At 67.2% G+C, this 57,671-nt stretch carries 53 protein-coding genes and 1 pseudogene (1 of these 54 running past the window's edge); 16 read left to right on the top strand and 38 right to left on the bottom strand.

The window, feature by feature from the left end; genetic code table 11:
• Positions 1 to 882: the start of a toll/interleukin-1 receptor domain-containing protein gene (locus ALLO2_RS16245; protein ID WP_051875331.1), read on the bottom strand. The gene continues 927 nt to the left of window position 1, outside the view; 882 of the gene's 1,809 nt are visible here — the first part of the coding sequence; the start codon lies at positions 880 to 882; the stop codon falls past the left edge of the window.
• 251 nt (positions 883 to 1,133) lie between these two features.
• Between ALLO2_RS16245 and ALLO2_RS16235 the strand changes: the two genes are divergently transcribed.
• Both ALLO2_RS16235 and ALLO2_RS16230 read left to right on the top strand, forming a co-directional pair.
• Positions 1,134 to 1,445: a nucleotidyltransferase family protein gene (locus ALLO2_RS16235; RefSeq protein WP_023841135.1), complete on the top strand. Its 312-nt coding sequence runs from the start codon at positions 1,134 to 1,136 to the stop codon at positions 1,443 to 1,445.
• The gene (locus ALLO2_RS16230; protein WP_023841136.1) at positions 1,435 to 1,776 is read left to right on the top strand and encodes a DUF86 domain-containing protein; all 342 of its coding nucleotides are present in this window, start codon (positions 1,435 to 1,437) and stop codon (positions 1,774 to 1,776) included. Before ALLO2_RS16235 ends, ALLO2_RS16230 begins: the two co-directional genes overlap by 11 nt.
• A 574-nt stretch (positions 1,777 to 2,350) precedes the next feature.
• Here the strand turns inward: ALLO2_RS16230 and ALLO2_RS16225 are convergent.
• From ALLO2_RS16225 to ALLO2_RS16145, 17 genes and pseudogenes are all read right to left on the bottom strand, one after another.
• The gene (locus ALLO2_RS16225; RefSeq protein ID WP_051875329.1) at positions 2,351 to 3,880 is read right to left on the bottom strand and encodes a recombinase family protein; all 1,530 of its coding nucleotides are present in this window, start codon (positions 3,878 to 3,880) and stop codon (positions 2,351 to 2,353) included.
• 40 nt (positions 3,881 to 3,920) lie between these two features.
• Complete coding sequence (locus tag ALLO2_RS16220; protein ID WP_023841139.1) at positions 3,921 to 4,166, bottom strand: hypothetical protein; 246 nt, start codon at positions 4,164 to 4,166, stop codon at positions 3,921 to 3,923.
• A 105-nt stretch (positions 4,167 to 4,271) separates the two neighbouring features.
• Positions 4,272 to 4,571: a DNA cytosine methyltransferase gene (locus ALLO2_RS27355; RefSeq protein ID WP_232235134.1), complete on the bottom strand. Its 300-nt coding sequence runs from the start codon at positions 4,569 to 4,571 to the stop codon at positions 4,272 to 4,274.
• 120 nt (positions 4,572 to 4,691) lie between these two features.
• Positions 4,692 to 5,129 (bottom strand): annotated as a pseudogene (gene dcm / locus ALLO2_RS28315) (DNA (cytosine-5-)-methyltransferase); the annotation flags it as partial.
• A 134-nt stretch (positions 5,130 to 5,263) separates the two neighbouring features.
• Positions 5,264 to 5,875: a hypothetical protein gene (locus ALLO2_RS23445; RefSeq protein WP_023841142.1), complete on the bottom strand. Its 612-nt coding sequence runs from the start codon at positions 5,873 to 5,875 to the stop codon at positions 5,264 to 5,266.
• Between the two features lie 331 nt (positions 5,876 to 6,206).
• On the bottom strand, positions 6,207 to 6,542 hold the full coding sequence (locus tag ALLO2_RS16200) for a hypothetical protein (protein ID WP_023841144.1): 336 nt from the start codon (positions 6,540 to 6,542) through the stop codon (positions 6,207 to 6,209).
• 33 nt (positions 6,543 to 6,575) lie between these two features.
• Positions 6,576 to 7,457: a hypothetical protein gene (locus ALLO2_RS16195; RefSeq protein WP_023841145.1), complete on the bottom strand. Its 882-nt coding sequence runs from the start codon at positions 7,455 to 7,457 to the stop codon at positions 6,576 to 6,578.
• A gap of 76 nt (positions 7,458 to 7,533) precedes the next feature.
• On the bottom strand, positions 7,534 to 7,884 hold the full coding sequence (locus ALLO2_RS25760) for a hypothetical protein (protein WP_023841146.1): 351 nt from the start codon (positions 7,882 to 7,884) through the stop codon (positions 7,534 to 7,536).
• A gap of 199 nt (positions 7,885 to 8,083) precedes the next feature.
• Positions 8,084 to 8,332, bottom strand: a complete 249-nt coding sequence (locus tag ALLO2_RS16185) for a hypothetical protein (RefSeq protein ID WP_023841147.1) — start codon at positions 8,330 to 8,332, stop codon at positions 8,084 to 8,086.
• Complete coding sequence (locus tag ALLO2_RS27345) at positions 8,329 to 8,589, bottom strand: hypothetical protein (protein ID WP_157493433.1); 261 nt, start codon at positions 8,587 to 8,589, stop codon at positions 8,329 to 8,331. The genes ALLO2_RS16185 and ALLO2_RS27345 overlap by 4 nt, the downstream gene beginning before the upstream one ends.
• An 80-nt stretch (positions 8,590 to 8,669) precedes the next feature.
• Entirely contained in the window at positions 8,670 to 9,365 is a 696-nt protein-coding gene (locus tag ALLO2_RS16175) for a replication-relaxation family protein (RefSeq protein WP_035733124.1), read from the bottom strand.
• 118 nt (positions 9,366 to 9,483) lie between these two features.
• A complete protein-coding gene (locus tag ALLO2_RS16170) occupies positions 9,484 to 11,691 on the bottom strand; it encodes a type IV secretory system conjugative DNA transfer family protein (RefSeq protein WP_023841150.1) in 2,208 nt (735 codons plus the stop codon).
• Between the two features lie 14 nt (positions 11,692 to 11,705).
• Positions 11,706 to 11,861 (bottom strand): hypothetical protein, encoded by a 156-nt coding sequence (locus ALLO2_RS25755; protein ID WP_157493431.1) that lies wholly within the window; start codon positions 11,859 to 11,861, stop codon positions 11,706 to 11,708.
• A 184-nt stretch (positions 11,862 to 12,045) separates the two neighbouring features.
• The gene (locus ALLO2_RS16160) at positions 12,046 to 12,228 is read right to left on the bottom strand and encodes a hypothetical protein (RefSeq protein ID WP_023841153.1); all 183 of its coding nucleotides are present in this window, start codon (positions 12,226 to 12,228) and stop codon (positions 12,046 to 12,048) included.
• Complete coding sequence (locus tag ALLO2_RS16155; RefSeq protein WP_035733121.1) at positions 12,228 to 12,737, bottom strand: hypothetical protein; 510 nt, start codon at positions 12,735 to 12,737, stop codon at positions 12,228 to 12,230. The genes ALLO2_RS16160 and ALLO2_RS16155 overlap by 1 nt, the downstream gene beginning before the upstream one ends.
• Before the next feature lie 1,886 nt (positions 12,738 to 14,623).
• Positions 14,624 to 16,684 (bottom strand): SGNH/GDSL hydrolase family protein, encoded by a 2,061-nt coding sequence (locus tag ALLO2_RS25750; protein ID WP_157493427.1) that lies wholly within the window; start codon positions 16,682 to 16,684, stop codon positions 14,624 to 14,626.
• On the bottom strand, positions 16,681 to 16,866 hold the full coding sequence (locus ALLO2_RS16145) for a twin-arginine translocase TatA/TatE family subunit (RefSeq protein ID WP_023841157.1): 186 nt from the start codon (positions 16,864 to 16,866) through the stop codon (positions 16,681 to 16,683). Before ALLO2_RS16145 ends, ALLO2_RS25750 begins: the two co-directional genes overlap by 4 nt.
• 676 nt (positions 16,867 to 17,542) lie before the next feature.
• Here ALLO2_RS16145 and ALLO2_RS16140 point away from each other — a divergent pair.
• The 3 genes from ALLO2_RS16140 to ALLO2_RS16130 all read left to right on the top strand — a co-directional run bounded on the left by ALLO2_RS16140 (position 17,543) and on the right by ALLO2_RS16130 (position 20,181).
• Complete coding sequence (locus ALLO2_RS16140) at positions 17,543 to 18,322, top strand: ParA family protein (protein WP_023841159.1); 780 nt, start codon at positions 17,543 to 17,545, stop codon at positions 18,320 to 18,322.
• A gap of 1,297 nt (positions 18,323 to 19,619) precedes the next feature.
• Positions 19,620 to 19,922: a hypothetical protein gene (locus ALLO2_RS25745; RefSeq protein WP_023841160.1), complete on the top strand. Its 303-nt coding sequence runs from the start codon at positions 19,620 to 19,622 to the stop codon at positions 19,920 to 19,922.
• On the top strand, positions 19,906 to 20,181 hold the full coding sequence (locus tag ALLO2_RS16130; protein ID WP_035733108.1) for a type II toxin-antitoxin system mRNA interferase toxin, RelE/StbE family: 276 nt from the start codon (positions 19,906 to 19,908) through the stop codon (positions 20,179 to 20,181). The genes ALLO2_RS25745 and ALLO2_RS16130 overlap by 17 nt, the downstream gene beginning before the upstream one ends.
• Positions 20,182 to 20,187: 6 nt before the next feature.
• On the opposite strand, the gene ALLO2_RS16125 is transcribed toward ALLO2_RS16130, so the two are convergent.
• The 4 genes from ALLO2_RS16125 to ALLO2_RS25740 all read right to left on the bottom strand — a co-directional run bounded on the left by ALLO2_RS16125 (position 20,188) and on the right by ALLO2_RS25740 (position 23,997).
• Positions 20,188 to 20,979 (bottom strand): hypothetical protein, encoded by a 792-nt coding sequence (locus ALLO2_RS16125; protein WP_035733106.1) that lies wholly within the window; start codon positions 20,977 to 20,979, stop codon positions 20,188 to 20,190.
• A gap of 111 nt (positions 20,980 to 21,090) precedes the next feature.
• Positions 21,091 to 22,119 carry a nucleotide kinase domain-containing protein gene (locus ALLO2_RS16120; protein WP_023841163.1) on the bottom strand — a complete coding sequence of 343 codons (1,029 nt, stop codon included), beginning with the start codon at positions 22,117 to 22,119 and terminating at the stop codon, positions 21,091 to 21,093.
• Entirely contained in the window at positions 22,116 to 23,081 is a 966-nt protein-coding gene (locus tag ALLO2_RS16115; protein ID WP_035733176.1) for a nucleoside triphosphate pyrophosphohydrolase family protein, read from the bottom strand. Before ALLO2_RS16115 ends, ALLO2_RS16120 begins: the two co-directional genes overlap by 4 nt.
• A 514-nt stretch (positions 23,082 to 23,595) precedes the next feature.
• The gene (locus tag ALLO2_RS25740; RefSeq protein WP_023841165.1) at positions 23,596 to 23,997 is read right to left on the bottom strand and encodes a recombinase family protein; all 402 of its coding nucleotides are present in this window, start codon (positions 23,995 to 23,997) and stop codon (positions 23,596 to 23,598) included.
• Positions 23,998 to 24,253: 256 nt separating this feature from the next.
• Between ALLO2_RS25740 and ALLO2_RS16105 the strand changes: the two genes are divergently transcribed.
• Positions 24,254 to 25,453, top strand: coding sequence for a helix-turn-helix transcriptional regulator (locus tag ALLO2_RS16105; RefSeq protein WP_023841166.1), 1,200 nt, complete (start codon positions 24,254 to 24,256; stop codon positions 25,451 to 25,453).
• A gap of 139 nt (positions 25,454 to 25,592) precedes the next feature.
• Here ALLO2_RS16105 and ALLO2_RS16100 read toward each other — a convergent pair whose 3' ends face one another.
• The 4 genes from ALLO2_RS16100 to ALLO2_RS16085 form a co-directional block, all read right to left on the bottom strand.
• Complete coding sequence (locus tag ALLO2_RS16100; protein WP_035733096.1) at positions 25,593 to 25,892, bottom strand: hypothetical protein; 300 nt, start codon at positions 25,890 to 25,892, stop codon at positions 25,593 to 25,595.
• A gap of 328 nt (positions 25,893 to 26,220) precedes the next feature.
• Entirely contained in the window at positions 26,221 to 26,682 is a 462-nt protein-coding gene (locus tag ALLO2_RS16095) for a flavodoxin family protein (RefSeq protein WP_082456722.1), read from the bottom strand.
• Positions 26,683 to 27,111: 429 nt separating this feature from the next.
• The gene (locus tag ALLO2_RS16090; RefSeq protein ID WP_023841168.1) at positions 27,112 to 27,438 is read right to left on the bottom strand and encodes a multidrug efflux SMR transporter; all 327 of its coding nucleotides are present in this window, start codon (positions 27,436 to 27,438) and stop codon (positions 27,112 to 27,114) included.
• Between the two features lie 49 nt (positions 27,439 to 27,487).
• The gene (locus ALLO2_RS16085) at positions 27,488 to 28,348 is read right to left on the bottom strand and encodes a hypothetical protein (RefSeq protein ID WP_011437285.1); all 861 of its coding nucleotides are present in this window, start codon (positions 28,346 to 28,348) and stop codon (positions 27,488 to 27,490) included.
• Positions 28,349 to 29,420: 1,072 nt separating this feature from the next.
• On the opposite strand from ALLO2_RS16085, the gene ALLO2_RS27340 reads away from it, so the two are divergent.
• The 3 genes from ALLO2_RS27340 to ALLO2_RS16070 all read left to right on the top strand — a co-directional run bounded on the left by ALLO2_RS27340 (position 29,421) and on the right by ALLO2_RS16070 (position 32,406).
• Positions 29,421 to 29,627: a hypothetical protein gene (locus ALLO2_RS27340; RefSeq protein WP_139168594.1), complete on the top strand. Its 207-nt coding sequence runs from the start codon at positions 29,421 to 29,423 to the stop codon at positions 29,625 to 29,627.
• Between the two features lie 15 nt (positions 29,628 to 29,642).
• Entirely contained in the window at positions 29,643 to 30,572 is a 930-nt protein-coding gene (locus ALLO2_RS16075; protein WP_035733093.1) for a DMT family transporter, read from the top strand.
• 268 nt (positions 30,573 to 30,840) lie between these two features.
• On the top strand, positions 30,841 to 32,406 hold the full coding sequence (locus ALLO2_RS16070) for an FAD-dependent oxidoreductase (RefSeq protein WP_011437288.1): 1,566 nt from the start codon (positions 30,841 to 30,843) through the stop codon (positions 32,404 to 32,406).
• Between the two features lie 42 nt (positions 32,407 to 32,448).
• Here the strand turns inward: ALLO2_RS16070 and ALLO2_RS16065 are convergent, their stop codons facing one another.
• The 3 genes from ALLO2_RS16065 to ALLO2_RS16055 form a co-directional block, all read right to left on the bottom strand.
• On the bottom strand, positions 32,449 to 33,432 hold the full coding sequence (locus tag ALLO2_RS16065) for an AIM24 family protein (RefSeq protein ID WP_011437289.1): 984 nt from the start codon (positions 33,430 to 33,432) through the stop codon (positions 32,449 to 32,451).
• An 84-nt stretch (positions 33,433 to 33,516) separates the two neighbouring features.
• Positions 33,517 to 34,194 (bottom strand): AIM24 family protein, encoded by a 678-nt coding sequence (locus ALLO2_RS16060; protein ID WP_035733091.1) that lies wholly within the window; start codon positions 34,192 to 34,194, stop codon positions 33,517 to 33,519.
• A 62-nt stretch (positions 34,195 to 34,256) separates the two neighbouring features.
• Entirely contained in the window at positions 34,257 to 35,615 is a 1,359-nt protein-coding gene (locus ALLO2_RS16055; protein ID WP_035733168.1) for a TerD family protein, read from the bottom strand.
• A gap of 287 nt (positions 35,616 to 35,902) precedes the next feature.
• On the opposite strand from ALLO2_RS16055, the gene ALLO2_RS16050 reads away from it, so the two are divergent.
• Entirely contained in the window at positions 35,903 to 36,892 is a 990-nt protein-coding gene (locus ALLO2_RS16050; RefSeq protein WP_011437292.1) for an aldo/keto reductase, read from the top strand.
• A gap of 65 nt (positions 36,893 to 36,957) precedes the next feature.
• Here the strand turns inward: ALLO2_RS16050 and ALLO2_RS16045 are convergent, their stop codons facing one another.
• Entirely contained in the window at positions 36,958 to 37,533 is a 576-nt protein-coding gene (locus tag ALLO2_RS16045) for a hypothetical protein (RefSeq protein WP_035733167.1), read from the bottom strand.
• A gap of 223 nt (positions 37,534 to 37,756) precedes the next feature.
• Between ALLO2_RS16045 and ALLO2_RS16040 the strand changes: the two genes are divergently transcribed.
• Both ALLO2_RS16040 and ALLO2_RS16035 read left to right on the top strand, forming a co-directional pair.
• On the top strand, positions 37,757 to 38,536 hold the full coding sequence (locus ALLO2_RS16040) for a sporulation protein (protein WP_035733087.1): 780 nt from the start codon (positions 37,757 to 37,759) through the stop codon (positions 38,534 to 38,536).
• 58 nt (positions 38,537 to 38,594) lie between these two features.
• Positions 38,595 to 39,020: a GNAT family N-acetyltransferase gene (locus ALLO2_RS16035; protein ID WP_011437295.1), complete on the top strand. Its 426-nt coding sequence runs from the start codon at positions 38,595 to 38,597 to the stop codon at positions 39,018 to 39,020.
• 91 nt (positions 39,021 to 39,111) lie between these two features.
• On the opposite strand, the gene ALLO2_RS16030 is transcribed toward ALLO2_RS16035, so the two are convergent.
• From ALLO2_RS16030 to ALLO2_RS16020, 3 genes are all read right to left on the bottom strand, one after another.
• Complete coding sequence (locus ALLO2_RS16030; protein ID WP_035733084.1) at positions 39,112 to 41,280, bottom strand: prolyl oligopeptidase family serine peptidase; 2,169 nt, start codon at positions 41,278 to 41,280, stop codon at positions 39,112 to 39,114.
• An 81-nt stretch (positions 41,281 to 41,361) separates the two neighbouring features.
• A complete protein-coding gene (locus ALLO2_RS16025) occupies positions 41,362 to 43,146 on the bottom strand; it encodes an N-acetylglutaminylglutamine amidotransferase (RefSeq protein ID WP_011437297.1) in 1,785 nt (594 codons plus the stop codon).
• Between the two features lie 273 nt (positions 43,147 to 43,419).
• Positions 43,420 to 46,005, bottom strand: a complete 2,586-nt coding sequence (locus tag ALLO2_RS16020; RefSeq protein ID WP_035733083.1) for a carboxylate--amine ligase/circularly permuted type 2 ATP-grasp protein — start codon at positions 46,003 to 46,005, stop codon at positions 43,420 to 43,422.
• Between the two features lie 31 nt (positions 46,006 to 46,036).
• Between ALLO2_RS16020 and ALLO2_RS16015 the strand changes: the two genes are divergently transcribed.
• The 3 genes from ALLO2_RS16015 (at position 46,037) to ALLO2_RS16000 (ending at position 49,392) form a co-directional block, all read left to right on the top strand.
• Positions 46,037 to 46,717, top strand: coding sequence for a hypothetical protein (locus ALLO2_RS16015; RefSeq protein ID WP_232235132.1), 681 nt, complete (start codon positions 46,037 to 46,039; stop codon positions 46,715 to 46,717).
• A 513-nt stretch (positions 46,718 to 47,230) separates the two neighbouring features.
• The gene (locus ALLO2_RS16005; RefSeq protein WP_035733081.1) at positions 47,231 to 48,820 is read left to right on the top strand and encodes an FMN-binding glutamate synthase family protein; all 1,590 of its coding nucleotides are present in this window, start codon (positions 47,231 to 47,233) and stop codon (positions 48,818 to 48,820) included.
• Between the two features lie 98 nt (positions 48,821 to 48,918).
• The gene (locus ALLO2_RS16000; protein WP_011437301.1) at positions 48,919 to 49,392 is read left to right on the top strand and encodes a VOC family protein; all 474 of its coding nucleotides are present in this window, start codon (positions 48,919 to 48,921) and stop codon (positions 49,390 to 49,392) included.
• A 91-nt stretch (positions 49,393 to 49,483) separates the two neighbouring features.
• Here ALLO2_RS16000 and mptB read toward each other — a convergent pair whose 3' ends face one another.
• Positions 49,484 to 50,926, bottom strand: coding sequence for a polyprenol phosphomannose-dependent alpha 1,6 mannosyltransferase MptB (mptB, locus tag ALLO2_RS15995; protein WP_051875320.1), 1,443 nt, complete (start codon positions 50,924 to 50,926; stop codon positions 49,484 to 49,486).
• 497 nt (positions 50,927 to 51,423) lie between these two features.
• Between mptB and ALLO2_RS15990 the strand changes: the two genes are divergently transcribed.
• Positions 51,424 to 52,680, top strand: coding sequence for a glycosyltransferase 87 family protein (locus ALLO2_RS15990; RefSeq protein WP_157493419.1), 1,257 nt, complete (start codon positions 51,424 to 51,426; stop codon positions 52,678 to 52,680).
• Here ALLO2_RS15990 and ALLO2_RS23435 read toward each other — a convergent pair.
• The 4 genes from ALLO2_RS23435 to ALLO2_RS15970 are packed head-to-tail and all read right to left on the bottom strand — an operon-like array spanning position 52,670 to position 57,429.
• Positions 52,670 to 53,431, bottom strand: a complete 762-nt coding sequence (locus ALLO2_RS23435; RefSeq protein ID WP_011437304.1) for a hypothetical protein — start codon at positions 53,429 to 53,431, stop codon at positions 52,670 to 52,672. The two genes, ALLO2_RS15990 and ALLO2_RS23435, sit on opposite strands and share 11 nt — an antisense overlap.
• Positions 53,418 to 55,052, bottom strand: coding sequence for a VWA domain-containing protein (locus tag ALLO2_RS15980; RefSeq protein WP_023841174.1), 1,635 nt, complete (start codon positions 55,050 to 55,052; stop codon positions 53,418 to 53,420). The genes ALLO2_RS23435 and ALLO2_RS15980 overlap by 14 nt, the downstream gene beginning before the upstream one ends.
• On the bottom strand, positions 55,049 to 56,308 hold the full coding sequence (locus ALLO2_RS15975) for a toxic anion resistance protein (protein ID WP_035733080.1): 1,260 nt from the start codon (positions 56,306 to 56,308) through the stop codon (positions 55,049 to 55,051). The genes ALLO2_RS15980 and ALLO2_RS15975 overlap by 4 nt, the downstream gene beginning before the upstream one ends.
• Positions 56,305 to 57,429 (bottom strand): solute-binding protein, encoded by a 1,125-nt coding sequence (locus ALLO2_RS15970; RefSeq protein WP_011437307.1) that lies wholly within the window; start codon positions 57,427 to 57,429, stop codon positions 56,305 to 56,307. Before ALLO2_RS15970 ends, ALLO2_RS15975 begins: the two co-directional genes overlap by 4 nt.
• Positions 57,430 to 57,671: the final 242 nt, after the last annotated feature.

The raw sequence follows: 57,671 nt of genomic DNA, 5'->3' as shown, positions 1-57,671 counted from the left end.
CGAACGGAACTGTTCGGCGGCGGCCGGATCGGCCACATCCCACCGCCATACCCCGCCGCTGGGACCAGAGAAGGCGGCGGCCAAGACGGGCTTGTCGGGGGCAAATGTCACCGCGGCTGCCGGGCCGGTAGGGCCGATGAGGCGGACCGGATGACCGCGCTCTAGTATTCGCCGATTCGCGTCGTAGAAGGGACCCGACGTTGCCCGCCGTGCCGGCCTCAGATACTCGGCACGACTCACGAGGCCGGCGGTCGACCAACGAGTGGCTTCGGTCGCCGGGGCCGGCTCCGACGCTGGCTGTCGTGTTTCTGGTGCTGACGAATCTCGGTCTGGCGCCGATTGCACCGGCGGGGTTCGGGAACCTGCGCGCTTCGGAGGGCCGGCGTTCACCCGAGCGGCGGAGCGACCGCCGGAGAAGGGCACTCGGCCGGTGGGTTTTGCCCGGCCGGTCTGTGCCGCGTTCAGCCCGTCGAGTAGCCGGGCGCGGGCGGCGGCGACGTCGGCGGCGGACAGGTCGTGGAGGTCGATCCAGGCGCGAGTGCCGGCCAGGCCGAGATCGAGACCGCCAGGGTCGGTGATCAAGATGGGGACGACCCGCCGCCGCTGGCCCGATATGTCGGCCGCCCACACTGCCTGCCATTCCGCGGTGCCCCCGGCGGAGGTCAGGTAGTCGGCGGACAGCACGGGGATCAGTACCTTGGCGGTGGTGACCCCACGCTGGATGAGTTCCGGCCAGTTCGTGCCCGGCACGAAATCCCACGCCTGAATCAGGACCCGGGCGCCAGTACTCTCCAACTCGTAGGCGATCCACTCCGCCGCCGCCCGATCCGCCTGGGCGTACGAGACGAAGTAGTCCCAGCCCGTGGNCCCCCCGCCGGTCACGGGTCGATTATCCGCTGTCGCCCCTTATCCTCCCAGTACCGGCCGTGCCGGTACTCCCAGTGGTCGTCCACCTCGTACGCGCTGTGCGTCCGCGAGCGCGAGGGCAGCCTCTCGTACCCCGCCCTGTCGGCTGCGGCCCGCAGGAGGGCGACGCGGCTGGCGTCGGCGCCCTTCTTCGACACACTTCACGGGCATCCCGTTCGGGCGCACCGGTCGCCAGGTCGGGCACAATCTCCCCAGAGGAGGTGACCATGCACCCATTGATCGAGGCCAGGCGGGCGGAGATCCAAGGACTCTGCCGTCGGCTCGGCATCCGCCGCCTCGACCTCTTCGGCTCCGCGACCAGCGACGCCTTCGACCTCGACAGCAGCGACGTCGACGTCCTCGTCGAGTTCGACGCAGACCGCGCCGGATTCGACTACTACGGCACCTACTTCGCCCTCAAAGAGGGACTCGAACGCCTGCTCGGACGCGCCGTCGACGTCGTCAGCGTCACCAGCATCCGCAACCCCTACTTCCGCGACCAGGTCATGCGCACCAGGCAGCCCCTGTATGCCGCCTGAGCCGCGCAAGTACCTCTGGGACGCCGCGAACGCCGCCGAACTCGCCCGAGGCTTCGCTCACGGCCAGACCTTCGCCGACTATCAGGCAAACGCGATGCTCCGCGCCGCTGTCGAGCGCGAATTCGAGATCATCGGAGAGGCGCTCAACCAACTCTCCAAGGCAGCCCCGAACCTCGCCGCCGCGATCCCCGAACTCCCCCGCATAGTCGCCTTCCGGAACATCCTCATCCACGGCTACGCCACCGTCGACGACGCCCTCGTCTGGCAGGTACTCCAGGAAAAACTNCCAGAACTCGAACAAGTGGTCCGCGGAATGCTCGCGGAAGACTGACCCACCGGCGGCCGAGGTCGGCCTACCGGCACGGTGGACTGGGCGCCACCACCGGACGCTCGTCTCCACGATAACCCGAAGGTCACGACGAATACGCTCCGTAAGAACACGAGCACCGTGGTTCGCAGCGACTTCTGGTCGCAGCACCGTGGCTAAGGTAGGGGTCGGGGCGATCATGGACGGGCGCCCCTCCGCCCCGTCTGCCCCCTTCGGCAGGCTTGCCGCCTCCAGCTCCCAGCGCGGTCCCGCGCGCCAACCTACATGGCAGCAACCGCGAAAAACGGCCCGCCTCCAAAAGGAGACGGGCCAACCCAACCCTCCGCGAGGGAGGATTAGGTGTTGCAGGTGCAGGGCTTCACCACCCAAACGCGCCGGGTGGCTGCGTCCAAACCTGCCAGATGGTGAATTGCGTCAATCAGCCTCGTGGCGTGGGCGACGTCTTCCACATGATTTACGGGTGAGAGCCACCCGTCCGGGTGAATAGTGTCCGCCGGCTCCCGATAGCGCAGATGAAGCGCCACGCCATCCGGGGCCGGCGCCGGCACCCACTCCACACGGGGCTCCGGGTAATTTCTCACGCTTTCCAAACCACCTCAAGGCGCTCCGGGTCGAATTTCGACCGGGGGCGGTCAGGCCGCCTCAAGACCACGGCCTCGATTACCGACGCAATCACGGCGCGCCGCTGCTCCACCTCCAGGGACGGCCAGGCTTCCGCCACGTTGGTGCTTCGCGGCCCCGAGTGCTCCCTCAGCCACGCCGTTTGCTCCTCGCGCAGCTTCGCAATTTGCTCCTCCTTCTCCTGTACCCGTGGGAAAACATATTTTCCGTCGAGTTCCCCGGCGTCGTAGGCGGCCATCAGCTCCACCGTCCGTGCCTCGGCCGCCTCAAGTTCCGCCGCCTTCGGCCAAGTTNCCTCCGCCGTCGCCACGGTCCGTTCTGCCAGGTAATCCAGCACCAGGTCAGTCACGAGCCCGTCAATCGTCCGCCCGGAGCCCATTACCCCAGGACAGCGGCCCGGCTGATTGGCCACACAGTGGTAGTAGTGATTGTTTTCCTGCTTGTACCATGCCCCGCGAAGCCGGCGGCCGCACACACCGCAGCGGATGACACCAGCGAGTAGGTATTTCCGCCGCGCCGCCCGCTCCCCGGTCCGCCGCCGCTTCGGTTTCACCACCTCGCAGACCTTAAGCCAGGTGTCATTGTCCACCAATGGCTCATGCTGGCCCTTAATCGGTCTGCCGGACGGGTCCAGGGCCATTTTGCCCCGGTGAACCTGCCAGCCGGCCAGACGCGGATTGGTGACGAGGGCGATAAGGCTTGCCCTGCCCCACATGTTGCCGAGGCTCGTCCGCACGCCCGTCTTGTTCCAGTGCCGGATGATCCGGGTGGCGTTTACGCCGGCAATGAGATCGTCAACGGCTTTGCGAAGGTGTTCACTCTCCACGGGGTCAAGGGCAAGCCGGTCATCGGCCCAGCCAAAGGGACGCCGCCCGCCGACGGGGATTCCCATTTGCGCGCGGGCACGGTGCGAATCGCGGAGCCGGCGGGCCGTGGCCGCGCTTTGCGCGTTGTTTGCAACGACGATGTGCCGGGCCGCCTGCCGGCCGTTGTCCGTCAGCAGGTCCAGCGAGCCCCGGATGTCGAGGATCGGGCGGCCCCAGAATNCCACCGCCTCGATGCAGTCCTCCAGCTCGCGGGGGTCACGCACGAGCCGGTCTTGGTCGTATACCGCCAGTCCATCCAATCTGGTTGTTCCATCCTTAAATGTGCCGTCCTTCAAGTCCTGCAAGGCGCCCTGAAAGACTGGCCGGATTACCCGGTAGATGTAGCGGCCGCTTGGCAGCGTCACGCGGCGTTTCTTGTAGGCGGAGGTGTCGGGCTCGTCGTAGCAGCCAATGTAGGTGCCGCCCCGCCGCGTGACGAAGCTTTCAATCGCTTCCTCCTGGACCCGGCGGTTGTTAATTTCCCCGCCGGAGCGGGGGCTGTCTTTGTAGCGTTCCAAGTCCGCCTCAAAAGACAGGCGGACCAGGCCGGCGATGTTCAGGCCCTCAAAATTGCCACGGTGGATCTCCTCAAGGTCTATCGTCCGATTGTCAAAGGGCATGATCCTTTTGTGCCTTATCTCGGGCAATCAATAAAGATGATTAGTCGTCGCCAAACCACGCTACAAGTTCCGCGACGGAGCTAAGCACCGCACTCGCCCCCTCAATTACCCTCGTGACCGCTTCCTCCTCGTACACCATGTACGCAATTTCGCGGGCGTCATCGAGTTCAACAAGGACGCGGTTACGGATACTCATAAGGCGCTGGGCAGCATCGCGGCGCGCGTCGTCGGCGGTCGCCTCCCGCTTTAGCTGGTTCTCCCATACCAGCAGGGTTTCCTCATCCATTCCGGCGGCCCTTCGCGTGGCGGATGATTGCGACGATGGCGGCCCACTTCTCGGCCGTAAGCGCGGGCGCGCGGCTGAGCTGTTGCCGTATCCATTCGGCGGCGGTCACCGTGGCAGCCTCCGCCCGATAGCCTCAATAACCGGCACGGAGACCGCGTTGCCCATTTGCTTGTACCGCTGCGTCTTTGCGGCCGTAACCGTCCAGCCGTCGGGAAATCCCTGGAGCCGTNCGTATTCCAGCTCCGTCAGGTGACGGACGTGCCAGTCGCCCGCCTCATCCCTATAGGCGATGCCCTGGTCCGGCTTCGTGGTTAGGGTGTAGGCCGGTCCCATGAAGCGGAACCGTGGCCCCTTGGATTGCCACGTCATATCCGCGTTGCCGATCACATACAGCGGCCGCTCCACTCCTGAATCAGGGTGAGCAGTAGTACCTCCTTCTCCGTCAAGAGGAAATACCGCTGGCCGGGGAAGGTCTCGGCGATGGGCCACAATGAAGATGCGCTCACGGCGCTGGGGCACGCCGAAATGCGAGCTGTCCAGCACTTGCCATTGGCAGTCATACCCAGCGGCATCCAAACGGTGGAGGATGGCCCAGAACGTCCACCCGCTATCATGCGAGAGAAGCCCGCGGACATTTTCAAGGAGAAGGTACGGCGTCCGGTGGTGGCGGGCCAGCCGCAGGATTTCAAAGAACAGGGTGCCTCGCAGGTCCGCGAACCCGCCCCGCTTTCCGGCGAAGCTGAAGGGTTGGCAGGGGAAGCCGGCGCAGATGAGGTCATGCGCGGGGACTTCTCCGGCTCCGATGTCCCGGAGGTTGCGGCGGTCAATCTGCCCTCCAAAGTTATGGTCGTACACGTCGGCGGCTTGGGGGTTCCATTCGTTCGCCCAGATGACTTCATGCCCGGCTCGTTCGAGGCCGAGCCGGAAGCCACCGACCCCGGCGAACAGCTCAACAACTCGCATGAACCCAAGTCCATCCCGAAAACCGCCGGCTAATTGGGGGAGCTTTGGTAGCCTGGGAGCGAATTGGTATTCCAGTTTTCGGCACGCCGAAAAGCCCGCCGACTTTCAGCCGGCAGGCTCGACGGTATTTGTCTTTAGGGGTTTTGCAGGGCCTCCCTCTTGGCCTTCTGGCCCCAGCGGACGCCGTAGCCGAAGCGTTCCCCTACCTCCCTGCCGGTCGGGGTGCGACCGGCCGTGCGCTCCGAGGCCACCCACGCGCGCGCCAGCGCACGGGGGTCGGTCGCCTCGTTCGCGTCCTGTTCGCCCCCGTCACCATCGGCCGCAGGTGAAGCCCGCCCCGGTTCCCTCGCGTCGTCCTGGCGGAGCGCCGCAAACCGGACGCGGTAGCGGGGCGCAGCCTCGGCCAGCAAAATCAGCAGCACCGGCGGGACGGAGTGCCCGACGATTGCGCCCGCGTCGAGGCTCACCGCGGCGTCCCACACGTTGAGCGCCCAGGTACCCGCGCCGCAAAACCAGCGCAGCGCGAACGCCCACCCGCCCGGCGACGAACCGGACCGCGACAGCTCCGCGTCGGCCGACAGGCAGGCCCACAGCGCCACGTCCACCATTGGGGCCAGCAGCCACGCCATCGGGTCCGTGGTGCCGTGCGTCCGGGCGAACTGGTGGACGTTGCCAGCCGAGTACAACATCACCATTGCGGCCACGCCCCACAGGGCGAGGTCCAGCCGGCGGCCGTGGTCGCTCACGTTTTACCTGAACCTCCAGGTCCGCAACACGCCATCGGCCCCCAACTCCAGGTGCGTATCCACGCGCGGGAGGTGGGCGTAGGCATCGAGCGGCCCCGACGGGTACGAGGCAAACACCGCGCCGCAGCGGTAGCAGGCGAAGCAGTCCACCGCTCCCATCCACTGACGGCCCAGATATAGGAACGGCCCGAACGGGGGCACGTCCACCACCCCGTCCCGCTCCGGCGGCGGGTAGCGATCTTCCTCGACACCGTAGACGGTTACGATAACGAGGTCTTCACCTTCCACANGGAATTGGCGCAAGTCCCCTTCTTCACAGTCGCGGATCACTTTAGCCGTACTCCTCGACGTGATACCGGGCGGTTTCAGCGCGGGTGCAGCTCCAGCCACAGGCATTACAACCGTATTCATCTACAGGGCCGTTCACCCACTCCCTGGACTGGGGGAGCCACGTAAACGGCCACGGCCCGTGCATCCCGTAATAGCCGTGAACCCTCCCATCGGGACCGGCCAGCCCAGGATCGGGCGGCGGCATCCTCTCCTCTTCTGTCCAAGGGAGGAGCCGCCAGTCCACGGTGTAGGTGACCAACTCATCCCCGATCTGGCGGATAAACCGCAGGTCTTCCCTCTTGCATACCATTGGCTTCCAACCCCTCAGCAGTTCCACTCACTCCAGGCCGCCTGAAGCAGTATCGGGCGCCTACTCGATGTAATCCCTGCGGTTGCCGTAGGCATCAAAGTAGAAATAGACGTCCGGAGGGTGTTTCGGACTTGGGAGCAAGGCTGGATAACCCTTCTCTCCAGGGTCAATCGCGTGGAGTATCTCGCGGTAGAGCGCCTTCGCCTTGTCCAAGTTTGCATTCACTCCCTCGTGGAGGCGTGCGCTGTCCCCTGGCTTTGCCTGTGAGCCGTTGGCGCAGGCTTCCAGGTATGCGGCTAGGGCCTCAAAGCGCACCTCGGCATTTACCATGTACGGGGTAAGTGATAATGCGGCATCGGCTAGCCGGTGGAGCAAGTCGTACCGCTCGTCCTGTAGCAGCAGGTCCGCGATGGTAAGCATGGAGTCGGCAATCGTGACCTGGGCGGGCAAGGCAAGCGTGAAGCGGGCGGCTTCGGCTTTCTGGTTCCACTGGAGGAATGACCGCAGTTCATCGGAGGCCGTCATCAGACCCCGCGCCCGGCGCTTTGGCAGCCGAGCGGGATAGTCCCGCTTTTCGTAGCCGAGGATTCCTAAGATTTCGCGGTACCACCTCCGGGCCTCTCTGATTTCGTCCCCAGCGATGTCACGAGATCGCTTCAGCTCGTCCGGCGAGCTGCCCTCACGCAGTACAGCAGCTAGGTCGTAGAGATAGTCGCTGAAGCCTATGAAGCCGACAGTAGAGTGGAAGCCGTATGGTATCAGCGCGACACAAATATCATCGGCTCCCGACAATGCCTTATCGGCCGCAGGGCTATATGTTTTAGTCGCGTGCTCGGCAACCGCAAACAGCACCCCTCCGATGGCAAGCTGGGCCGGTAGCCCGATGGTAAAGTGGGCCACCTCTGCCTTTTTGATGATTTCTATAAGCTCTTCGTATGCCATAGTCGGCTCTGGTTAAATAAGTGCGGGTTCGGGCGAGCAGTTTTTGGACATGCTCAGGTCGTCGTGCGTGGCGGCGTTAGCCCGAGTACCTACCCCGGTCTTCGTAGCCGCCGTGACGGGGGTCGGACGGGTGAGAGTGGTCGTGGCCCTTCACACCATCGTCGTCCTTGCCGTAGAACTCCTTGGAGGAGACATGGCCGTCAGCAATGAGGGTTTCGCCCTCAGCGCTGGTGCCGTCACGCCCGAAGGAGACGGTCACCTCATTGCCGGCAGCGTCGGACCCGTGAACCGGAGCATCGAAGGCGGTGTCGCCGCCGTAGGTCAGCTCCGAAGATCCGCTGCCACTGAGGTGCTGAGGATTGCCGTCCGAATCTGCGGACCAGACAATTTCCTCCGGACGCCTTGGGCGTCCTCTGCCCCTGCTCATAGAGCAATTTCCTTCCCTGCGCGTTCAGCCGCGCCGGTTGGGGATGGGTGGATGCAAGATTCGTGCATGTGCTATCCGGCGCTGGGCCGAAGCAGCCTGCATTACAAACACGTCTTGCAAGTCCGTGCTTGTTCTCGCGGGGTCAATTATGCGCATATTCTCCAAAAGATCAAGCAAAAGGAGTTTGTACGCAGCTCGCCTATTGAAGGATGATGCCCTTCCGGGAGAACCGGATGAAGTCGGCAAAGCTCACCCCGGGAGGGCAGGGGTAATCCTCGCGGCCGTGGCCGAAGTTCGGCATGCACATCGGGCACACGGCCCAGCGGTCACTAATCATGCCGCCGCTTTCATCGCTGCTGCTGTAGTCGGCATTGCAGTAGTCACAAATCACGTCGTTGCCGGGGTCCACTTCAATTACGAAGTCATAGCCGTCTGTGCCTGACCTCATCCAAAGCTCCATCCTGGCCGCCACGCTCGCGGCGCCGGGTCCGGGTCGTTAAAGTCGTCATCCTCCGGCGGCTCCAGGTGCATATCCACCTCGTCCCACCAGGTAAAGGTTTGGAGGCAGTTTTCGCAGCCGTACACATCCAGTGGACCCTCCCACCGCTTCTGCCGGTATTCAAAAGCGCCCGCGAATACGCCGCGCTGCGGTCCCCACAGGTCCCCGTCCGCGGGGTCGAACCATTGCAACTCCGTCGCCGCCAAGCCATCCACCACCGACCAAATGCCGAGGACATCGCCCGCGCGGGTTTGAGGTCGGCGGATGTCGGCCGCGCGGCACCCCCTCATTTATCGCCCCGGAGCACCGCCATAGCCTCATCCAGCAGTTCCACCCGGAAAAGCTCGTGATACTGAGCCGGGACGTCCGCAATCTGGGTTTGGATGTAGCGTGCGCGGCCGGCGTCAGGGACCAGGAACAACACCGGCGGGAAGGTGCCGGGCCAATCGGCCGCAATGACGGTGTAGCGGCGGATCTTCTCGCGGATTTCTGTGTACTCACTGTCTAGGTCCACTTCCACATGCCAGGTGAGCCGGAAAATGCCCGTGGGTGTCAGGCGCCGCACCAGGGTGCGGGCGTCGGGTTCCAATACCGTCCCGCCGCCACGGATGCGCGACGCCGGGGTACGGGTGAACTCGAAGCCGGCAATACGCCCCGCCCGCTGCTCCTCCACCAGCCGGACATATAGCTCAGCCACCGCGACGGTATGATCGTCAGCTTTGGCCGCCCGCCCCTTGGCGAGTTGGTAATAGGTGCCGTTGGTGGTGAGCTGGCCGAACCGGACGGGCGGCGCGATGGTACGGATTNCCCTGCNCNCCNCCAGCCGCNGGAGCGCCCGCCGGCACCGGACCTCCTGCCCGTTCTGGCTCCCCTGGTAGCTGGGGTGGCCGCTGCGGTCCTGGCCGAAGACGACGCGGCGCACCTGCACCGACGACACGTGCCGGAACTGTCGAACAAAATCAACAATCAACGGGTCATACACCGATCTCACCCCACCTCCTCCATGTCCGCCCCACCACACACCCCGCCTGAGCTGGGAAAACACCTAACCAAGCGTTGCGGCGCCCCAACCCTGGCCGCAACGCTTGCCGCAACGCTTCTCATGGCTCCGGCTCCCACTGCGCCACCCTCGGCGCCTCCCGCCGCCGGCCGCCCGTCCGGGCCAGGTGCTCCCGCTTCAGCTCCGCAATCCGCCGGCCGTACCGCTCGTGCGACGCCCGCCGTATCTCCTCCTCCATGCCGGTCGGCTCCGGCGGGGCCAGGGTGTCAATGGTGACGGGAGCCGTCGCGTGTCCGTCCGACACCAGCCGGGCGATGGCCTGCCACCGGCCGAGCGTCAGGGGGTCCGTGTCCTTGAGCCGCCGGTCGCCGAGCTCCCGCACCATCTCCCGCGCGTCCATCGCCGAGCTGGGGAAGATGATTTTATTTTTGGCGTTCGGCATCACCGAGGTACGGATGCCGGGGTCAAGCTGGTTCATGTATTGGTGCATGAGGAACAGGACGCCGCCGTACTTGCGGATTTCGGCCAGCTGCACATCAAAATCCACTGCGCCCATGAAGTTGTGGAACTCGTCAACCCCGATCAGGAAGGGGGTGCGGTCGGACTTTGACCGGGCGTAGAGGGCGGCCGCCAGCCGGGTAAACAGGAGCGCGCCGAAGAAGTTCGACACCTCGGAGCCGGTCTTGCCCTTGCGGGTGGAGACGAGGAGGATTTGCCGCCGGGCGATGATGTCCTCCATCCGGTGGGCGCCCGCTCGCAGGGAGAAGGCATAGCGCAGGGTATCCCATGCCTCCAGCGCCCCAAGCCGCCGCAACAGCGGCTCCGCATGGACGATTTGGTCCGCCGGCTTCAGCCGGTCGAAGTCATGCCAAAACTGATACAGCTTTTCATCGCGCGGCAGATTGTCTATGAGGATCTTCCGCAGCTCCTTGCCCTCCTGATTGGCTCCCAGGAGCCGGGGGATTTCAAACAGGCTCATGTTGTGGGCGGCTACGGTGTGGATGGCGTCACGGGCGATGTGGACACCGCGCGCCAGGCTGGAAATGCGAAAGAGGTTATCCAGGACGGACATAATGCTGGAGGTGTCCACCATTGGGTTACCGGTGAACAGGTCAAATGGCACCGTCCACTCAGCGTCGAGGGGGTCCAGCAAAATCACGTCCCCCGCGCGCTCCGGCGGCATGGCCTTTAGGATGTCGTCGTTGAGGTCGCCGTGAGGGTCCACAATGAACCCGCCTCGGCCGCGGCGGAACCATTGCACGGCCACGCTGGCGAGCAAGGTGCTTTTGCCAAGGCCCGTCCCACCGATGACGTGGAAATGGTGCGTAGCGTCCTTCTCCCCGAAGCCGACGGCGCGGCGGTTATTCGGCGTGGTGCTGGTGCCGAGCATGATAGGGCCGCGGGCGAGTTCCATTGACGGGTCCAGGTGCTGCGTCCTGGCCTTGGGCAGGTTGGGAATACTGAGGTTGCCCGAGGGCACCGCGCTAAATACCGACAGCTCATCCACGCTGAGCTGTACCAAATGCGCCAAGGCGCCCGTCTGTGACGCCATCCGGCGGATGGTGCCGGCCGAGGACAGCGGCAGCCGCTTCCAGTGGTTCCCGTCGCGGCTGGTGCCGGCAAAGGCGCTGAACACCTGATTGATGCGGCCACGCGCGCCCCGCCCGCGCGCCGCAATGCGGACGCTGGCCGTAAAGTAGGCGCCGGTGAGCTTGTCTTTGGCGCCTTCCTGGTCGTCCTTCTTCTTGGGCTTCCAGCCCTCGGCCTTCGTCGGCGGCCTGGTGTGGGCCACCATGAGCTGTAGCGCCACCTCCTCCCCGGGGGCGTGGCTGACGAAGGCACCCAGCAGCGAGGACACCACGCCGTCATGGTCCGCGAAATGGAAGGGCAGCCATAGGCTGGTGGTCAGAAGCGACGTGCCACGGGTCCACCGCTTTGTGGCAATGGGCGGCTGTGGCACCTCCTCCACGTAGGCGCCTTTAATCTCGGTGGGTAGCAGGCGCTCCCCAAGCCAGCTCAGGTGAGCAGGCGTGGTCAGGTAGTGGCTGATCTTGCCGGCCTCGCCCAGCACCTCCAATACCACCCGCTGGAGGGGTGAGAATGGCGCGGGCTTAGGGAGCGCCCCGGACATGGCTTGGAAGAACTTCACCTTGTCCTGGTGCTTCACGTCGTCCGGGTACACGACGCGGAAGGTTTTGCGGCCCTGCTCGTGCCGCCGCATGAGGCGGCGTTTATGAAGCACAAGCAGCCCTGTACCGGCTGCCAGGACTGCACATAACCCGGCGATGACAGCGGTGAGGGGTTGCATTCCTGTTTACCTTATCAGCCCAGGAAGCGCGAGAAAAGAAGTGCAAAAACTGTCAGGACAACAATGACAATCAGGGCCGTAGGCAGGATGGGGGCAATGCTCCACCACACCACCCGGAGGGCGACGGCGAAGACGACGAAGCCCACGAGCATCCCGCGCGTGTGCCGCATGAACCTCACCGCGTTTCCTCCGTCACCGTGCGCGGCGCTTCCCCGCTGCCGTCTGCGTCGTTACCGTCTGGCTCCCCCGGCGGGAGGCTCCCCACGGCGCCGAAACACCAGGCCGCCAGGCACACCGCCCCGAGCAGGACGGCCACCAAAAACATGAGGCCAATGAAGGCGAGGATCGTTTGCATCAGTTCCCCGGCCCCTGGAGCTTGCGCACGAAGCGGCCAAAGCGCTCGTCCAGCTTCTCCCACTCGTCGAGCTGGTCCCAGGGGTCCCTGACGTGACGGCCGATGACGCGGGATGCCTGCGGGTCCACGAACACCCGCTTGAACACCCGCGCCCACAGGGGCAGGTCGTTGTTGCTGTTCATTATGTTCCCTTCCGGTAGGCTGTGGCATCAGTCCACCACGGGTAGCCGTCAGGGATTGGGGAGGGATTGGGGAAATGGTGCGCCAAAAACTTGAGGATCGTAAGACGCTCGCCGATCAGATACGCGGCCTGTTCGAGGTGCAATTGACGCACGCGCGGGCAGGCAAAGTAGCCAAACTTGTTGAGCTGGCCAATGCCCAGGAGAAGTCTCCGGCTGGACAGGGAGCGAGTGCCTTCAGGCACCTCGAACAGGAACTCGCAACCATACGCGGTCAATATTCCTTTCCGGCCCTCAACCATACCGCTACAGGCGAGCAGGTAGCAGACGCCATAGGAGAGCTGTTTGGCTTCGGTAACAGAAGGCGGCCAATGGATGCGGAGTCGCGCAACACGCGAGCCTGGCGAGCCCTTGGCCTCAGCCATTGCACTTACGACAAGTTCAAACGCCAGGCTACGAGACCGCTGGCCCAGATACTGAGTGAACACCTGCTTGAGGGTGAAGATGAGCACAACGAGCCCACCACTGAGCCGTTTCGAACCCTCTCTCATGAGGTCACGGCTCTGATTGACAACGGATGGCACTCCGGCATCACCGTATCGCTAAGGATCAGGTCGCAGGTGAGCTGGCTATTCGAGATTGCGCCGCAGCTGCCCCGAGACCGTAATGTGGACGTGACGGTTCGCGCTCGCTCCGGATGCAGACTCAAAGGAGTGCAGCCCTCATCCGGCGGCAACGAAGGTATCCTCCTCCAGCTCGATCCGCCCGTCGCTTTAAACGATGAACATCTATTGACGTTCTCCTGCGACTGGCCGAGGGAGGACACGCCAGCCGGCACCATCTCCCTAGGGTCGTTCGATTATCCCCATCGTATTGTGTGCCGTCTACAGTTCGCCGGGAAGCAACCGCTCGCTATCGGGAGACTGAACGCAGATCCGGGAACGAATGCCTTCTTTAAGGAGGTCAGCCGGAGCCCATATGGCTGGTACGAGGCCGTTTGGCCCAAGACTGAACCAGGCCAGGACCATATGGTTAGTTGGAACCTGGAGGGTACGCTCCTGACACCGGAGTATCACCTCGGAGGCAATGGGGGCACTTTCGGCCTCGATATACCTCCGGAGCCACCGCTCTCCGGGATTGACACCGCCTTGACGCTTAGCCGTAGGCGCTCACCGAGGCGCCAATAGCCGGTGCAGGCAGATTCAGCGCCTCGCCGATGATCTATTGACATGTTGTGCATATTGATTAATAATAACTAATCCAGGTCAGACCTGTGCCCAATAGCCGGGTGAAGGTCTGGCCTGGCGATACGCGCCGGGCCTCGTCAATCGGAGGTCCGCATGATTCACACACCTGGTTTGGATCGACTGACCGAAAAGGCGCGGGAGGCCTATCTCGCCGCCCTAACCCAGCCGCTTTCTGTCGTACTGTCCGGACAGAGTCCGGTCACTCCCTATGACCACACTCCCTGGAACGAAATGCTACGGGACAGTTTTCTCCACCTGATCGCCCGGAAGAGGTCGGAGAAGGAGGGGTACCCCAGCGATGTTCTGGCTGCGGCTGCCCGCACGTGGCTCAGCGACGCCGCTCAGTACCTGCACCGTAGCGATCCTGCCGCCCTCCTGATCCTGGTTCGGGGTCTCCAGATGTACGGGACTTCTCCTATCAATGCTTCCGTACCAGAGGTGGCGGCCGCTCCGGAGATGGTACNTACCTGCCTCGCCTGGATGATCCAGGAAACCGAAAACGACACTTTCTACGGCGTAGCCCATGACGTCATCAAGCCGTGCGGCGACGCCGAGATCACCCCGGTGCTTCTGGAGCTGTACCACTTCGACGAACAGGCACGCATGTCGGAGAACCAGGGTGAGGTTCCGGATTTCAACGAGTTCGACGAGCTGCCCCACGACAGCGGGAGTTCCACTCCTCGGGAGTACTTGGCGGACTTGATGGCCACGGTGGTCGCCGCCCGTCTCATCAAGCGGTACGGCGGGGAGCTGCTACGCGCCTGGGCGGAAATCACCTACCCGCAGTAGCCCTGCCCCCGACAACCGACGATCCGACCCAGGCTGGGCCGTCAGCACATCGCGTGCTGGCGGCCCTTCGCCGCCATGCCTAATTTATGCCTAGAAGAGTTTCCGACTTATCCGGTCGGGCCTCATACATTTTCCCCAGTAAAGGTACGCGATAGCTAAGCGTCCGGCACCGACCCTCGCAGCGACGCGCGTAGAGACGATTTAAGGCCCGCCCTCGGCCAGAAGGCAATTTGGGACGGCTCGAAGGCTCCGCGGCCGTCAGAGGGCCTGTACGGAGGCTTAGGACCGTGCCGTCGGCACGGACCCGCCAGAAGAGATGGGCAAAGGGACCAGGTGCGTGCCGACGGCACGGCGGCCAGCCGCTATTGCGTCAATATCCGTTTCAGTTCTGGCGCGATATGGTCACCCATAAAGGCGATCCCGGCATCGGTCCAATGTACCCCGTCGGTGCCGACGTATATGTCGCCGTTACTCGTCCCTGTGGTCGATCCGACCTTGCCCGAACCATACATCCAGGGGCGTCCCGTTCCCTGCCACATCGAGAGCGTGCCATCCACCAAGCTAGACACTGCCGAGAAGATCGAGGTTTNTCCGGCATTATATGAGGTTCCGTTGAAGCCATTTCCCAGCGGGCCCATAGCAATGATGAAGGCGTTTGGCCACTGCGAGCGGGCCGCAGTAAAGGTGTTGGTCGCGGCAGTATAGGTGGTGGAGTTCATCGTATCGTTGTGCCCGTAGGCCATAACTACGATTTCTGGTGTGGGCATTGCGGAACCAGGGGTGGTTGTGGTCGGAGCCGAAGCGCTTGGCGCAAGGTACTGGACTTGTGGGAGTGAACTGTTGTCGAAACTCGATGGCNCATTTTTAGCCACATAGCCGGTGCCACCAATACCCAGGTTCCAAACATTATCCCAGCCGAATAGGCTGCCAATATATTCAGGAATCTGCGCGATGCTGGAAGTGGACATGCCGGAGCCACCAAACAAGGAATCGCCCATGAAGAAGGCTGTCGGACCTCGCTGTTCGGCAGGCCAGATGCTATAGATTGCGCTGGTCAAGAAAATGCCGCCAAGGTCAGCCCCGGTCAGGTCAACACGATACCGGCGCGGTTTGGCGCCACCGGCGGCGGAGAAGTCTACAAGTATTGATTCGAAGGTCCCAGTTGTGGGCTTTGTGACGGGCGTCAGGCTCCCGAGGGCCATATCATCGACCCATACGCGGTAAGAGGTTCCACCGCGGTTGATGTAGACTATTTCGACCTTATCTGAGTCCGAGTAAAACTGTATCGTGTACGGCTTTGAGTTCGTCCCGTTAACATCCTGTTGAATACAGATAGCTTTATAAGTAATAGTACCAGGATAGGAGCCGACGTGAATGAGGTTGCAGCCGTCGAATACCGATATAGAGCCGGTGGCTACCACGTCACGGTAGGCGATGATTGACCCGGCGGTAATCTGACTGTTGCCGCCCGATTGGAATGTTACTGTTGGAGCGGTTGCAGCGGGGTACACCTGGCGCTGCACGAAGCGTGCCGGCAGCGTGTCACGCCCACGCCAAGCTCTGCGGCCCTTACCGGCCAAGGGCAGATATGCCCCAGTAAGTCCCCCATCGGCGGCAATCTGCGCTCCCGTAACGGCACCAGTTTGTCCGACAACTGAAGTCACAGGCGCAGCACTCCACTTGATCCCTGCAACCTGGCTACTGTCGGCCGTCAACACCTGGCCGTCGCTTCCCACTCCCAACCGGCTAATTGTGCTGGCAGCCGTGGCGGCGTAGAGGTCACCTTTGGTGGTGAGGGTAGCTTTGTCGGCTTTGGCGTTGAGAGCCGCCTGCTGGGCCGTACTGACGGGCTTATTGGCGTCGCTCGTGTTGTCGACGTTCCCTAGGCCCACATCACCCTTCACGAGGGCGAGGTCCGTTTTTAGCTGTGCCGGGGTGCGATTCGTNCAGGCTCCACCCTTTCGCTGGAGGACGTCATCGTTCGATGGGGTGAGACCGGCAATCGCGGTGAGGTCAGCAGAGGATGGCTGCTTGCCGGCCAGGCCGGGAACGGTGGGAGTGGCCGCGGTGCCGCCCAGATCCCCGGACAGTTTGACGAGGCCCTTGGTGGTCGTGGTGGCGTCAGGCGCTCCGCTGGAGACGGCGGCATCCACGTACGACTTGTTAGCGGCGTCGGTGGCGCCGGAGGGTGACGGGACTACTGGCGACGCCGTAAACGTCTTAGATCCGCCGATAGTTTCCGTGCCCGTGGTGTGAACCACGGTGGTGTCATCGGCTTTGGAGGCCAGAGCCGAAGCGTCCGCCTTCCCGGCTATCGCCGACGGCTTAATGGTGCCGTCGGGGTCGTGGGCTACTCCCAGAAAGTCATTGAGGACTTGACCCCAGGTGCCGTCGTCTTGACCGGGAACGGGAAGGCGGGTCATTGGGACTCGCTCTTGCCCAGGAGGTCATCTTTCGCGGCGGCGGTCTCCTTGAAGCTGCCGCGCACCTCTTTAACGCTCTGGCCAATACCCCGAGCGAGTTCCGGAAGCTTCTTACCGCCCACCAACACCAAGATTATGACGAGGACAACCGCCAGCTCTTCCACTTTGCCAATGCCAAACACTGCGTTACCACACTAGTTATGGTTATATACTAGCGATCGTGGGGGTTGCTGTAAAGGCAAGGTGCCCCGGTTGATGACATCGCCTATCTAAGAATGGGGGTGCCGCGCCAGATACTCGTCAATCGCATCCTGGACCAGCCGGTAATCCGGCGCGAGCGCTCCCCTCAGCCGAGCCTGAATCGTCCGCCGCTTAATGGCCTCCACCTGGTCCGGCCGGAGATACGTGGCATAGCGCCGCAGCTTGCCTGCGTCGCCCCGTGTTTCCATGTTTCNAAATNCCGGACGCGCCACAGGCGCGTCCGCCTCAAATAGGGAGGGCGTTACGGGGTCGGTCATCGGGCTATCCCCTTCCCGCAGGGCTGGAGCCGCGACCGCTGGCCAGTCCTGCCCCGGTCCAGCTCCTCAATACGGCGCTGCCAGCGGAGGCAGTCCGCGTCAGTCATAGCCTGGGCGGATGCCTCCGTGAGCTTAAGACGGCGAGCAATGAAGGCGCGCGCCCCGCGAGCAAATAATGTGTTCGGACTTGGCATTGAAGTATCCCCGTTATGTTTACAATCTTACATGTTTGTTTGTTTTCATGCAAGATTGTTTACAAACAAACATTCAAGCTTGCAATATTACATGCTTGCAAGCAATCAAGCTTGCTTTTATGATTACGTCATGATGAGTATTACCCGTGGCGCGTAAGATAGCTGTTGCCATCCAGAAGGGCGGCGTAGGCAAGACCACAACCTCAAAGAACCTCGCTGCGTCCCTGGGGCAGCAGGGGAACCGGGTTCTCCTTGTTGACCTCGATCAGCAGGCGAACGCCACCAGAGGGGTAGGGTTTGACCCGTCCAACGCAGGCGCCACGTTAAATGATCTATTTGAGGACCCGACACGGGACGCCAACGGCTCCATTTACGAGACACCCTATGGCTTCCACCTTCTGCCCGCACACCCCAATCTCGCCAAGACCGAGACCGGCATGGCCTACAAGCGCGCGTCCGAGCCCGACGGGGCCGACCCGCGGTGGCATCTAAAGGGCCTCCTCGGGCCGCTGGAGGACGCATACGACTTTATAATCCTCGATACGCCCCCGTCGCTGGGCTACTTGACTATTAACGCCCTGGCCGCCGCTGACGAACTCCTGATACCGGCCGCCGCATCCGCATACACGGAGGATGGACTGGCGAAAATCCTTGAGGCATATGAGAAGGCGCGGAGTAGCTACAATCCGAACCTGCATCTCTTTGGCATTCTGATAACACGCCTCAAACAGACCAACGCCTCCCTCGGCGTCCTGAAGGATTTGCAGGACGTCTATGTTGACCGGCTGCTGCCGCAGGCAATTGTTGAGGCCACGGCGGTAGACGAAGCTGAACAGATGTCTCAGCCTGTCGTCGTCTGGCGCCCTGATAGCCCGGCCGCCGTAGGGTACCACCGTTTAGCGGAGATGCTCGCAAATGGCCGGTAGCTTCAAGGATCAGAAAGGCCGGATGCAGGTGCAGCCTCTCCGCCCCTTGATTACGCCAATTCCCCAGGTCGATCCATCAGGGGACGAGATGCCGGCCACGACCGAGAGCNAANAAANGNCCCCCGCCGGGTCCCCGCCTCAATCGCAACCCGAATCCGCGCCGCCTGCGGCGCCGCTCAAAGCCCAGGCACCTCAGCCAGGTACTACATCCGGTGACCCTCGCGGGATGTCAGTGCCGAGCGGGGAGGTCCCCACGCACATTTTCACCGTGCGAATATTTCCGCACCGGCACCGACAGCTTGAATTTGAGAAGACTTTCACGGGCTCGACGATCCAAGACATAGCCGATGCTGCGCTCGACGAATATTTTCGGAAGCGGTACGGCCCAGATCAGTAGGACGAATACACGCTCACTTTTTGACCTTGAATGTTGTCATCATAACCACTATGATGGCTTCAACTAGGTGTGCTTTCAGCGTGGTAGCGATTGGCTCCCTAGTTACAACAACTCAGGCGCCTTGGTCTTCTGGCTAAATGGCTTTATGTCATTGACCCGCCATAAGCGGCGTGCTATTATTTGTGCATACCACCTGAATAGCACGTCCGGAAGGTCCCTCGACGAGTTGAGCGGGCCTTTTCCATTTCATTGGATAGGCCCTCCGGCGGCCTTCACCAAGCCTAACCGCACGCGCGAACGTTGTATAAGGCGTCCGGTTACTGCCATCAGAAGATCACGCAAGGGACACAATGCGGTGCGGCAAAAGTAACGCCTATACCGATTGGAGACCCAGACGAGCCCGTACCGGCCAAATCATAGTGAGTAGAGAGCGGTAAAGCCGGACCTGGGCGCAATGACCTACTCACAGGAGCGAAGCCCTCCACCTCCTCCTTAGAAGCGTGATTAGAAGATCCCCTGTATTTGCTGCTGCGATGCGCGCGGCCCACCCTGGGCGCATTGGGCCTCCTGTCCCCAAACTTCCTTCAGGAGGGCAAAGGGTTTCGGCCCACAGGCGACGCTTACGCCCACCACCGGACAACNCCTGATGGAAAGTGACGACCTGGGGACAAGCAGGTTGCCCCCAGGTCTTGGAAAGCCCGCCGTTGGCGGCCTTCCCACACTTCCCACAGGCACGAGCGAGGTTAGCTAAAGCTATTAGGGAAGACAACGCATCATTAGATGCTGTCTTTTGCTTCCCCGATCACATACCGAGGCCGGGCGCCGAAACGCGGACAGGGAAGGCCACAACCCTGGAAGACGGTTGACATAGTGGTGTCGTTTCAATATCATTTTAGTGTAATGAGCGACACAACTACCCTCCACATTCCAATTGACCGCACTGTTCGCGAAGGGCTCGAAGCCAGAGCGAAGCGTCTTGGTTTTGACTCGCTCCAGGCGTATTTCCGTGTGTGGGCCAAGGCCGAAGCAGAGGGCCGCGTCCTGAGTTTCGGTGACGAGTGGGGGGAGCCCTCGCCGGCGGCAGCCGCACGGCTCCATCGTCTGGCCGCCGAAGCTCTGGCGCAGAACGACGCCGGAGAGCTGCCGGGCTTCACCAGCGCCCAGGACTTTCTAACCTATCTCGACCGTGCAGAAGGCGATTAAGTCCCACCGCCAATTTGAGAAGAACTTTAGACGGCGTATNGCACCTGATGCCAGGCTACGGGCTCAGTTCGAGGTCCGGGTCAAACTGTTTGCCGACGGCGCGCGGGGCGCCCCTTTAGACGACCACGCCCTGACAGGCACGCTGGCCGGCTACCGCGCCTTTTCCATCACGGGTGATGTGCGGGTGATTTACCTAGAGACTGAGGCAGCGTTTATCTTCCTCGACGTCGGCACCCACAATCAGGTGTACGGCGGATAGTGCCGACTACGACGCTGCCGGGATTGGATTCGCAGGGGTACCGCCAAACATCCGATGCACGCCCTCCACGCCACCCACCACATCCACGGAAGGCGTAGAGGGCCAGCGGAAGGTTCCCGTCACCGGCCAAATCTGCTCCATCACCTTAACCTCCGGCGAGGACACCTCCACCACGGCCGGAAAGTCGTGGCTGAATACCCCGACCACCAACGCTCCCAGGCCGAAGGTCACCCGGTAAAGCGTCCGTCCCTGCTCGGCCAGGTCAAGAATCTGGTCGCCCACCTCCGCGGAGTCCGCTTGGAAATTCCTAATGGGCTCCTTCCACGCAATAACCAGCTGCTGCCCCTGGGATTGCACCGGCACGGACCGGCCCCCGATCCACACCATGTGCCGTCGGCTGGGTTCCCGCGCCTCCCTGGCCGCGTACAGCTCCCCATACTCGGCGTCGGGCACGACCCGTGCGCGGGGGTGGAGGTGGTCGAGGACCAGCGCCGTTTTTACCGCCCAGAACGCCAACAGCTTTTGGTCACGCGGACGCAGCCGCACCGGCCGCCCAAATAGCATTTCCTTCAGGAACGGCTGCGCCTTCTCTTCCAACCTCGACATCCAGCCACTATTGCAGTCGCCGCAGGCAATCCTGACCTCGTGCGTAAACGGCCGTGCCGGGAAGGAGCGGACCTGTCCGTCGGCCGCCACTAGCTCCACCGTGCCGTCATCGTTCGGGAAGTAGGTATTCCCGATCCAGTCGGCAAAGACATGCTCGCCCGTGATCTTCTTGTCGGTGGCTCCGCAGAACACGCAGGGGGTTGTCATGGTGGGTGTGCGCCAGTCCTCTCGGTGGGTCCAACGGACCCAGATGGGATCATGGTACGCCACCCGTCCGGCGAGCCCCGGCCTGGCCTGCCTGCCCTAGAACAGCGAGGCTTGCCGCTCCGCTACCGGCGGCACCGTGGGCGCAACCACGCCACCCACCGGCAGCCGGTCATTGATCCCCCACTTCGGTGGGAAGAACAGCGGCAGGGCTTCCGCCTTCGGCGCGAACTTGGCCTTAATCCGGGTCCGGCCGCTCGCCAGCTCCGGCGCGGCCTCCCGACAATACTTATCCGTCTCGCAAAAGATATTCTGGCAGTCGATGGCGTGCAGCGGCCGACCCCACAGGCCGTCAAAGGGCATCCCCAGCCGCGCCAGTTCCTCGGCCTGGTGCTCCACCATCCACCCGATGGCCTCGGTCGGGGTGTAGTCGCCCAGGCTGGCGAACACCTTTTTTATGCCCCGCAGCGCCCCCGGTCCCGCTTGGGTGAAGTCGTTTTCGGAGAAGTTGGTCAGGTCCGAATAGTTGAGATCCACCGCGCACTGGTAGCTCATAAAGTCGCCCATCAGCGGGAAGCCGTGGAGGAGGTCATACACCGCCCGCAGGGTCGGGGCCTCCTGGATGCGCTCGCCCAGGGCCTCCTTCAAAAACATGTGGCGGAACAGCTCCACATGGTTTAGGTGCTTCAAGGACTGGCCGTAGGCGTCGGTGGCGCACAGGATGAAGGCGCCGGTATAGAGGCCGCCATTGTCCCGCTTGGCTTGGTCGAGGGCCGCAGTAAAAGAGCCGTCGCCCAGATCGTCCAGCGTCGGATACCGGCCGAGGAACCCGCGCACACTCCGCCACGTCTCCATCTTCGAGAAAGTGCGGAAGGCCACGATCTGAAACGCCCGGTCTTCCGGTGTGCAAGCTTCGGCGTGGTAGCACACGTCCCGGATCATGTACTGGCTCACGCGGTCGGCCGCCCGGAAGACGTTGCAAAATTTATAGGTTTGCAGGATCGGGTCATCCGTCCACGGCCCCGGCTCCCTGGCGACGCGGCGCTCAAAAGCGCGCTGGCGCTCGGAGGCAAAATGCCAGTACAGTTCGTATATGCCCTCGCGGGGGACCAGTGGCCGCTTCGTCACGCCAGTATTTTCTCATACCGCAGGGTGCGGGCGTCCAGGTCCCCGATGAGGTAGCCGCCGCCGTTCTCGCCCAGCAGGTGCATGGCCCGGAAGCCCTGGCAGATGGCGGAGCGCCACAGCCACGCGGGCAGCGGTTCCACCTCCAAATCCACGGCCGCCGCCTTCGCCACCTCGATCACCTCCCCGTCCACGCTCGTCTCCTGCAAAAACCCGGTGCGCCGCTTGGCGAGCCGCGACAGCACCGCGGCCAACCCCTCCTCCGCGAAGATGGCCCGCGCGCCGTCCTCGAACTCGTCCGTCTCCGGGTTGGATTTGCGCTTGACCCGCATCAGCGCCCGCAGGGTCGGCGACCAGTTCAGCACGGCCATAAATCCCATGTGGATGGCGTCGTGATAGCGGTAGGTGTCCACGGTGCGGGAGTTGTCCGTCAGGTTGTTCCCCAGCTCCCCGCCTACCCGGTACCCCACCTCTTTGCCTCCGGCCGTCCAGGTGGCCGCGTCCGCGAAGGCGTCGGGCTCCGCCTCCACCAAGAGCCGCGTCGCCACGGTCCGGCCGGAGGGCAACGGCCGCTCCGCGAACGCCACCACCACCCGCCGGGGGAAGCGCTCCGTCGGCGGGTACGCGGCGTCAAAGACCGGCAGGCCCTCCACCGGGNGGGGNACCTCCCTGGCCGGGTAGCGGTCCCTGGTGCGCCGGAGGTTGTGGCCGGCGATGTCGTCCAGGTCGAGGCCGCACGCCGTCGCCACGGCCGCGACGTACCACAGCAGGTCGCCCAGCTCCTCCCGCAAAAACTCCCGGTTGGCGGCCAGGTCGATGCCGTCCCGCAGGTACTTCTTGTACACGCTGAGGATGGAGCCGGTCTCGCCCGCCAGCCCGAGCATGGGGGCAATGGGTCCTTGCGGACCGCCGAGCCGCAGTTGGCTGGTCTCGCTGGCGCTGCGCTGGAAGGTGGCAAAATCCACGGTGGCCTCCACGGGCCGATTTCAGGACCTACCTCCGCAGAATAACCGGGCGGCTACGGCACCTCCACCAATTAACCCCAACTTTCCCACCCGATTTTCGCCACGGCGCTCCCACTTTCACGTTTTAGGGCGCGCCAAAGTGGTGTCGCACAATGAACAAAAAGCGACACCAGGCTCAAAGGTATTGATTTTTGGTTAGGCGATGGCGTGACTTGGCAAAACTCGAGTTTTCGCCAGCCTCAATGACCAGGCCGTGAAACGGCGCGTTTGACAAACCACCGGGCGATGGTATTAATACATCCGGCGCGGTTATAAATGCGACGCCACCAAGCCCGCCCCGGGCACTCGAAGGGGCGGGCTCGGCGTGTGCGCGTGGTACAACGGCGGNACAGCAGCGTGGCTAGTCGCTCATACTGTCACCCTCCCATGCTCGTCACCCCCTTGGGTCGCGGGGGCGTTGTCCGGGTGTCCCGACTTCGTTGGCGGGCACCCGGCGATTTTGGCGTGTGCCGCGTCATCCGGCACTGTCGCGGAGTAGAGGCACCGCGTATGAGGTTCCAGGCTGGCGGAGAGGAAGATGGTTGCTCGCCTCCCCGCTGGCAATTTGCAAATGCCCGCCGGCCTGGGAGATTTCAAGGGCGATGGCTCGCCGGACACCCGATGCCTTCGACATGGCGTCCAGGTTCGGCACGATGACGTACACGCCCTCACCCTCATTTACGAGGGCCAGCACGGTGGCGAGCGCCGGGCGGCCGCTCACCTGGGCGATGGGGATATTACGATCCACATAGGTTTCTTCGAGGCTGAGACCTTCAGCGAGAGCGTGTAGCGTCACCATATTTTGGAGGCGGTCAATTTCGGCTTCATCCTCGCCTTCGACACTGATATAGCCGTACGCCTCCGGCTTCGTGCTCATCACTGTGTCCCCTCGTCTGCCTCCTGCGGCTGGTGGGCTCCCGCCGCCCGGGGCCGTACCTCGCAGACGGCGGGAGCCTGGGTCGAAGCGTGGCGTAGTTGTCACGCTGCGGACAGATGCCAAGGGGGTCACTTCGCCGCGAGGTGACCCCAGGCGCACCACCAACTCCNCCGGCCCACCGCCAAGTACCTATGCGGGTCGTGGCCACAATTNCCCAGTGCGCCCGCCTCGCCACGGAAGTCGGTACGCTGGGCCTATGGCTGGAAGCCTCGGAGAGCGGGTCGCGGAACTACGGGTCCGGGCCGTCCTCACTCAAGATGAGTTCGCGGAGCGGGCTGGCGTCAGTCTCACCACGGTCCGGAAGTTGGAACGGGGCGCCAGGGATGCCGTGAGCCTCCCCACCCTGCATTCGTTTGCCCGCGTCCTGGGCGTCACGACCTCGGACCTCCTTTCCTACGGCGGTCCGCTCGACCGTGACGACAACGGCGACACCGCAGACTTGGCCGCGCTGCGCCGGGTGCTGGTGCCGGTACCCGTTGGCCCCGCCAGGGGCGACGCGCCCAACATGGGGGACGTCAGGCAGTCGCTCATTGAACTAACCCAGACCTATCAGGCCAATCGGTACAAAGAGGCGCTGGCGCTGGCGCCCGGGCTCCTGATCGCTGCGGACGCGGCCGCGGGTGCGGCCACGGGCGACTTTGCCATTGTCGGGCAACGGCTGGCAGCTCGTAGCTATCTCATGGCGTCGTTGGTCCTCCTGCAATTTCGGCGGGAGGATTTGTCAATCACGGCGGCGGAGCGCGCAATCCGCGCGGCCGAAAATGCCGGTGATGAGCTGCTTCGGGCGAGCGCCGCCGATAACATCGCCTGGAACTTCACCCGGCAAGCCCGGTTGGACGATGCCGAGGATACGGCGCGCTTTATGGCGGAAGCCATTGAACCCACGGGCGAAGTGACCGATGTGCATCTTGCCCAATACGGCCGTTTGCTCACCCGCGCCAGCTCGTCGGCCGCCCGCAATAACCGCCCGGCAGCCAGTTCCGCGTATCTGGCTACGGCCAAAGAGGTAGCCGGGCGGCTCGGCAACGACTACATGACCGTGAGCAGCTTTTGGGCCGCCTTCGGCCCGACCACGGTTGACACCATCGAGGTTGAAAATGCGATGGTGATGGGTGAGGCGGACCGGGCGCTGTTCCTCGCGCGCAGGGTGCGCCGGGGCGAAGCAATCCGGGAAACGACGTGGCAGCGGTATTTGCTCACCGTCGCGGAGGCGCAGGTTGCCACCAAGGGCTACGCTGGCGCGGTCAAGACGCTGGCAGGCGTCCACCAGGTCGCACCGGAGTGGTTTATTACGCAAAGGCTTGCGCGGCGGCTCATACACGCCTTGCAAGACGCCACCTCGGTCCGCTGGGCGCGCGCTAACGGCCTCGACGTATTGGCCCAAGCCATCAAGTGAGTACGGGATAAGTGCGGTTTCAAATGGGCGAGGGGTCCAGAGACAGCGATGGCTCTGGACCCCGTGATGCCGGTGTTACGTTGGGAGGGGCGCGACTGCGGGTTTGATGGGTGCGATTACTGGCCCCAGCGCTGGGCGATTAGGTACGCGCCCGCCGCCCCCGCACTCCCCGTGCCTTCTCCAGCGCGGCGTCAGGTACCACCTTCCGGAACTCCGGGAGGGTCACGGCGAATTGGCGGGCTTGGTCTTCGCCGGGCAGCCTCACCGCGCACAGCACGATGTCCCCCGCTTCCTTCATTGCCGCCACTTCTGGCGGCAAAATGTCGAGCTGGCAGGGCGCATCCAGAAGCGGGTGAGTTTTGACGGTCAGAGTGCCGAACTCCTCGTCGTCCGCCATTTCCCCGGAAATGTCGGAGACCTTCTTTTGTACGGTGGCCACGGCCTTCCCTTCGGGCTGTAACGATACGGCCATGATCCACTATTGGGGATATTGTTAATTCCATCAAGACTTGACTGACAAAAGGTGGCCGCTCCCGTGTCCGGTCGGGTCGAGGTTGCCGGCCCATTCGCGGCTTCGGGGCCACATTGTTGCAGGTTTTCAGCGGCGACTCTTGCGTATAATTGCCGCCGCAACCTTCCCCTCCGCCGATGGGCCATGCGCCACATAGGGTGACAGATCGGACACTAAGGGTAGAAGTGCGACCCCTACCTTAGCCACGGTTCTGCTCGCAGAACTTGCACAAAGTCGCATGCGTCGGATGGTTACACTACGTGTCCGCGAGCGTGGCCGCCATGGTCGCGCCCAACTCCCAGCATGCTTCGCGGGCAGCAGCGTCGAGCGCTCCCACCACCGTCAGCGGCTCCCGCAAGCGCTTCCACCGCAGCCCCGCAGTGATCGTCTCGACTGATCGCACGGCGCCGGTGGTGTCGCTGCCGCCGTGGACGTAGAGGGCATACGGCCGGCCGACGATTGCTTCAAGGCAAGGATAATACACACCATCAAAAAAGTGCTTCAAAGCGCCCGACATATAGCCGATATTCGCCGGAGTACCAAGAATATACCCATCGGCAGCCAACGCATCCGAGGCCGTGGCTGAGAGTGCCGGCCGCACCTCAACCTCTACGCCCTCGATCTCGTCCGTCCGAGCACCCGACAGAACCGCCTCCAGCATTTCCTGCATGGTCGGGGACGGGGTGTGATGGACCACCAGCAGCTTCGCCACAGCCATACCCTACCAAGCTAAGGCCCACCCCCTCATACGAGAAGGTGGGCAAGTGGTTAGGGACAGGTACACGGGCTATATACCCAGACGCGCCTCCGTGCAGCATCATGGCCGGCAAGGTGGTGGATCGCATCCATGTAGCGCGATGCCGCTTCCATATCCCCGAAGCGGTGATGGGGAGAGGTCCAGCCGCCCGGTTCCCGGTAGGCGAGATGAACCTTCACATCCACCGGAATTGGTAGGGCCTCAATCTGGGGAGCCGGATACCCTAAGCGCGCCACACGACGTCCAAGCGGTCGGGGTCAGACTGACTGAACCGCCCCGGTCTCCACCGAACCCGGGGCGGTTCACCCGGAGCGGCCACACAAGACACGCTCTTAATATAACTACCCGCGCTTTGACCGACCGAAAAACCCGCTACCAGCTACCAGCTGGTCAGCGGCGGGCACCGCTAAGCTGGAGACCGACCACTCCGACGATGACGAGGACCAGCGAGGCGACCTTTAGCGCGTTCATCGATTCGCCGAAGACGGCCGCGCCAATGACGGCCATGGCCGCGGTGCCGGCCGCGGACCACACCGCGTAAGTGAAGCCGATCTCCAGATGCTGCAACACTCGAGACACGAAAAAAAATGACAGCGGATAGCAGACACAGACCATCAGGGTCGGCCAGAGCCGAGTGAACCCGCTGGTCTCCCGGAGCGCCAGCGTTCCAGTGATCTCCAGCACTATAGCGACGATAAACTGCACGATGACGGCCACACCCGGACGATATCGGCGCGCCGGATGGCCGTCACCCCGGCCAGGGAGTTCAACCCGTTCGGCTCGTCGATCGGCTGGCGGTCACCAGTAGCGGGATGCCGACCCCGTGCCGGGCACTCGCCTCCGCGAGCAACGCGGCCAGCCAGCCCAGCGCGTCCAACGTCCACTCGGCGAGGGCCCCCTGGAAGGTGACCCGGTGCCGAGCAGGTCCCTGCCACAGTTCATCGATGACGGCGGGTTCCAGCACCGGATGGTCGTCGTTCGCCGGAGAGAGCGAGTCATCCGAGAAGACGTGCTGGTCGAGTTTGCGCAGCCAGTCGAGCATCGCGGGGGCGGCGGAACGGATGGCCGGGTCCTGCCCGCCGTCCACCGTCACCCGCACCCGCGTTCTGTGCCGCGGGGCGCAGTCGGCGAACCAGCCGGCATCCTGCAGTAGACTTCCCACGGCGGGTGTCCGTGGCGAGATCCCGAGGCCCTCCACCGGCGACACCTGCACCGGCAGCAGGAGCTGCACCGGCAGCAGGAGCTGCACCGCCGTCAGCCGCAGCGTGCCGATCCGCGCCACGACATCGTCCGCGCAGGCCAGGAACGGCTGCACCGGCAGGGGGCGGCGGTTCGGGACCGGTTCGGTCAACGACACCTGGAACCAGGCGGCGCGGGACGGCGACGCCCCGGCGGCGGCAGGCCGGTCCTGCCCGGCATCGTTCATCCCCCACAGGCCGCCGGAGGCGTCCGGCATGGCCTCGGTGAGCCAGCCCAGCGCGGACGACCTCGCGACGAACAGGCTGTACGCGTCGGAGGATGCGACGAAGGGATCCCGCCACGGGTGCGGCGCCAGCTCGCCGTACAGGGAGGCGAACAGGGTGCCGGCGGGCCCGGCCGCGTCACCCTCGTGCACTACCGCCGGCACCTGATGTTCCGACCCGTCGTGACGAGTTTGTTCGGGTCGTCGGGCACGCCCACCAGATCCACGTCGATGACGCTACGCCACCCTGTCAGACTGCCGCTCCTGCAGTGGCCCCGCCCGGTCGCCCGGTTTCCGGCGCCGCCGCCGGACTTCACCGTCGACCGGCCCACCGCGCCGACGTTCCGCCACGTGCCGTCGCTGTAGTACTCCTGCAGCTGGACGGTGACGACCGCCTTGGTGACGTCGCAGTCGATGTTGACCCACCAGCCGTGTCCGGACGCCTCATGAGCGGAACTGGAGACGTGTACGTCGTCGCCTCTGGTCTCGAAATAACACACCCGCGCGGATTTCGTGATGCCGGCTGGGGAACTCCTGCCCCGCAGGCCATCCGCGCCGACCGCGCCAGCCGCGACCGCGGAATCCGGGACGGGCGNGGGTACCGGCCCCGCCGGCGCCGCGATCGCCGCGGTCACCGAGATCTGCGACGTTCCGATCAGCACGGTGCTCGCAATGCAGGATCCCACAGCGAGCCCACGAAGAGAGTGACGCACAAGCGCACCTCCGAATCTGGTAGAGCAGCGGAAAGAATACCACGTGCCCGGGACGGAAATTGACGACACGCACGGCACCGGCCCCACCGATCCCATCCGGTGCCGGTGGTCACAAAAAAAATTGCATCGCCGCCATGCCGCGTCAAGCAGGCAGCCGTCCACCCGGCCCGTGTCGGACCCTACCGGTCGCCGACGGAAATCTTTTTCACATGGCAGACGAAAACGGCTCGCGCAGGCGTTTCTAATTCAGCCCCGTGGTAATCGTCTCGATGCCGCGCACGACGCCGCGCACGACGCCGGTGGTGTCGCTGCCGCCATGGGCGTGGAACGCGTACGGCCGGTCGGCCGTACGCCGCGCTCCCGTCGGTCTGGAGCGATCCCGCTTCCGTGGACCGGGGGTGTGAGACGGCTACGCCGAGGCCCGGCGAGCAGGACGTTCCCGCTCGGATCACACCGGCGCCCACCAGCCGGGATACATCACATCCGGTTCCCCGGGCCGGTACATTACGGCCATCGTGTCCAACATGCGCGGTCCAGGCGATGCGCCGCGGCGGCTCGACCGGCCGCTCGGCGGCGTACACCCGGTCCCGGCGGTCCCGGCGGTCCCGCTGTCTCCGACGCTCCCCGACGAGGCACCCAGCCCGATGAGTACGCCCGCGCGGGGCGGCCGCCATCCCGCCGGCGCGTCCGGCCGCCCGCCGGCAGCCGCCCCGCGGGCCGGCTCCGCCTGACGGACCGAACGATCCGTGTTGCTCTTCATCCCGCTGGCCCTGTGCGCCGCGTTCCTGCTCGCGTCGTCCGCGGCTCTGNAACAACGCGCCGCCGGACGCAGCCGGTTCGCCGCCCGTGACGACCGGACGCACGCGCTGCCCGGAATGGGGCATCTGGTCGACCTGGCACGCGAACCGATGTGGCTGCTGGGCTGGCTGACAAACGTCGCCGGGTTCTTCACCCAGGCGCTCGCCCTACACCTTGGTTCCCTCGCCGAGGTGCAGCCCCTCATGGTCACCCAGTTACTGTTCGCGCTCCCGCTGGGCCTGGTCCGCACCCATCTACGGATGGCGCGGGGAGCATGGTGGGCGGTGGCATCGATCTGCGCAGGCCTCGCGCTGCTCCTCACGGTCCAGGGACGCCTACCCGCCCATGCTCCCCTGGACGAATACCGGCTGGCGCTGACCATCCTCGCGATCATTGCCCTCGCGGCGACGCTGACGGTCTTCTCCCGCGGCCGGCGACCAGCAATGCGTGCGGCGATGCTCGGAGTCGGCGCCGGGCTGTTCTTCGCGCTGAGCGCCCTGCTGATGAAGCAGGCCACCGACGAGACCCTGAACGAGGGGATCGCTACCACCGCGACCCACTGGTTCGCCTACGCCCTGTGCGGAGTCACGATGGCCAGCCTCGTATTCGGGCAGATGGCGTTCGCCGTGGGTCCGCTCGCGCCGACCGTCACCGCCATGAACATCACCAATCCGACGGTCTCCTACACTCTCGCCGTGCTCGTCTTCGGGGTACCCGCCCCGGACACCCCCGGGGTTATCACGGGTGTCACGGTGGCGGCTCTGCTGGTCGTGGGCGGGGTCGTCCTGCTCGCCCGCTCGCCCGCCCTGCCACGCCCCACCCGTCGCCTGCCTGACGTCTCTCGCCACGATGCCCCCGCCCCGATGCCCCCCTCCTGATGCCCCCCTCCTGGCGGGCGACGAGGTCGAACTGTTACCGGTACTCGCGGAAGTCCAGCCTCCGGCCATCGAATGGTTCGCGCTGGAAGGGCTGCACCTGACGAGCGGGAGTCTCAGCGCCTGGCGACGGCAGGTTCGATCATCTCCTCGGCGGGGCAGGACGTCCGGGCAGGATGACGGGGACGACGGGCTCCGGGGACCGCCGCGGTCGCTCCGCCTGGTGGCGGCCGACGCGGGGCAGGCCCGGGGCGGGATCCGGGGAGCTGGCATGGGAACATCATCCGCACCGTTGCGCTGGACCACCCGATGCGTCATCGCGGGCGGTGGGCCGGCGGGGATGATGCTCGGTCTGTTGCTGGCCCGCGCAGGGGTGGACGTCATCGTGCTGGAAAAGCACGATGATTTTGCCCGTGACTTCCGCGGTGACACGATTCACCCGTCCACGATGGCAGTGATGGCGGAGCTGGGCCTGCTGACGGACTTCCTTCGCATCCCGCACACCCGGGCCGCCACGCTGGCTTTGGATATGGCGGGCCGGCGCCGGACCGTTGTGGACTTCCGGCACCTGCGGACGCCCTGCCCGTTCATCGCCCTGATGCCCCAATGGGACTTTCTCACGTTTCTGGCCGAGCGGGCCGGTGCCTATCCGACGTTCCGCCTGGCGATGAGCACCGAGGCGACCGACCTGGTCCGGGCGAATGGACGGGTCGTGGGCGTGCGCGCGGCCGGCCCCCTCGGGGAGGTCGAGATCCGGGCGGATCTGACGGTGGCCGCCGACGGCCGGCACTCGACCCTGCGGTCCCGTGCCGGCCTGCCGGTGCGGGAGCGCGGCGCTCCCTTCGACGTCCTCTGGTTCCGGCTGCCGAAAGACATGGGTGACAGGTCCGCGAGCGGCCGCCGGGCGGCGAGGGACGGGAACGGGAACGAGGAGGGGAACGGGCGTGGGGAGGAGAAGGGGAACGAGCGTGGGGAGGAGGGAAACGGGGACGGATTCACCCTGGCGCACCTCCGCAAGGGCCACGCCCTGATCACCCTGGATCGACGCGACTACTGGCAGTGCGGCATGGTGGTCCGGAAGGGGTCGGCGCAGCGGCAGCCAAGGACGGCCGGCGGGCTGGCGGCGTTCCGTGCGCAGATCACCACCGCGGCGCCGGCGCTGTCCGGTGCCGTTGACGACCTCACCGACTGGGACCAGGTGAAGACCCTGGTGGTGCAGGTCGACCGGCTTCGCCGATGGTTCCAGCCGGGTCTGCTCTGCATCGGCGACGCCGCCCACGCGATGTCCCCGGCGGGCGGCGTCGGGGTGAACTACGCCGTCCAGGACGCGGTGGCGACGGCGAACCTGATGGCCGTGACGCTGCGGGCCGGGCCACCCGAGCCGGCCGAGCTGCGGCGGGTGCAGCGCCGGCGGACCTGGCCGGTCGTGCTCATGCAGATGATCCAGGTCCGGCAGGGCGCCTTCCTGGTACGCCTGTTGGGTGACGACGAGCGGCCAGCGCACGGCGGCAGCCCGTCGCGCCAGGTCGCGCGTGCCCCCCTGACGAACGCGACGACGAACGCGACGGCAAGGACGATGACGGGGGCGGTGCGGGCCGGGATGTCCAACCTGGTGACGGCCATGATGTCCTATGGGGTGACCGCCACGGCGGCGCCGCGGATCGGGCGGGTGCTCGGGCGGGTACTCGGGCGGCTACTCGGGCGAGTCATCGGCATCGGATTTCGGCCCGAACACGTCCGCACCCCCGACGTGTTCGCCGAGGATGCCGGATACACCAAGAATGCCGGATACGCCAAGAATGCCGGATACGCCGAGGGCGTCGAGCGGGCGAGATGACCCCCCACGCCTCGCCGCCCGTCCGTCGCAGGCGGTGTCGCCTCAGCGGTTACCGAACAGACCGCCTAGGCCGCCACCGCCGAAACCGCCGCTTGGGCCGTGACCACCGTGACCGCCGTGCTGGTTGCCCTGGAACCCGCCCTGACCGAGGCCGAACTGTCCGGCGAGACCGGCACCCGCGAGCGCGTTGTACGGCGGAAGTAGCTCGCAGGGCTGCACGATGACGAAGCCCTCGCCGGTGAACTGCATCTGCCAGCTCTCCCCGGTGTTCCCCCGGGGTCGCCACACGGCCGAGGACGTCACCGCCGCCTGCATCGAGACCTGCAGGCTCGATGACCAGCCGACGACCGCGTCGGCGTCCGCGAAGTAGTAGTTCTGATGCGTTACGTGCATGACCAGCGGCGCCCCGGACGTGCAGACAGCGACCCGGCCGTTGCCGCGCAGCTCGACCTGGTAGCTCCCGACACCGGCGATGCCGACCTGGCTGTCCACCCGCACCAGGTCCCAGGTCAGGTCGGCGTTGAAGGCGAGCACGTTCTTGCCGTCGACGGTGAGCCCATCACCGACCAGGTCGAGGATGTGGATGTCCTGCGCCTGGTTGGCGAGGAAGACCGAACCCGATCCGGAGACCTGCATGAGGTTCAGGCCCTCGCCGCCGCTGAAGAAGCTGTGGAAACGCGAGCCCCAGCCCTCCCAGTGCGCGTCGAAGTTCGCGGCACCCTGGTAGGCGACCATCGCGCCCTTGCGGGCATAGAACTCCCGCATCCCGCGGGCGCCAAGCGTCGCCTTGAGCATCTTGCCGTTCTGCAGGGAAAACGGCTCGTCCGAGGGACGCTCGGGATTGTCCAGGAGACTGCTGCGGATGCCGCCGGCCGGCCCACCGGAGCCACCGGGAGGTGTCCCCTGGCCCGGCGGATAGCCCTGGCCCGGCGGATAGCCCTGGCCCGGCGGATAGCCCGGACCACCGCCGGGATAGTTGCCCTGCGGACCACTCGGGTGGCCGCCGTACATCCCGCCCTGCGTCATGTCGCCGTCCCCGTCCTCTCCGCGGTGCGCTCCGCCGTCCGGCGCCGGTACCCGGCCGCCCGCCCCCACCGTGCCATCGCGGCCTCAGCCCCGCACCGAGAAGGTCGGCCGCTCGTCCTCGCTCGGTTGCACGACGACGAACCCCTGGCCGGAAAAGCCGAGCNGGAACGCCTCCCCGGAGCCGCGCCCGATGAGCCCGCCGAGCCGGGCGGTGCGCCGGGGCTCGACGCGCAGCCCATCGGTGTAGGCGACGAGGGCGTCGGTGTCGACGTAGGTCGACGCCTCCCGGGTGTCGAGCACGATCGGACTGCCCTTGGCGGTCAGCGCCACCCAGCCGTGCCCACGCACCACCACGTTGAACATCCCCATTCCGGACAGCATGGTGATGCCGCGGACCCGCTCGATGCTCCACTGCAGCCCGGCGTCGAAGGCCAGGATGTTCTTGCCGTTGACCGAGAGTCCCTCGCCGGCAAGCTGCGCGACGATGACCTCCTTGCCGTAGTCCGCGAGGTACAGCAGCCCCTGGCCGGTCGCCGTCATGAGCGGAACGCCCTCACCCGTCGCCCAGGAGGAGGCGATCCGGCCGAGCTGCGGCGGCTGCGGATTGAAGTCGATCAACCCCTCGTAGGCGATCATTGACCCGACCCGGGCGAAGAGATCCTGGCCCGGGTTCATGACCACCTTGGCGATCTTCGAGCCGTGCCTGCTCATCCGTTCCATGATCGGAGTTGGTCCGTAGTGCTGGATCAGGCTGCCCTGCACGGCCCGCTCCTCTCCCCCGGCGGTCCTCCCGCCAGGCGCGCTTCCCGGATGGTCGACACGCCTCAGACCTCGTACGGCTGGACGACGATGAAGTGCCCCGCGAACCCCATGAACTGCAGAGCCAGTGCCTCGCCGCTACCGCCGGCGTAGATCTGCCGGGAGATCCGGACCTGAGTGGACACGCTGACCCGCATGCCGGTGGTCCAGGCGACGAGGGCGTTCATGTCCGCGAAGGTCGGGCCCTGCACGGTGAGGGTCATCGGAGACCCCTTGGTCATGACGACCACCGAACCCGGCCCGGAGACCTCGAAGTGGAAGAACCCCCCGCCGGGGATGCCGGGGCTCTCGATCCGACGCACCTCGGTGCGCACGGTGGCGTCCATCGCCAGCAGGTTCTTCGCGTTGACGCAGAGGGAGGAGCTGCCGAGCTCGACGATGTGCAGGTCCGCGGCGTCCTGGGCAAGGAAGACCTCACCCGAGCCCTTGCAGGTCATCAGCTTGAGGCTCTGGCCGGTCAGCTTGCCCTCGATGAGACCGCGCAGCCCGCTGCTCTTGTAGTCGAACTCGACGCTGCCCTGGTAGGCGACCATCGACCCGCGCAGCGCCAACGCGTCCGGACCGAGGGTGACCTTGACCAGCTTGCCGTTCTGCTGGGTCCACCGACCGGCGGTCGGCACCTCACGGTAGGGATCCAGGCTGTTCATCGCCCCGGGCAGGGTGGGTCGCGCCTGCGACGGCAGGATCTCGGGTCCGCCGAACGCGCCGGTCGGCGGCATCCCACCCGGCATGCCGGTGGCGGGCATCCCACCCGCGAAGCCCATGGGCGGCGGTGCAGCGAGCGGAGCGCCGAAACCGGGAGCGCCNAAACCGGGNGNGGGGGCCGGCTGCGGCGCCTCGTCGGCGACCTCACCGCCGTAAGAGCGGATGAGCTCGGCCAATCCCCCCTGGAACCCCTGGCCCACGGCGGCGATCCGCCACACACCCTTGCGGTAGATGTCGGCGATCATCACGGCGCGCTCGCTGGTGAAGTCGGCGCCGGTGAAGGAGTAGCGCAGCACCTCGGTTCCCGCGACGACGACCCGCAGGTACCCCGACGAGATAGCCGAGGCGCTACCGGCACCGTCGAGGGCGGCGCAGAACGACAGCCGGCCGATCGAGGCGGGCACCTGGTCGAGGGTGACCCGGAACGCCTGACTGTCGCCGGCCTGCGGCCCGAGGAGCTGGATGGACTTCTCCGGCGACGCCGGCTGGTTGAAGAAGACGAAGTAGCGGTCGTCGGTGAGGCGATCGGCGCCGTCCAGGCCGAAGCAGGAGATGTCCCACTCCCCCGGCGCATTGATCTGGATCCCGACGTACAGGTCGGTGCCCGGGGTGATCGTCGACAGCTGCGCCTTCTGCCCTCGACTGAACTGGGTGACCAACACGCTCCCTCCACCTGGCATTCCGTGCCGGACCGGCGCAACCATGACCTACCGGCGTTACCGTGCCCAACCGGCCAGCCAGCACCCGCCCGCATCCGCACGAACCGGACTGCCGGCAACCTAGCAGCTGCCGGAGAGTACAGCCGAACACGTCGGCGCCGGGAACGCTGTCGATCCCCGGACAAGACGATTCGCGGACAGGACGATTCGACGACGACACCGGCATCGGAGCGGCTACCGGTGAGGCTCCTCTCGCGCTCCGACATGGTCGGGCGTTCACTGGACAGATGCGCTACGTCGAGGGCATCACGACAGCCAGCGGTAAGAAGATATCCAAGATCGGCCTCGGAACCTGGCAGTTCGGGTCCAGGGAGTGGGGGTACGGGGCGAGCTACGCCGACACCGAGGCCGGGCGCATCGTGCGCCGGGCCCTCGAACTCGGGGTGACGCTGTTCGACTCCGCCGAGATCTACGGGATGGGACGCAGCGAACGCATCCTCGGCTCGGCGCTGGCCGGGATCCCGGACGCGCTGGACCGGGCGTACGTGGCGACGAAGGTGTTCCCCGTGCTCCCGCTGGCTCCGATCGTCGAGCAGCGGGCGGTCGCGAGCGCGAACCGGCTCGGGGTGCACCGCATCGACCTGTATCAGGTCCACCAGCCCAATCCGGTGATCAGGGACGGCCAGACGATGCGCGGGATGGCGGCGCTGCGCGCCGTCGGCCTCGTCGGGGACGTCGGGGTCAGCAACTACTCGCTGACCCGCTGGCAGGACGCCGAGGCGGCGCTCGGCGCGCCCATCCTGTCCAACCAGGTCGAGTACAGCCTGGTTCGGCGCAGGCGGGGCGAGGAGCTGCTGGCGTTCGCCGCCCGGGAGTCCCGGATCGTGATCGCCTGGAGCCCGCTGAGCCAGGGGCTGCTCTCGGGCCGCTACGACGTCACGAACCGCCCGACCGGGCGGATCCGCGCGATAAACCCGCTGTTCCTCACCGAGAATCTGGCCCGCGCCACCCCGCTGCTCGACGTCCTACGCGAGGTCGCCGCCACGCACGACGCCACCCCCGCCCAGATCGCGCTGGCCTGGGCGATCCATCATCCGTCGGTCGTCGCGATCCCGGGGGCGTCCAGCGTCGCCCAGGTGGAGAACAACGCCGCCGCGGCCGACATCACGCTCACCGAGGACGAGTACGGCACGTTGACCGCAGCCGCGCAACGCTTCGAACCGCTCGCCGGCACGTCGGCCTTCGCCGCGCTGGCCGCGGAACGGCTCCACCGCTGACCGCTGTCCGGCCAGTCCGAGGCGCCCGGCCAGTCCGAGGCGCCCGGTCAGTCCGAGGCGCCCGGTCAGTCCGAGGCGTCGTAGGTGGTCACGTCGTCGGAGGAGATGTCGTCGGAGGAGATGATGTGGAACGGCGGGCACACCCCGGTCGAGTGGTGGGCCGCGGCCTCCAGCGCCATCCGGACCCGCTGTTTCGGGTCGAGGCCCCGGGTGCTGTGCAGCGAGCCGCAGGCGTACTCGTCGCCGCTGCCGACCGCATAGTAGTTGTCCGCGCTGCGGCCGATCTGGTAGTCCGAGTCGATGCGGTAGAGGTGTCCGCGGAGGCCGACCAGGAACAGCCCGCCGCTCTCATTGCCGGAGTCGTTGCGGGCGAAGCCGCCGTCACGCAGGCAGTCCCGGACCACCGCGATGAAGTCCGTCGCCATGAACCGATCGAGATCCCAGTCCTGCGGGACCGGGGGCACGAGGCTGTAGCGGAGCAGCTGGCCCATCCGGAACGAATCAGTGAACCCCATAATGAACTCACTGTTACGAAACACCTTGGTATCCGCACGGACAGTGATAGACCAGCCAGCGACACCGGCGCTGTCCCCACCGATCACGACCCGGCCGTCCTGCTGTACCCCGACGATGCAGGTCACGAAGCGGAATGGTACCGGTTCGCCCCGAAGCCGGACGCCGTACCCCATCCGCGTCACCAGCCCGTTGACACGCTCCGCCCGTTGACACGCTCCGCCCGCTGTCACCCGCCCCGCCCGCTGTCACCCTGCCGACCCGGGAGCCGTTCCGGCGGTCCGGTCGTCAGGCGGATGTGAGAACGTGTCCTGCGCACACACGAGAACGGAAGCGGAGGACGGGCACACCATGGGGATGAAGCGGTTCATGTCGCGGCTCGGCGTGGGCGGGGCCGCGGTCGAGACCGTGCTGGACCGTCCGGAAACCCTGCCGGGCCAGGTCGTGACCGGTCTGACCACCGTCACCGGCGGCAAGGTCGAGCAGAAGATCGAGAAGGTCCTCGTCGCGCTCGAGGCGACCGTCGAGGTCGAGACCGACGACTCGACCTGGCACGAGCAGGTCACCTTCGGTACCCAGCAGATCGGTGGCGGCTTCACTATCCACCCGGAGCAGCAGATCAGCGGCCGCTTCGAGCTGCCCGTGCCGTGGCAGACCCCGATCACCGACATCGGCGGGTGGCATCTGCACGGGATGAAGATCGGGGNGCGGACCAAGCTGGCCATCCCCNGGGCGGNGGACCCGGGTGACCTCGACGCGGTGAACGTGCACCCGCTGCCCGTCCAGGAGGCGGTGCTCGCCGCCCTCGGTGACCTCGGCTTCCACTTCAAGTCCGCCGACGTCGAGAAGGGCCGCCTACACGGCTCCGACCTGCCCTTCTACCAGGAGATCGAGCTGAAGCCGTCGGGCGAGTACGCCCGGCGCATCTCCGAACTGGAGGTCACCTTCCTCGTCGACGGCTCCGGGGTGGACGTCGTCCTGGAGGCCGACCGCCGCGGTGGGCTGCTGTCCTCCGGCGGCGACGAGCTCAGCCGGTTCCGGCTCGGCCACCACGACACCGACCGGCACCAGCTCGCCGGGCTGCTCCACCAGCAGCTGGAGCACCTGGGCCGCCGCCGCGGCTGGTTCTGAGCGCTCTACCCGTCCGGGGGACGTCGGCTCACCTGGTGAAGCTGCAAGAATACGGTATGTGAAGATCGAGGAGCTGGAGGCGGATCGTACCTGGCTGGCGTTCGACCCCATGCGGCAGCTTCGGCCGCACCTGACCTCCACCGGGTTCGTCAAGCTCGTCAACGAGGTCCAGCGCCCCGAGGGCTACCGCCTGGTCGCGTCATGGGACGGGGAGCTGGGACGGGTGGTCGCGGCGGTCGGATTCCGGCAGGTGACCTCGCTCGCCTACGGGCGGCATCTGGTCATCGACGATCTGTCCACGATCCTGGCGGCGCGGGGGCGGGGGCACGCCACCCGGCTGCTCGCCTGGAGTGAACGGGAGGCGCGCCGGCTCGGCTGCGAACATATCCATCTCGACGCCGGCACCCACCGCTACGAGGCGCACCGGCTCTACCTGCGAACCGGCTTCACGATCGCGGCCTTCCACTTCACCCGCCGACTCTGAGGTCCCTCCGCAGTCCCTCCCCCGGCCGTCAGCCGTCCGGCGGTCAGGGGACAGGGGGTCAGGGGGGCAAGGGGACAAGGGGGTCAGGGGGTCAGGGGGTCAGCAGCCGGGGGGTCAGCCAGTCGACGACCGCTCGGACGAACGACCTGCGGTGGCGCAGATCCGCGATCTCGTGCCCCTCGCCGGGAAAGAGCAGGTAACGGCAGTCGACGCCGCGAGCGAGGGCCGCGGCGACCGTCTGCTCCGCCTCGATCACCGGGACGTTGGTGTCGTTCTCCCCATGCACGACGAGCAACGGCGCGGCGAGGGCGCTCATCCGGTGCAGCGGGGACAGCGCCCGCAGCAACGCCGGCTCGGTGCGTGGATCACCGTACTTGGTGACCGCGGACGCGGCGATCCACGGCTCGGTGTACTGATAGAAGCTCTCCAGATCAACCATCCCGCAGACGTCTACCCCGACCCGGAACAGCTCCGGGAAGTGGACCATCGCCGCCAGCGTCAGATAGCCGCCGTAGGAGCGGCCGGCGACGCCGATCCGGTCCGGGTCAGCCAGGCCCGTCGCGACCAGATGCGCCACGCAGCTGCGGACGTCGGCGATGCCGCCGAACCGACGATGGGTGTGATCGGCCTCCTCGAACGACCGGCCGAATCCGGTGGAGCCGCGCACGTTCGGCGCGAACACCGCGATCCCCCGGGCGAGCACGGCCTGGAACAGCGGGTTGTAGACGGGACGCTCCTGCGCCTCCGGGCCGCCGTGCAGGTGGAGCAGGGTCGGGACCGGTCCTCGCGGGCCGTGCGGGCGGTACCACCAACCGGACAGTTCCCGGCCGTCGTGGGCCGGCAGGGCGCACGGCACCGGACGGACCAGCCGCGGGTGGTCACCGGTGCGGGGCCCGGGGATCCCGGGTACACGCGCCGGCGCGGATAGCCCGGATGGCATGGATGGCCCGGATGGCCCGGATGGCCCCGGGCTGTCGGATCCCAGGCCGTCAACGTCGATGTTCAGGACGACCCGCGGTCCCGGGATGGTCACTGCCTCGACGGGAGCGTGCGAGATCAGCCGACGGTAGCCGGCGGATGGCGCGGTGAGATCCCAGGTCCAGATCTCCCCCGGCCTGGTGGCACCATCCAGGGCAAGCACGAGCTCCCGCCCCCCGGGCCGGACGAGCACGCCGGTGACGACGTCGCGGGGAAGCGGCGGCAGCGTCAGTGACCGTCCGGTGGGCAGATCGACCAGCGCGAGCTCGCTGCGCCCGCCCACGTTCCAGACGACGACCGCCCGATCCGGATCGAGCAGGGCGAACCGCTCCAGATCGGCGTCATCCCGGGCGGCGAGGACCCGCGGCCCGCCGGTCGGATCGCCCGTGGGGTCGACGGGGACGTCGAACAACGCGGCCCGGTCCCGCCCGATGTCGCACAGCAGCAGCAGGCGACGGCCGTCGGCGACGAACCGACCGGTCACGGTGGTCGCCGTCCCGCCGGGCACCTGCCATGACCCGCCGATCCCCTCCCTGGCTGCGATCCCCTCCCTGGCTGCGATCCCCTCCCTGGCTGCGATCATGGTGTCGACCACGAGCACCCGCCGGACGCCACGGGGGCCCTCCCGCAGCAGCAGGCGGTACCCGCCACCGGCCGGGCCCCGCCCCGGACCGCCGCTCCCCGTCCCGTCCGGCGCGGGGTCGGGGAGAACGACGACGTCGCACACCTGCAGCGCCACTCCGGCGGCGAGGCGGGTCCGTCGCCCGTCGGAGTCGATCAGCACCGCGGCGGTGCGGCCGGACGGATCGGAGCGGTCGGACTCGGTCACGACGAGGCCGTGGCCGTCGTCGGTCCAGCGGGCTGGGGTGGCGGCCCGCCTCCCGCCGCCGGCCAGGTGGCGCAGGTCACCGCCGTCCGCCCGGACGGTCCGGACCTCGGTGAGCTCCCCGCCGCCCGGCGCGACGTGGACGGCGATCCGGTCGTCGGTCGGCGACCACAGGACCGCCCGGACATGACCGGGGCCGGTGTCAACCGGGCGCTCCCGGCCATCCGGGTCCCGGATCCACAGCGCGGGGGCGCCGCCGCGATCGCCGACGAAGGCGAGCCGACCATGCGGGCCGGTACTCGGTGCGCGACAGCTCGCCGCCGCGACCCAGGCGTCGGACAGATCGCCGGGACGCCCGGAGTCGACGGTGTGCGCCACCACCGGCCGTCCCACCACCGGCCGTCCCACCACCGGCCGTCCCACCACCGGCTGCGCCACCACCGCGGGTCGGATCATGTCACTCCAAGGGATCATGCGACTCGGTCGTGCGATGTACGTGGGTCGTGCGATGTACGTGGGTCGTGCGATGTACGTAGATCATGCGACCGTGTGGGTCTGGAGCCACATCTCGAGCAGCGCGGCCTGCCACAGGGCGTTCGCGCCGAGCGCCGTGCGGTTGTCGTTCGGGGCGGCGAGCATCGTCTGGACCCACACCGGCCGGAACAGACCCCGCGCCTTCGCCGCCGGATCGGTGAGCGCCTCGCGCACCCGGTCCAGGAACGGCCCGTCGAGATGGCGGATCGCCGGCACCGGGAAGTACCCCTTGGGTCGGTCGATGACGTCGACCGGCATCAGCGGGCGGCCGATGTTCTTGAGCACACCCTTGCCGCCGGAGGCGAGCTTCAGCTCCGGCGGGCAGGCTGCGGCGAGCTCGACCAACTCGTGGTCGAGGAACGGGGTGCGGGCCTCAAGCCCCGCGGCCATCGTCATGTTGTCGACCCGTTTCACGGGGTCGTCAACGAGCATGATCGTCGAGTCGATGCGCAGCGCGGCGTCAACGGCGGTTTCGGCGCCCGGCCGGGCGAAGTGGGAGGCGACGAAGTGCCGGCTGGCATCGGCCTCGATGAGATGGTGCGGCTCCACCATCGCGGGCAGGTCCCGGTGCGGTCGGTCGGCGAAGACCCGCAGGTAGGCGTCGACGGCGTCGGTCCGCCCAACACCCGCCAGCGGCGGATACCAGGAATACCCGGCGAAGACCTCGTCGGCGCCCTGCCCCGACTGCACGACCTTGACGTGCCGGGAGACCTCCTGGGAGAGCAGGTAGAAGGCCACGCAGTCGTGGCTGACCATCGGCTCGCTCATCGCGGCGACGGCCGCGTCGACGGCGGGCAGCAGCCTCGTCCCCGGCACCCGGATCTGATGGTGGTCGGTGTCGAAGTACCGGGCGATGACGTCGGAGTAGACGAACTCGTCGCCGGGCTCGCCGCCGACGGCCTCGAACCCGACACTGAAGGTCGCGAGATCCTTCTGCCCCGCCTCGGCGAGCAGCGCGACGATCAGACTGGAGTCCAGCCCACCGGACAGCAACACGCCGACCGGGACATCGGCGACCATCCGGCGGCGCACCGCGAGGCGCAGCCGCTCGGCGATCGCGTCCTGCCAGTCACGGGCGGTCCAGTCCGCGTGCGCGGGATCGCGGGTGAAGCTGGGACGCCAGTACAGGTCGTCGGTCGAGGTGCCGTCCGGCTCCACCACCCGCACGGTCGCCGCGGGCAGCTTGCGCACCCCGGCCAGAATCGTGTGCGGTGCGGGCACCACGGAGTGGAACGACAGGTAGTGGTGAAAGGCGACCAGGTCGATGTCGGAGGAGACGCCGCCGCCGGCGAGCAGGGCCGGCAGGGTGGAGGCGAACCGCAGGCGCTCGCTGTTCCCGGTGAGGTAGAGCGGCTTGATGCCGAGCCGGTCCCGGGCGAGGATCAGCCGTCCGCTGTCCCGCTCGGCGATGGCGAAGGCGAACATCCCGGCGAAGTGGTCGACGCAGCGTCTCCCCCACCGGTGGTACGCCTTGCCGATCACCTCCGTGTCGGAGGTGGAGAAGAAGCGGTAGCCGGCCGCGATCAGCTCGTCACGCAGCTCCTGATAATTGTAGATGCACCCGTTGAACACCGTGGTCAGGCCGAGTTCGTTGTCCACCATGGGCTGGGCACCGCACTCGGACAAATCGATGATCTTCAGGCGACGGTGCCCGAACGCGACCGGGCCGGCGGACCATACTCCCACGCCGTCCGGGCCCCGCGGCACCATCGTCGCGGTCATCCGCACCACCGCGTCGACGTTCGCTCCCCGGCCGTCGAATCTCAGCTCGCCACTCAGCCCGCACATGTGCGCTCCCGTCGATCGATGAGGTCAGGCGAGATCCATTCCCCGAGGCTTCCTTCCCGGTACCGCAGCCGTTGACTACGACCTCACTTTCGAGGACGGAGATTTCACAACAGTGTCCGCGATGTTGCCAACTCCCTCGGTCGCCAACCCGCACGGAACCGCAGCGCATCCCGCACGGAACCGCAGCGCATCCCGCGACGGAAGACCGGGCCACCCTGGATCCGACTACGGAGAGTATCGGCCACGGAACGGTTGACGGCGGGGAATCACCGGCTAACGGCGGGGAATCCAGGTGTCCTTGGATCCCCCGCCCTGCGAGGAGTTGACGATCAGACTGCCGGGAGGCGCCACCCGGCTGAGCGCCGCGGGCACCACCCGCGGCTCCCGCCCGGCGTAGACAAAGACCCGCAGATCTACCGCGCAGGGTTCGAGATGGCTGTCATGCCAGGTCGGATGGGTCGACAGCGACACCAGTTCCTGGCCGATCCACTGCCGGGGATTGGCCAGGATCCGCTCGCGGACCTCGGTAAGCCGGTAGGGCTCGGCGTGCGGCCCGATGACCACGCCGGACCCGCCGTACCCGTCGACCGGTTTCACCACCAGTTGATCGAGGTTGTCCAGCACGTGTTCACACTGCTCCGGGTCGCCGCAGACATAGGTCGGCACGTCATCGAGCACCGGCTGCTCGCCCAGGTAGTAGGTGACCATCCGCGGGACGTAGGCGTAGACGACCTTGTCGTCACCCACCCCGTTACCCAGAGCGTTCGCTATGCCGACCCGGCGGGCCCGGATCGCGCGCAGCAGCGGGAGCCCCAGCGGGGTGCCGGCGGCTCCGAGGGCGCCGAACAGGTCGTCCTCGTCCATCCGGCGGTAGAGGACGTCGACGCGGCACCGCCGGGAGCCGTCGATCCGGTAGACGACGTCGTTGTCGTCGACCAGCAGATCCGCCGGTTCCACCAGCGCGACGCCCATCTTCTCGGCGAGCAGGGAATGCTCGAAGTACGCCGCGTCGGTCTTCCCGCCGGTCAGCACGGCCACCGCCGGGTCCCCCGTCGCCGCCGCCGGGGCCGCCGCGACCAGCGCCTCGTGCAGCAGGGCGGGTATGCCGTCCAGTCGCAGGATGCCGGCCGGCGGACCGAGCTCCGGCAGCACCGACTCGGCGAGCCGCCGGCCTTCCATGGCGTAGGCGATACCGGACGGCACGCGCAGGTTGTCCTCCAGCACCAGCCAGCCGCCGTCGCCGCCGCGGACCAGGTCGATGCCGGCGACGGTCACCCGGATGGCGTCCGGGCCGACGGCGCGACCGCCGTGGCGCAGGCTCGGCGCGTCGTTGACCACCCAGGCCGGCACGATCCCGTCGGCGACGGCCGCCCGCTCGCCGTAGATGTCGTGCAGGAACGCCTCCAGGGCCCGGACCCGCTGGCTCAGCCCGGTCGTCAGGGTCGTCCAGTCNTCGGCGGCGATGATCCGCGGGACCAGGTCGAACGGAAAGGGACGGCTGGCGGAGTCCCCCGAGGCCCGGAAGACGATCCCCCGGTCGTTCTGCTCGGCCTCGCGCGTCCCGACCCGTTCGTCGAGGATGCCCGGGCCGAGCCGTTCCAAGGTGCGCATGACGGCCCGGTACTGGGGACGGACCGCGCCGCGGGCGTCGACGATCTCGTCGTACCCGGTCGGCTGGTAGCGCTCGAGCAGCCGCGGCGCGATCTGGTCGGAGGCGGACACAGCGGGCGCGCTCCCCAGCGCGGCCGCCGCCCCCGCGGGCGGGACGTCGCGGGTCTCGGCCAGCACCAGATCCGCGACGTCGGTGAGCAGACCCCGACGGGCGAAGGCCCGGCGCTGGCGGTGCGCCGAGCTGCCCCGGCCGACGGCCTGTTCGGCCAGGTTGTCGATGAGCTCCCAGTCGTCGAACCGTTCGAGCTGCGGGCGGACCTCGGTGAGCAGCCGGCGCAGCATGGCCTGGGCCGGTATCGGGCCGGCACCGAGGATGTCGACAAGGTCGCCCTCCAGGCCGGACCGGGCCGCCCGCCAGGTCGCCGCGCGCAGCAGCTCCGCGCGTGGCGGCGGGGCCTGGCCGCCGGCCTCGATCTCCTCGATGGCCTGGCACACCAGCGCCCGGAACAGCCCGGCGATAAGGATGACGTTGTCGACGTCCGGGCAGGCATCGCAGATGCGCAGCTCGACGGTGGGCAGGTGGGCCGACGGGCGGACGTCGAAGTAGACCATCCCCGGGTCGCTGATCACCCCGGACTTGATCAGGTCTGCCACGAGCTGGTCGTACTCCGCGGCGGTCCGGAAGGACCCGGCGACCCCCGCGGTCGGCCAGCGCTGCCACACCAGCGTGCGCATGCTCGCGTAGCCGCTGTCGGCGCCCATCCAGAACGGCGAGCTGGCCGAGAGCGCCAGCAGCATCGGCAGCCACGGCGCGGTCCAGGCGACGACGGCCATCGCGAGGTCGCGGTCGGCCACGTCGACGTGCACTTGGGCGCCGCAGATGAGCTGCTCGCGCGCGACGATCTGGTAGTCCTCGGTCATCTGCTCGTAACGGTCGTCCCGGGAGACGTCGAGCAGATCCATGTCCACGATCGGCACGGTGCCCGCGGCGGCCGGCCCGAGCCCGAGCTCGCCGGTCACCTCCGCGAGTCGCCGCCGCAGATCGAGCAGGTTCGTCCGCAGCTCCAGCAGATCCGCCGTCGGCTGACTGTTCGTCTCGACAACCGATTTCAATAGCTCTGGAGAGAACGAGTCCCCGTCGAGTCGACGGAGGACCTCCTCGGCCCTGGGAACGAGCTGACGGGTAGTGAGATCGAGGATGTGAAATTCCTCCTCGACGCCGACGGCCACGATTCGTGCGTCGCTCATGGCGGGCTACGCTACGGCCGGCCGGTTACGCATGCGTGTCACAGATATGACCCGCCTCGGGAAGAATCCCGCGCTACTCGCCACGGACCTGCACCCCCACCCTTGTCATCGTCGGGTACCGGCCGCCACCCGACACCTCAACCCGACGCCTAGCCCGGCCCACCCGCGCGGCCACTCTCGTCCGACCCGTCCGTCCGGCCCGTCGGCCCTGCTGGTGGGGCCGACGGGCCCACCAGGGTCTCTACTATCCCGCCGGGCCTCGATAAAACGTGACGAAGCGTGCAGGGCGCGGCGTGTCCGATGCGGCGCGCGGTCGCCCGACCGGCTCACCGGCGGGAGGATCGACGGGTGTGGCGGGACGGACGGATGCGGCGGGACGGACGGATGCGGCGGGACGACGATCGGGCTGCTGCCGGGCCTGTCCCGGGACGAGGGAAACGACCATCTCACCGTCAGCCTCCCGACCGGGATGGGCGAGCTGCGCAACGGCCTGCTCGTCCGCGGCAGCGACGCGTTGGTCGCCGTCGGCGGAAGCTGGGGAACGCTCAGTGAGATCTCCTTCGCGCTCCGGACCGGGAAGACGGTGATCGGTCTCGACACCTGGGCCGTGGACACCCGGGATTCATCGCTGCCGACCGTCATCCCGGTCCAGGATGTTGACGATGTGGTGCCGCTCCTTCCAGCACACCTCAATGATGCCGGCCCTCGATGACGTCTACCGCTTGATGACGTCTACCGCTTTTTGTCCGACACGGTTATGACCCCCATCATAGGCGTTCCGAAGTTGCCGTTGGCGTCCTGGATGCCGCCCTCCGGCCCAGGTGCGACCGGCTGGTTGAAGTCATCCAGGTTCGAGTGGAAACGACAGCGGTGGAGGAAGGATCCCGCCTTGCGGAAAGTTGGGGTGAAACTTTCTCCCGGATCGAGCACCTCGTCGGTGCCCCGGTGGTCCGATGCCCGAGAGAAAGAGGCCGACATTCCGGAGTGCTGTGAAAGTTGTTGTGAACAGGGAGTTACCCTGTTCGCCGACGGCCAGCTCGCCATTGCGAGTTCCCGCCCATTGCGTGTCCCCGCGGCCGCGGCGCGGCCGTGGAACACCTCGTGAACCGTCCGGCGTATAGCGTCGAAGGCGCCGGACCCGACGGGTCCAGGCAGATCGGCCGGGTTCCGCCGGCCGCGGCCCGCGCACAGCCTGCGCACGGGGCCGGTGCAGGGAAGGATCGCGATGTTCTCGTTCGGGATACTGCCGGCCCTGGCGGGGCTCATGGCGGCGGCAATCGCCGCCGGGCTGTGGTGGTCGGCGGACTGGTGGGGGGCCGCCGCCGTGTCCGGCGCCCTGCTCGCCCTGGCCGTCCACGACGTCACGCAACGCCGGCACGCAATCCTGCGGAACTACCCGGTGTTCGGCCACCTCCGCTTCATGCTGGAGTCCATCCGGCCGGAGATCCAGCAGTACTTCATCGAACGCAACTACGACGGCCGCCCGTTCGACCGCGACATCCGGACGAGCATCTACGAACGCGCGAAGGGCATCCACAGCGACCAGGCGTTCGGCACCGAGCGCGATGTCAACGCGGTCGGCTACGAGTACCTGCTGCATTCGACGGTGCCACTGGCGGTTGCGCCNGGCACCCCNCCNCCCCNGGNGCGCATCGGCGGCCCGGNCTGCACCCAGCCGTATGACATGGCGCTGCTCAACATCTCGGCGATGAGCTTCGGAGCGTTATCGGGCAACGCCGTGCTCGCGATGAACCGCGGCGCGGCGGCGGGCGGTTTCGCCCATGACACCGGGGAGGGCGGTCTCACCGAGCATCACCTGCGCTACCACGCCGACCTCGTCTGGGAGATCGGCAGCGGCTACTTCGGTGCTCGCACGGCGGACGGCGACTTCGACCCGGCGCTGTTCAAGGACAAGGCGGCTCTTCCGTCGGTCCGGATGGTCGAGCTGAAGCTGAGCCAGGGCGCCAAGCCCGGCCTCGGCGGCATCCTGCCCGCGGCGAAGGTCAGCGCCGAGATCGCGCGGGCCCGCGGTGTCCCGGCCGGGGTGACCTGTGTCAGCCCGCCGGGACACCGGGTCTTCTCGACTCCGCGGGAACTGGTGCTGTTCATCGCCCGGATGCGGGAGCTCGCGGGTGGCAAGCCCACGGGATTCAAACTGTGTATGGGGCCCCGGCGGGAATTGCTCGCGATCTGCCGGGCGATGCTGGCCGAGGGGATCACCCCCGACTTCATCGTCGTCGACGGAGGTGAGGGCGGCACCGGCGCCGCGCCGCTGGAATACGAGGACCACGTCGGTACTCCGCTCACCGAGGGCCTGATGACGGTGCACAACGCACTCGTCGGCGTCGGCCTGCGAGACCAGGTCCGGATCGGGGTGAGCGGCAAGATTGCCACCGGGGTGGACATCGTCAAACGGCTCGCCCAGGGCGCCGACTACACCAACGCGGCCCGCGCGATGATGATGGCGGTCGGCTGTATCCAGGCGCAACGCTGTCACACCAACACCTGCCCGGTCGGGGTGGCCACCCAGGATCCGCGCCGCGCCCGCGCGGTGGACGTCGCGGACAAGGGCGAGCGGGTGCGCCGCTACCAGCAGGCCGCGGTGGCCCAGGCGGTACAGATGATCGCCTCGCTGGGCTGCGCCGGTCCCGAACAGCTGCATCCGGGGATGCTGATGCGCCGGGTCACCCACACCGACACCCGTAGCTACGCCGAGCTGTACGAGTGGCTCGAACCCGGGGAACTGCTCGTCGAGCCGCCGGCGGACTGGGCCGCGGACTGGGCTGCGGCCGACCCGGACCGCTTTCGCCCCTGATCCAGGGGTACCACGACGCTCTTCGGGAAAAGCTCTTCGGGAAAAGCTCGTGCGGGAAATGGCCGCGCGCTTCTCATCCAGACAGGAAGGACCGGAGGATGCCAGCAATCACGCCATGTCTGTGGTTCGACACTCAGGGCGAGGAGGCGGCCAGGTTCTACACGTCGATCTTCCCGAACTCGCGGATCGTCGACATCACCCGCTACGGCCCGGCCGGGCCCCGTCCCGAGGGCACGGTCATGACCGTCCGGTTTGAACTGGATGGCCAGGAGTACGTCGCGCTGAACGGCGGACCCGAGTTCACCTTCTCGGAGGGGATCTCGCTGCAGGTCGGCTGCGGTTCCCAGGCCGAGATCGACGAGTACTGGGACCGGCTGACCGACGGTGGCGAGGCAGGACCGTGTGGGTGGCTCAAGGACCGGTACGGGCTGTCCTGGCAGATCGTGCCCACGGCCCTGTCTGAGCTCCTTGACGATCCCGACCCGGGCCGGTCCCAGCGGGCGATGCAGGCGATGCTGAAGATGTCGAAGCTCGACATCGAGGAGTTGCGCCGGGCCGCCGACGAGGCGTGAGGCCCGGCGACGGACGCAACGGGCGCCGCGCTCAGGGCACGGGCGCCGTGCTCAGGGCACGGGCGCCGCGCTCAGGGCACGGGCGCCGCGCTCAGGGCACGCTGGCGAGACGACGCCGGGCGGCCAAGGCCACGGCGATGCCGCAGGTCAGGGCGACGAGCAGGACGATCGGCCCCTGCCGGACGAACCAGGGGGCGACCTGCGGGTGATCGACGAACAACAGCTCGCAGTGCGGCAGGGCCAGGAACGAGCCGACCACGGTGACCGCCCCGAGCACCCGTCGCGGCGCCTGCCCGGTCAGGCCGAGGAGCACGGCGCCCCAGGTGAGATACCAGGGATAGAGGACGGGTCCGAGCAGGGCCAGGCTGAGTAGTGCCAGCCCGGCGGTGGCATGCGGTTCGCGGTCGCGGACGGTCGCCAGCAGCCAGACGAAGATCCCGGCGGCGACGGCCACGCCCGCGGCCCGGGTGGGTCCCACCAGATCCTCGAAGCGCATCGCCGATCCGGCCATCCTCGCCAGGGCGGACAGAAGATCGGCGAGGCAGGTGGTCGGGGCGTAGAGGGTCAGTCCGGCGGCCGGTGTCCGCGCGGCGCGCAGCCATCCGAAGCCGTCGGGTACCAGACTCGAGAGCACCACGACGACGCTCGCCACGACGGCGAGGTCCCGCCCAGCGACGGCGGCGGCGCGACGGAGCCGGGATGAACGCCGACCCGATCCGACCGAGGCTGCGGTCGCGGCGGTAGCGGCACTCACCGCCGCGACCGACCGCCAGACCAGCACCACCACGACGACCAGGGCCGCGGGCCACTTCACCAGCGCGGCCGCGGTGATGAGGACGAGACCGAGCACCGGCCTGCCGCGGTACACCGCCGTCAGGCCGCTGGCAAGCAGCGCCAGCAGGATGGCCTCAAGATGGATCGCGCCGACGAGCTGCAGCAGCACGATCGGACTACCCGCGCAGAACGCCAGCGCCCAGGGCCGTCGCGCCGCGGAGGACACCCGCACCACGCACACCGCCATCACGACGACGCTCGCCCCCGCGACGATCCGGTGCAGCAGGACCGCGCGCAGGACGTCACCGCCCGCAAGCGCGGTCACCAGCCGGAAGTAGCCGAGGGCGACCGGCCCGTAGGGCGACAGCGATGATCTCCAGATCGGATCGACGGCTAGCAGGATGGGACGGGCGCCGAGCGCGGTGGGCCNGGCGGCGTAGGGGTCGAGCCCGGCGGCGAGCATCGTCCCCTGCGCGGTGTAGCAGTAGACGTCGAGGCTGAGGATCGGCGGGCCGAGCAGCACCGGAACGGCCCAGAAGCCGATGACGAGGCCTATCCGCGGGACCGACAGGTCGCCGTGGTGCGCGCGCTGGCACAACCGGAACCATGCGCCGACGAGCAACGCCACCCCGATGATCATAAAAGCGGGTAGCGGAGAGGGGCGGTCGAACGGCACCGGGTCGAGCAGCCCGAACCAGCGTGACGGGGTCACAACTCCGGGCTGCAGGGCCAGTCGCCCCGCCACCAGCACCACCAGCACCGATCCGGCGGTCCCACATCCCGCGAGCAGGACGATACCTCCGTCGAGGCGTCCGCCGACGCCCCTACCGGGGCGCGACGAACAGCGTCGAGCAGGATCGCCCGGTCGGGCGGTTCCGTGCGGCGCGGCGCACTCTATCTCGTCCATTCCGGTATAAAGCCTGACGTTTCTACATCGCCAACAGGCAGCGCGCCCGGGAGCACCCGGTGAACAATACCTGTCCTGTATGGATGTCGGAGCCCACGGGCGCCGGCCCGGCCCGCGGTGTCCTGCCTCGGCGCCGGGCGGCTACCGGCGGCTACCGGCGGATGGCGCCGGGNTGAACGGCGGNTGGTGGCTGCCGGGCTCCCTGCTGGCGGACCGCCTCGGGGTGCTATGCCGAACGCATGCGGCAAGCGAGAACCATGGGCCCGGCAACCGTTACCGCCTGCCCCAACGGGGAGACGGCAGGCCCGGGACCGGTGCCGGTCGCCTCGGCGCGACCGACGGCGCCCGTCGTGACCACGGGCGTCGTCGCCGCGCTGGTGGTGCTCGCGGTGATGATCGCACCGCAGCCGCAGACCGACTTCGCTGTCTACCGGCTGGGGGGGCAGGCTGTCTGGGACGGGTCCGCCCTTTACCAGGTGCGTACGGCGGCCGGCCTGCCCTTCACCTACCCACCGATCGCGGCGGTGCTGTTCACGCCGTTCGCCGCCATCCCCCTGGGGGNGGCTGAGGTCGTCTGGGCCGCGCTGACCGTCGCGGCACTCATCCTGCTGCTGTCCAGGCTGCGAGCCTGGCTCATCCCGCCGACCGACACCGCGCGGGCCGCCGGGGTCGGGCGGGCACTGGGCTCGCGCTGGGCGCCGCCGCTGCTGCTGGTGGCGGCGCTCGCGACGGAACCGGTTCGCAGCACCATCATCTTCGGGCAGGTCAACATCCTGCTGATGCTGGCGGTCTGGCTCGATGCCGGGCCCGGACGGCGGTCCACACCGTTCGCCCGACTGCCACCCGGTGCTCTCACAGGTCTCGCCGCGGCGGTGAAACTGACTCCGTTGATCTTCGTGGCCTACCTGTGGCTGGCCGGCCGGCGCCGGGTGGCGATCGCAGCGGCGGGGNCGNTTNTCGCGGCCCNTGCCGTGGCGTTCGCGCTGGCACCCGCGGCGTCCCGCGCCTACTGGGGCGGGGTGTTCGCGGATCCGGGCCGGATCGGCTCGGTCACGTACGCCGGCAACCAGTCGCTGTCCGGCGCGATGACCCGGATCTGGGGAGACGGCGCGTCGGTCGTCCAGATCCACCGGCTGGTGGTGGCCGCGGTCGCCGTCGCCGGGCTGGTGCTCGCGGTGCGGCTGCACCGGCGCGGGGAGCCCGTCGCGGGCCTGCTCGCCTGTGCGGTCACCGGACTGCTGGTCTCGCCGATCTCGTGGAGTCACCACTGGGTGTGGGCGGTGCCGACGCTGCTCTGGCTCGCCACCCACGCCACCNACGGCACCGACGGCACCGACGGCACCGACGGCCGAGCCTCACGCCGGTACGTCGGAGCGGCGCTCGCCGGCTACGTGTTGTTCGTGGCCTCCCCCGTCTGGTGGATCACGCCACACGACCAGAACTGGCCGCACCGCCGCGACCCGACCATCCTCCTCACGAACGCCTACGTGATCGCCGGTGTCGTACTCCTGGTCACCCTGGCGCGCGTCGCAGGCCGCCGGGACCTGTACCGCCCATCACGGAGAATGCGACATCCGGACCTGGTGCGCCGGGGCGTCAGGGGCTAGGTGGGCCCGGGATGCGTGGCAGGTCGGGCCGGGCGAGATCGGGCCGGGCGGGATCGGGGAGGGTGAGCTCGGTCGGGCCGAATCGGTCGGTGAGGAAGCGGCTGTGCGCGAGCAACTGGGCCGTGTCGCCGCGGGCGGCCGCCTCGGTGACCTCACGCATCCCACCGGCGAGCAGGGCCAGCGTCGCCAGCAGGACATCGCGGGGGGTACGGCCGTCGGGCAGCCGGTGGGTCTCGGCGTAGGCCCGCGGCAGCCCCAGATAGGTCTCCACCGCGGTGGGCAGGTAATCGGCGACCGTCCGCTCGACGGCGAACGTCTCCGGCGAGCCGGGACGCAGCAGGTGCGGGGTGTCCAGGACCTGCCGCAGCGCNCCGATGACCTCCTCGGCGGCGGCGACGAGTGCCCGGTCGTCCGGTGCCCGGTCGATCAGGGCCCGGTACTGGGCCTCGACCGTCGCCCGCAGATCATCCACGTCGATCCCACCGCCCGCGACCGCGGCGCGGCGCGGCGGTGCGACCAAGGCGCCGATCGCGTAGAGCGCCGCGACGACCGGCGGCCAGAACGGCCAGTCCACCAGGCCCGCGGCACTCGCGCCGGCGCCGGCGAGCGCGCATGTGCAGCCGGCGATGTTCTTGGCCGAACCGAACCAGGTGAGGATCCACTGTCCCCGGCCGGGGATCGGCGCCGACGGGGGTGGTGCCGGGCGCGGGAGCCGCGGTGGACGCGGCGTCGGCGGTTCACTGGTAGCCACGGATGTCCTTGAACGCGTCCGCCAGCGACGAGGTACGGGCGTCGAACACCGCGCCACCGGTGTCGGCGGAGATATCCCGCAGCGCCGCCGGGTCGGCCTCCCCGAAGGCGATCGTGAAGGTACGCACGGCACGCGCGGCCGCCGGCAGCCGCTGATAGGAGGAGCGGAAGTCGGCGGCCGAGATACCGGAGTTGTTCTCCCCGTCGGTCATCAGGACGATCGACGTGAGGTAGCCGGGGTCGGCCTCAACGGCCGCGCCGGCAGCCCGGTAGCCGGCCTCCAGCGCCGAGTAGATCGCGGTGCCGTCCTGGAGCCGCAGGCCGTCCACGAACGTGTTGACGCCCGCCAGATCCGCGGAGCCCGGCCGCGGGTCGTTCACGGCGAAGTCCACGGGGTCGTTGGCCCGGCCGGCGAAGGTGATCATCGTGATCTTCTCGCGACCCCGGAACCGGGCGAACCTGCCGGACAACGTGTCGTCCGCACCGGTGAGTCCGCGCAGCGCCGCCTGGAGCGCCGCTATCCGTGATCCGGCCATCGACCCGGACACGTCGAGCAGGAAGATGGCGTGGCTGGGCCGCCGGAACCGGTCGAGGTAGGCGGACAGCAGCTGGTCGGCGACCTGCCGGCTCGCCGGGAAGGGCAGCTCGGTGAGCGTCCGCGTCGGGAACCGGGCGTCCAACGCCACCCCGGGCAGGGCCGGCCGGCGGCTCGTGGCAGTCTGCAGCCGGTGCTGCGTCCGCGGCAGGCGCAGCCAGCTGACGACCCGGTCATAGAGATCACGCTTGTCCGGCCGCAGCAGCAGGAGAGGGTAGTCGGAGGTGACGATCCCGTCCCGGGGATAGATCAACTCCAATGGTTCGCGCAGCCGGTGCCCGGCGTTCAGGGCCAGCAGCACCGACTCATAGTTGATCATGCCGCCGAGAGTGTCCTGGGAACGGGCGTAGGCGTCGGTCAGGAAACCGGAACTGCCCGCGGTCAGTGCCTGGCCAGAGAAGAACGAGGTCAGCTGGGCAGGTCTGATGTCCTGCGGGCGCAGCGCGTCCGAGGTGCCGGCGAGTGCCGCCGCCACCCCGACCAGGGCGGAGAAACCCGAGTTCGACGCCGCGGGATTCGTCATGGCGTAGGAGAGCTGGCCGGCCGCCACCTTCGCGGCGATGTCGGCCCAGGTCACGTTGGGGTTGCCGGTCCAGCCGAACTGCCGGGCCAGGCTGCGTCGGACCCCGAACACCACCGGTGACAGCATGATCGACGATCGCGCGGCTACGGACGTCGCGCCGTTCGGCAGCAGTCGCAGGTACCGGTCGGAGGCGAACCAGGCGGCGTCGGCCTGGGCGGTGCCCCTGGTAATCGCGTCGGCGCCGTCCAGGGTGCCGGTGTAGCTCAGCCGCAGGGTGACGCCGGTCGCCCGGGTGAGATCGGGAAGCAGCGGCTGGATGTCCTGGAGTTCGGAGCCGGCGAGGACGGTGAGTTCGCCTGCGGACCCGCCGGTGCCGGACCCGCCGGTGCCGGACCCGCCGGTGCCGGACCCGTCCGCCGGTCCCGGGCCTCCGCCCGAGCAGGCGGCCACGAGCAGCACCGTCAGGAGACACGCGAGCAGGGCCGCGGGCGGCCGTCGGTTCACCGGCCGCCGCCCGGCAGCGTCAGCTCGCCACCGCCGTCGGGGTACGAGCCGAGCTCGCCGATCTCGCCCGCGGCCGACCGGTCCAGGTAGGCGGTGGCCCTGCCGATCTCGGTGGACAGCGCGTCCACCGTCGTCCGCATGGTGTCCAGCGCGGCGGCGCGGTAGTCGTCGATGGCGTCGATGGTGGCGTAAATGTTCGCGAAGGCCTGCTGGAGGGTCCGCAGCGAGACGGTCGCCGAGGACGCCTGCCGGTGCACGTCGGCGCTCTGCCGGCGCAACAGCTCCGACGTGCCAGAAATGATCTTCTCGGTGGTGCTGTTCAGGGCCGAGATCTGGTCAAGGACCAGCTTCTGGTCGGCCAGCGCCTGGGCGACGATCACCGCGGTGCGCAGGGCCGACACGGTCGTGGTGCTCGCCCGGTCCACACCCTTGATGAGTTCGAGGTTGTTGCGCCGGAGCAGGTCCAACGCAAGGTAGCCCTGTGCGCCGACGGCAAGCTGGGTAAGCAGGTCCTGGTGCTTCTGGCGGACGTAGAACAGCACGTCCCGGCGAAGCTCCTCAGCCCGGTCCGGATCGGCGCCCGCGAGCGCCGCGATCCCCGTTTCGAGCTCACCGTCGAGTCTGCCGGCGAGGTAGGCATACTCCCGCAGCCGGCCGATCGCCACCCACAGGTTCTGCTTCTCCTGCTCGATGGCGGCGTTGTCCCGGCGCAGCTCCTCCTGACCGTGCTGCAGGGCGCGCAGGATCCCGTCCAGATGGGCCTGCGACGACCGGTAGGACGCGAAGTAGTCCCGCAGCCGGTTGCCGAAGGGGAGCACGCCGAGCAGCTTTCTGGGGGCGTCGAGATTCTGCCGGGAGGGGTCGAGGTCCGCCACGACCCGGCGCAGCTCGACCAGGGACTTCGACACCGCCGAGGTCTGGTCGAAGGGCCCGGAGTTCATCGCCCGGGTGGGCTTGTCGAGCAACCGGTTGGACACCGACGCCGATTCCCGGATCTCCTTCTCCCCCAGCCGGTGCACGGCGGCGACCTTCGACGCGAACGCCGGCGAGTGGGCATCGATGGACAGCAGCGTGCGCGCGAACGTGCCAGCCTGCTCGTCCAGTCGGGCCACGGCGTCCGGATCGATCGGAACGGCCGGTTCGGCCCGGTCAAGGGGCACCGGTGCCACCGGCTCGGGCGGGGTCAGCACCAGGCCGCCGGGTGACGTATTGCCAGGTGCCGTATTCCGGTCGGCGGCCGGCGGTTGCGTGGTCAACCGGGTCTCCCCTGCGCCTGGTTCACAATCTTGTCAATCATGCGTTCCTCGATGGCGGCGGTGGGCGGTTCCACCACGTCGACCAGTGACGGCGGCGGCGCGAGACCCCGTTCGGTGGCCAGGCGGCGGCCGTACGCGGCATCCGCGGTACGAAACCCGTGCTGAGCCGCGAGACGCTGCAGCTGCGGGTCGGTGGCAAGCAGCCGCCCGGCGGCATCGCCATCGGCGGTCAGCGGTACCACCGTGTGCTTCGCGTAGATCGTTGGCTCCGGGTACATGAGGACCATGTCGGGGCTGATGGAGCCGTCCTTCGCGAGCTGGCGGGCGACGAACTGCGCCTCGTAGATCATGGCCATCGGCGTCTTCCCCATCCCGATGGTGAGGAAGTCGTCGAAGGGTTCCTGGGTGGACTGCTCGACATAGCCCTGCTTGACGAACAGCGGTGCGCAGCGGGCGGCCACCCGATCCGCCGCGGCGCTGTCGGCGACGACGTTACCGCCGTTCTCGACATAGCTGGCGATCGCCAGGTACAGCGCCGCGGAGTTCGACGTCCGCACATCCGTCGAACTGATGAGCACGGACTTGCCGGTCTCGAAAGCGGTGTTCCCCGGCAGGTCCGACCAGCGGGTGTTCTTATCGACCAGATCGAGGTAGCCGCGCATGTTCAGGACGCGGTGGCCGCCGTCCATCCGCACGACCCCGGCGTTCTGCAGCAGTGACGCGATCGGCTGGAAGGTGGCGATCGCCATCGGGCTGAAGAAGGGGACGTAGGACTTCGTCACCTTCCTGGCGGCCCTGATCCGGTCGGCCTGCGGCGCATCGGCCGGAAAGGCCAGGTCATATGGGGTCAGATCGCGGCTGGTGGCGATCTCCCTGGAGCCCGCGGTATCGACCTGCAGCCGGTAGCCGAGCTCCGCGAGCCGGGCGCCCACCGCGGGGTCCGCGAAGAAGTCCCGCTTCTCCGAACCGGCCAGGACCCGGACGGTCCGCACGTTGCCATCGGGCGGACCGCCGCCGGCGTCGCCCCCCAGCCGGGGGACCACGATCAGGGCCACCACCGCAATCACGAGCAGACCGGCCAGCAGGAGCCCGACGGTCCTGCCCCGCTGCGCCGAACGCACCAGCCCTCCGCCCGAATCCCCCGATTGACCCCTCTGCCCCCATAATGGTAGATCCTGGCGACACGTTCTCGACGTTCAACCCACGCGACCGTTTCCTGGTGACCGGTGGATCGCCGCGGCGCCCGTCCGTGGGAGACGAGGGGGTGCCAACTGTCGCTCGTCCAGTAGTCATTGGCGCTCTATAGTGAGCTATGATGGTCATGTGAACCTCAAGGAGTGGGCCGAGTCGCAGGGTGTGGCGT

The organism is Frankia sp. Allo2 (assembly GCF_000733325.1).
Taxonomy (GTDB): domain Bacteria; phylum Actinomycetota; class Actinomycetes; order Frankiales; family Frankiaceae; genus Frankia; species Frankia casuarinae.
Note: the sequence above shows the minus strand (reverse complement) of the source record. Positions and strands in the feature narration are given on the sequence as shown.

Coding starts and splice junctions, on each gene's coding strand:
- ALLO2_RS16070 (WP_011437288.1), top strand. CDS start 30,841: ATGGGAACATCATCCGCACCGTTGCGCTGGACCACCCGATGCGTCATC.
- ALLO2_RS25760 (WP_023841146.1), bottom strand. CDS start 7,884: ATGAGCAGGGGCAGAGGACGCCCAAGGCGTCCGGAGGAAATTGTCTGG.
- ALLO2_RS16105 (WP_023841166.1), top strand. CDS start 24,254: ATGGCTGGAAGCCTCGGAGAGCGGGTCGCGGAACTACGGGTCCGGGCC.
- ALLO2_RS16220 (WP_023841139.1), bottom strand. CDS start 4,166: ATGGATGAGGAAACCCTGCTGGTATGGGAGAACCAGCTAAAGCGGGAG.
- ALLO2_RS16015 (WP_232235132.1), top strand. CDS start 46,037: ATGCGTGTCACAGATATGACCCGCCTCGGGAAGAATCCCGCGCTACTC.
- ALLO2_RS16195 (WP_023841145.1), bottom strand. CDS start 7,457: ATGGCATACGAAGAGCTTATAGAAATCATCAAAAAGGCAGAGGTGGCC.
- ALLO2_RS16185 (WP_023841147.1), bottom strand. CDS start 8,332: ATGAGGTCAGGCACAGACGGCTATGACTTCGTAATTGAAGTGGACCCC.
- ALLO2_RS16160 (WP_023841153.1), bottom strand. CDS start 12,228: ATGAACAGCAACAACGACCTGCCCCTGTGGGCGCGGGTGTTCAAGCGG.
- ALLO2_RS16095 (WP_082456722.1), bottom strand. CDS start 26,682: ATGGCTGTGGCGAAGCTGCTGGTGGTCCATCACACCCCGTCCCCGACC.
- ALLO2_RS16030 (WP_035733084.1), bottom strand. CDS start 41,280: ATGATCCGACCCGCGGTGGTGGCGCAGCCGGTGGTGGGACGGCCGGTG.
- ALLO2_RS16235 (WP_023841135.1), top strand. CDS start 1,134: ATGCACCCATTGATCGAGGCCAGGCGGGCGGAGATCCAAGGACTCTGC.
- ALLO2_RS25740 (WP_023841165.1), bottom strand. CDS start 23,997: ATGAGCACGAAGCCGGAGGCGTACGGCTATATCAGTGTCGAAGGCGAG.
- ALLO2_RS16065 (WP_011437289.1), bottom strand. CDS start 33,432: ATGACGCAGGGCGGGATGTACGGCGGCCACCCGAGTGGTCCGCAGGGC.
- ALLO2_RS16170 (WP_023841150.1), bottom strand. CDS start 11,691: ATGCAACCCCTCACCGCTGTCATCGCCGGGTTATGTGCAGTCCTGGCA.
- ALLO2_RS16000 (WP_011437301.1), top strand. CDS start 48,919: ATGCCAGCAATCACGCCATGTCTGTGGTTCGACACTCAGGGCGAGGAG.
- ALLO2_RS16025 (WP_011437297.1), bottom strand. CDS start 43,146: ATGTGCGGGCTGAGTGGCGAGCTGAGATTCGACGGCCGGGGAGCGAAC.
- ALLO2_RS27340 (WP_139168594.1), top strand. CDS start 29,421: ATGCGCGGTCCAGGCGATGCGCCGCGGCGGCTCGACCGGCCGCTCGGC.
- ALLO2_RS25755 (WP_157493431.1), bottom strand. CDS start 11,861: ATGCGGCACACGCGCGGGATGCTCGTGGGCTTCGTCGTCTTCGCCGTC.
- ALLO2_RS25745 (WP_023841160.1), top strand. CDS start 19,620: ATGAGCGACACAACTACCCTCCACATTCCAATTGACCGCACTGTTCGC.
- ALLO2_RS16050 (WP_011437292.1), top strand. CDS start 35,903: ATGCGCTACGTCGAGGGCATCACGACAGCCAGCGGTAAGAAGATATCC.